The 57,671-nt window shown below is 47.8% G+C and carries 47 protein-coding genes (2 of these 47 running past the window's edge); 33 read left to right on the top strand and 14 right to left on the bottom strand.

Annotated features, from left to right (window positions below; genetic code table 11):
* On the bottom strand, positions 1-1,411 hold the 5' portion of the coding sequence (locus tag ACQCN2_RS16120; RefSeq protein ID WP_426929962.1) for an ABC transporter ATP-binding protein. The gene continues 296 nt to the left of window position 1, outside the view; only the first 1,411 of its 1,707 coding nucleotides appear in the window; its start codon is at positions 1,409-1,411; the stop codon falls past the left edge of the window.
* A gap of 167 nt (positions 1,412-1,578) precedes the next feature.
* Entirely contained in the window at positions 1,579-2,139 is a 561-nt protein-coding gene (locus ACQCN2_RS16115; protein WP_426929961.1) for an ECF-type riboflavin transporter substrate-binding protein, read from the bottom strand.
* Positions 2,140-2,542: 403 nt separating this feature from the next.
* Here ACQCN2_RS16115 and ACQCN2_RS16110 point away from each other — a divergent pair, with 403 nt between their 5' ends.
* The 3 genes from ACQCN2_RS16110 to ACQCN2_RS16100 all read left to right on the top strand — a co-directional run bounded on the left by ACQCN2_RS16110 (position 2,543) and on the right by ACQCN2_RS16100 (position 5,744).
* Positions 2,543-3,220 (top strand): hypothetical protein, encoded by a 678-nt coding sequence (locus ACQCN2_RS16110; RefSeq protein ID WP_426929960.1) that lies wholly within the window; start codon positions 2,543-2,545, stop codon positions 3,218-3,220.
* A gap of 373 nt (positions 3,221-3,593) precedes the next feature.
* A complete protein-coding gene (locus tag ACQCN2_RS16105; RefSeq protein ID WP_426929959.1) occupies positions 3,594-4,898 on the top strand; it encodes an MFS transporter in 1,305 nt (434 codons plus the stop codon).
* A 282-nt stretch (positions 4,899-5,180) separates the two neighbouring features.
* Positions 5,181-5,744 (top strand): putative glycolipid-binding domain-containing protein, encoded by a 564-nt coding sequence (locus ACQCN2_RS16100; RefSeq protein ID WP_426929958.1) that lies wholly within the window; start codon positions 5,181-5,183, stop codon positions 5,742-5,744.
* Between the two features lie 72 nt (positions 5,745-5,816).
* Here ACQCN2_RS16100 and ACQCN2_RS16095 read toward each other — a convergent pair whose 3' ends face one another.
* Genes ACQCN2_RS16095 through ACQCN2_RS16085 form a run of 3 tightly spaced genes read right to left on the bottom strand, consistent with a single transcriptional unit; the run spans position 5,817 to position 7,627 of the window.
* Positions 5,817-7,025: an NAD(P)/FAD-dependent oxidoreductase gene (locus ACQCN2_RS16095; protein WP_426929957.1), complete on the bottom strand. Its 1,209-nt coding sequence runs from the start codon at positions 7,023-7,025 to the stop codon at positions 5,817-5,819.
* On the bottom strand, positions 7,022-7,357 hold the full coding sequence (locus tag ACQCN2_RS16090) for a (2Fe-2S)-binding protein (protein WP_426929956.1): 336 nt from the start codon (positions 7,355-7,357) through the stop codon (positions 7,022-7,024). Before ACQCN2_RS16090 ends, ACQCN2_RS16095 begins: the two co-directional genes overlap by 4 nt.
* Positions 7,358-7,627 (bottom strand): (2Fe-2S)-binding protein, encoded by a 270-nt coding sequence (locus tag ACQCN2_RS16085; RefSeq protein WP_426929955.1) that lies wholly within the window; start codon positions 7,625-7,627, stop codon positions 7,358-7,360. It abuts the gene before it with no gap.
* 165 nt (positions 7,628-7,792) lie between these two features.
* On the opposite strand from ACQCN2_RS16085, the gene ACQCN2_RS16080 reads away from it, so the two are divergent.
* The 7 genes from ACQCN2_RS16080 to ACQCN2_RS16050 all read left to right on the top strand — a co-directional run bounded on the left by ACQCN2_RS16080 (position 7,793) and on the right by ACQCN2_RS16050 (position 15,539).
* Entirely contained in the window at positions 7,793-8,860 is a 1,068-nt protein-coding gene (locus ACQCN2_RS16080) for a M24 family metallopeptidase (protein ID WP_426929954.1), read from the top strand.
* A gap of 467 nt (positions 8,861-9,327) precedes the next feature.
* Positions 9,328-10,986 carry a peptide ABC transporter substrate-binding protein gene (locus ACQCN2_RS16075; protein ID WP_426929953.1) on the top strand — a complete coding sequence of 553 codons (1,659 nt, stop codon included), beginning with the start codon at positions 9,328-9,330 and terminating at the stop codon, positions 10,984-10,986.
* 23 nt (positions 10,987-11,009) lie between these two features.
* Entirely contained in the window at positions 11,010-12,164 is a 1,155-nt protein-coding gene (locus ACQCN2_RS16070; RefSeq protein WP_426929952.1) for a branched-chain amino acid ABC transporter substrate-binding protein, read from the top strand.
* A gap of 20 nt (positions 12,165-12,184) precedes the next feature.
* Entirely contained in the window at positions 12,185-13,090 is a 906-nt protein-coding gene (locus tag ACQCN2_RS16065) for a branched-chain amino acid ABC transporter permease (protein WP_426929951.1), read from the top strand.
* Positions 13,091-13,097: 7 nt separating this feature from the next.
* A complete protein-coding gene (locus ACQCN2_RS16060) occupies positions 13,098-14,090 on the top strand; it encodes a branched-chain amino acid ABC transporter permease (RefSeq protein WP_426929950.1) in 993 nt (330 codons plus the stop codon).
* Positions 14,056-14,826 (top strand): ABC transporter ATP-binding protein, encoded by a 771-nt coding sequence (locus tag ACQCN2_RS16055; RefSeq protein ID WP_426929949.1) that lies wholly within the window; start codon positions 14,056-14,058, stop codon positions 14,824-14,826. The genes ACQCN2_RS16060 and ACQCN2_RS16055 overlap by 35 nt, the downstream gene beginning before the upstream one ends.
* A 17-nt stretch (positions 14,827-14,843) precedes the next feature.
* Positions 14,844-15,539 (top strand): ABC transporter ATP-binding protein, encoded by a 696-nt coding sequence (locus ACQCN2_RS16050; RefSeq protein ID WP_426929975.1) that lies wholly within the window; start codon positions 14,844-14,846, stop codon positions 15,537-15,539.
* Between the two features lie 427 nt (positions 15,540-15,966).
* Here the strand turns inward: ACQCN2_RS16050 and ACQCN2_RS16045 are convergent, their stop codons facing one another.
* A complete protein-coding gene (locus ACQCN2_RS16045) occupies positions 15,967-17,508 on the bottom strand; it encodes a sigma-54 interaction domain-containing protein (RefSeq protein WP_426929974.1) in 1,542 nt (513 codons plus the stop codon).
* A 220-nt stretch (positions 17,509-17,728) separates the two neighbouring features.
* On the opposite strand from ACQCN2_RS16045, the gene ACQCN2_RS16040 reads away from it, so the two are divergent.
* From ACQCN2_RS16040 to ACQCN2_RS16010, 7 genes are read left to right on the top strand one after another with little or no spacing between them, the layout of a single operon-like run.
* Entirely contained in the window at positions 17,729-18,919 is a 1,191-nt protein-coding gene (locus ACQCN2_RS16040; protein ID WP_426929948.1) for an NAD(P)/FAD-dependent oxidoreductase, read from the top strand.
* Complete coding sequence (locus ACQCN2_RS16035; RefSeq protein WP_426929947.1) at positions 18,916-19,944, top strand: proline racemase family protein; 1,029 nt, start codon at positions 18,916-18,918, stop codon at positions 19,942-19,944. Before ACQCN2_RS16040 ends, ACQCN2_RS16035 begins: the two co-directional genes overlap by 4 nt.
* A gap of 32 nt (positions 19,945-19,976) precedes the next feature.
* Positions 19,977-20,852 (top strand): dihydrodipicolinate synthase family protein, encoded by an 876-nt coding sequence (locus ACQCN2_RS16030; RefSeq protein ID WP_426929946.1) that lies wholly within the window; start codon positions 19,977-19,979, stop codon positions 20,850-20,852.
* Positions 20,853-20,874: 22 nt separating this feature from the next.
* Positions 20,875-22,311 carry an aldehyde dehydrogenase family protein gene (locus tag ACQCN2_RS16025; RefSeq protein ID WP_426929945.1) on the top strand — a complete coding sequence of 479 codons (1,437 nt, stop codon included), beginning with the start codon at positions 20,875-20,877 and terminating at the stop codon, positions 22,309-22,311.
* Positions 22,312-22,338: 27 nt separating this feature from the next.
* Positions 22,339-23,343 (top strand): proline racemase family protein, encoded by a 1,005-nt coding sequence (locus tag ACQCN2_RS16020; RefSeq protein ID WP_426929944.1) that lies wholly within the window; start codon positions 22,339-22,341, stop codon positions 23,341-23,343.
* 24 nt (positions 23,344-23,367) lie between these two features.
* Entirely contained in the window at positions 23,368-24,354 is a 987-nt protein-coding gene (locus tag ACQCN2_RS16015; protein WP_426929943.1) for an ornithine cyclodeaminase family protein, read from the top strand.
* A gap of 30 nt (positions 24,355-24,384) precedes the next feature.
* A complete protein-coding gene (locus ACQCN2_RS16010) occupies positions 24,385-25,476 on the top strand; it encodes a M24 family metallopeptidase (protein WP_426929942.1) in 1,092 nt (363 codons plus the stop codon).
* An 11-nt stretch (positions 25,477-25,487) separates the two neighbouring features.
* Here the strand turns inward: ACQCN2_RS16010 and ACQCN2_RS16005 are convergent, their stop codons facing one another.
* Positions 25,488-25,739 carry a hypothetical protein gene (locus ACQCN2_RS16005; RefSeq protein ID WP_426929941.1) on the bottom strand — a complete coding sequence of 84 codons (252 nt, stop codon included), beginning with the start codon at positions 25,737-25,739 and terminating at the stop codon, positions 25,488-25,490.
* A gap of 334 nt (positions 25,740-26,073) precedes the next feature.
* Between ACQCN2_RS16005 and ACQCN2_RS16000 the strand changes: the two genes are divergently transcribed.
* Complete coding sequence (locus ACQCN2_RS16000) at positions 26,074-29,166, top strand: hybrid sensor histidine kinase/response regulator (protein WP_426929940.1); 3,093 nt, start codon at positions 26,074-26,076, stop codon at positions 29,164-29,166.
* 79 nt (positions 29,167-29,245) lie between these two features.
* The gene (locus tag ACQCN2_RS15995; protein ID WP_426929939.1) at positions 29,246-31,543 is read left to right on the top strand and encodes a cadherin-like beta sandwich domain-containing protein; all 2,298 of its coding nucleotides are present in this window, start codon (positions 29,246-29,248) and stop codon (positions 31,541-31,543) included.
* Between the two features lie 20 nt (positions 31,544-31,563).
* On the opposite strand, the gene ACQCN2_RS15990 is transcribed toward ACQCN2_RS15995, so the two are convergent.
* Positions 31,564-32,778, bottom strand: coding sequence for an MFS transporter (locus tag ACQCN2_RS15990; RefSeq protein WP_426929938.1), 1,215 nt, complete (start codon positions 32,776-32,778; stop codon positions 31,564-31,566).
* A gap of 228 nt (positions 32,779-33,006) precedes the next feature.
* On the opposite strand from ACQCN2_RS15990, the gene ACQCN2_RS15985 reads away from it, so the two are divergent.
* Both ACQCN2_RS15985 and ACQCN2_RS15980 read left to right on the top strand, forming a co-directional pair.
* Positions 33,007-33,933 carry a winged helix-turn-helix domain-containing protein gene (locus ACQCN2_RS15985; protein WP_426929937.1) on the top strand — a complete coding sequence of 309 codons (927 nt, stop codon included), beginning with the start codon at positions 33,007-33,009 and terminating at the stop codon, positions 33,931-33,933.
* Between the two features lie 81 nt (positions 33,934-34,014).
* Positions 34,015-34,173 carry a hypothetical protein gene (locus ACQCN2_RS15980; protein WP_426929936.1) on the top strand — a complete coding sequence of 53 codons (159 nt, stop codon included), beginning with the start codon at positions 34,015-34,017 and terminating at the stop codon, positions 34,171-34,173.
* A gap of 54 nt (positions 34,174-34,227) precedes the next feature.
* Here ACQCN2_RS15980 and ACQCN2_RS15975 read toward each other — a convergent pair whose 3' ends face one another.
* A complete protein-coding gene (locus ACQCN2_RS15975; protein ID WP_426929935.1) occupies positions 34,228-34,419 on the bottom strand; it encodes a hypothetical protein in 192 nt (63 codons plus the stop codon).
* A complete protein-coding gene (locus tag ACQCN2_RS15970; protein ID WP_426929934.1) occupies positions 34,412-34,999 on the bottom strand; it encodes a DJ-1/PfpI family protein in 588 nt (195 codons plus the stop codon). Before ACQCN2_RS15970 ends, ACQCN2_RS15975 begins: the two co-directional genes overlap by 8 nt.
* 79 nt (positions 35,000-35,078) lie before the next feature.
* Between ACQCN2_RS15970 and ACQCN2_RS15965 the strand changes: the two genes are divergently transcribed.
* The gene (locus ACQCN2_RS15965) at positions 35,079-35,990 is read left to right on the top strand and encodes a LysR family transcriptional regulator (protein ID WP_426929973.1); all 912 of its coding nucleotides are present in this window, start codon (positions 35,079-35,081) and stop codon (positions 35,988-35,990) included.
* A 299-nt stretch (positions 35,991-36,289) separates the two neighbouring features.
* Here the strand turns inward: ACQCN2_RS15965 and ACQCN2_RS15960 are convergent, their stop codons facing one another.
* Both ACQCN2_RS15960 and ACQCN2_RS15955 read right to left on the bottom strand, forming a co-directional pair.
* Positions 36,290-37,768, bottom strand: a complete 1,479-nt coding sequence (locus tag ACQCN2_RS15960) for an aldehyde dehydrogenase family protein (protein ID WP_426929933.1) — start codon at positions 37,766-37,768, stop codon at positions 36,290-36,292.
* 11 nt (positions 37,769-37,779) lie between these two features.
* A complete protein-coding gene (locus ACQCN2_RS15955) occupies positions 37,780-39,144 on the bottom strand; it encodes a putrescine aminotransferase (RefSeq protein ID WP_426929932.1) in 1,365 nt (454 codons plus the stop codon).
* Positions 39,145-39,419: 275 nt separating this feature from the next.
* On the opposite strand from ACQCN2_RS15955, the gene ACQCN2_RS15950 reads away from it, so the two are divergent.
* Positions 39,420-40,703 (top strand): phenylacetate--CoA ligase family protein, encoded by a 1,284-nt coding sequence (locus ACQCN2_RS15950; RefSeq protein ID WP_426929931.1) that lies wholly within the window; start codon positions 39,420-39,422, stop codon positions 40,701-40,703.
* 84 nt (positions 40,704-40,787) lie between these two features.
* Here ACQCN2_RS15950 and ACQCN2_RS15945 read toward each other — a convergent pair whose 3' ends face one another.
* Both ACQCN2_RS15945 and ACQCN2_RS15940 read right to left on the bottom strand, forming a co-directional pair.
* Positions 40,788-42,419 (bottom strand): amidohydrolase, encoded by a 1,632-nt coding sequence (locus ACQCN2_RS15945; protein ID WP_426929930.1) that lies wholly within the window; start codon positions 42,417-42,419, stop codon positions 40,788-40,790.
* A gap of 6 nt (positions 42,420-42,425) precedes the next feature.
* The gene (locus ACQCN2_RS15940) at positions 42,426-43,793 is read right to left on the bottom strand and encodes an APC family permease (RefSeq protein WP_426929929.1); all 1,368 of its coding nucleotides are present in this window, start codon (positions 43,791-43,793) and stop codon (positions 42,426-42,428) included.
* Between the two features lie 508 nt (positions 43,794-44,301).
* Between ACQCN2_RS15940 and ACQCN2_RS15935 the strand changes: the two genes are divergently transcribed.
* The 10 genes from ACQCN2_RS15935 to ACQCN2_RS15890 form a co-directional block, all read left to right on the top strand.
* Positions 44,302-46,047, top strand: a complete 1,746-nt coding sequence (locus ACQCN2_RS15935; RefSeq protein WP_426929928.1) for a sigma-54 interaction domain-containing protein — start codon at positions 44,302-44,304, stop codon at positions 46,045-46,047.
* 139 nt (positions 46,048-46,186) lie between these two features.
* The gene (locus tag ACQCN2_RS15930) at positions 46,187-47,677 is read left to right on the top strand and encodes an aldehyde dehydrogenase family protein (RefSeq protein ID WP_426929927.1); all 1,491 of its coding nucleotides are present in this window, start codon (positions 46,187-46,189) and stop codon (positions 47,675-47,677) included.
* 31 nt (positions 47,678-47,708) lie between these two features.
* Positions 47,709-49,295: a flavin monoamine oxidase family protein gene (locus ACQCN2_RS15925; RefSeq protein ID WP_426929926.1), complete on the top strand. Its 1,587-nt coding sequence runs from the start codon at positions 47,709-47,711 to the stop codon at positions 49,293-49,295.
* A gap of 195 nt (positions 49,296-49,490) precedes the next feature.
* Positions 49,491-50,723 carry an FAD-dependent monooxygenase gene (locus tag ACQCN2_RS15920; RefSeq protein ID WP_426929925.1) on the top strand — a complete coding sequence of 411 codons (1,233 nt, stop codon included), beginning with the start codon at positions 49,491-49,493 and terminating at the stop codon, positions 50,721-50,723.
* Positions 50,724-50,741: 18 nt separating this feature from the next.
* Entirely contained in the window at positions 50,742-51,329 is a 588-nt protein-coding gene (locus tag ACQCN2_RS15915) for a hypothetical protein (protein ID WP_426929924.1), read from the top strand.
* Positions 51,330-51,404: 75 nt separating this feature from the next.
* Positions 51,405-53,609, top strand: a complete 2,205-nt coding sequence (locus tag ACQCN2_RS15910; protein ID WP_426929923.1) for a helix-turn-helix domain-containing protein — start codon at positions 51,405-51,407, stop codon at positions 53,607-53,609.
* 133 nt (positions 53,610-53,742) lie between these two features.
* Positions 53,743-54,600: a 3-hydroxyacyl-CoA dehydrogenase family protein gene (locus ACQCN2_RS15905; protein ID WP_426929922.1), complete on the top strand. Its 858-nt coding sequence runs from the start codon at positions 53,743-53,745 to the stop codon at positions 54,598-54,600.
* A 26-nt stretch (positions 54,601-54,626) separates the two neighbouring features.
* A complete protein-coding gene (locus ACQCN2_RS15900; RefSeq protein ID WP_426929921.1) occupies positions 54,627-55,406 on the top strand; it encodes an enoyl-CoA hydratase/isomerase family protein in 780 nt (259 codons plus the stop codon).
* A 6-nt stretch (positions 55,407-55,412) separates the two neighbouring features.
* Complete coding sequence (locus tag ACQCN2_RS15895) at positions 55,413-56,591, top strand: acetyl-CoA C-acetyltransferase (RefSeq protein WP_426929920.1); 1,179 nt, start codon at positions 55,413-55,415, stop codon at positions 56,589-56,591.
* Positions 56,592-56,627: 36 nt separating this feature from the next.
* Positions 56,628-57,671: the 5' portion of a class I adenylate-forming enzyme family protein gene (locus ACQCN2_RS15890; RefSeq protein WP_426929919.1), read on the top strand. It continues 516 nt past the right edge of the window; 1,044 of the gene's 1,560 nt are visible here — the first part of the coding sequence; it begins with the start codon at positions 56,628-56,630; the stop codon falls past the right edge of the window.

The raw sequence follows: 57,671 nt of genomic DNA, 5'->3' as shown, positions 1-57,671 counted from the left end.
AATGCTTGAAGTCTTGCCCTGCAGTTGGTTCATCCAGAATGATGACTTCTGGACCCAGCACCAGGATAGAGGCGATGGTGACCCGCTTCTTCTGACCAAAGCTCAGCGCCGATATGGGCCAGTTGCGCATCTCATAAAGTCCACACACTCGCAAAACGTCATAGACGCGCGCCATGCATTCCTCTTCCGGCACCCCGCGCACTCGCAGTCCCAAAGCCACCTCATCGACTATCATGGTTTTCGAGATCATCTGATTGGGATTTTGCATAACAAAACCGATAGAATCCGCCCGTTCTTTAATCGTGTCGTCGATCATATCCCTTCCGTTATAGAAAATCCGTCCGGAAGTCGGTTGATGAAAGCCGCAAATTAGCTTGGACAGCGTGGATTTTCCGGCTCCGTTTTTCCCGACGATGCTTACCATTTCTCCTTGATGAATGCGAAAGGAGATATCTTGGAGGATCGTCCTGCCGCTGTCATAGCCGAAAGTAACCTGTTCTAGTTCCAGGAGGGCGTTCGTTTGGGCCGCACTCTCAGGTTGTTTCAAACCATGCACCCAATTAATCAATTTATCCCTACATGGCTCGAGCCGGATGGTGTCGATATGCTGGGGATTCATTTCTTCTGTAATCTCGCATCCTGCATATTTTAATGCGGTTATGTACAGAGGTTCACGGATGCCGGTCTCCTGCAAGAGCGTGGAGCACAGCAGCTGGTTGGGTGTCAAATCAGCCGCCACACGCCCTTCTGTCATAACAATGATCCGGTCTACCTCACGATGCAGTACGTCCTCCAGGCGATGCTCTACGATGATCACCGTTTTTCCTGTTTCTTCCTTGATGCGGTGAATCAGCTCAATCGTCTCTTTTCCGGTACGAGGATCCAGGTTAGCAAGGGGTTCGTCAAACAGCAGGATGTCCACATCGTCCACCATGACGCCTCCCAGGGTTGTTCTTTGCTTCTGCCCCCCGGAGAGCGCATGCGGAGAGGCTGTCAGATGGCTGTGTATGCCGGCATCTTGAGCCGCAGCCGCCACCTTAGCGAACATATCAGACTGTGGAACACCTTTATTTTCCAGCTTGAACGCGATATCCTCCGCGACGGTGAGTCCGACAAATTGCCCATCTGGATCCTGCAGTACCGTACCTACCATCTCCGACAGTTGAAAGATGCTCAGGTTCTTCTGTTCCTGGTCCATGATTTTCAAAGACCCTTTGCTCTCTCCCGGATAAAAAAAGGGAACTAAACCGTTGATGCAGTGGGCCAGCGTGCTCTTTCCTGAACCGGACGGGCCTACGATGAGAACCTTCTCTCCTTCGTAAATGGTTAGATTAATACCATGTAGCGTCGGCTCCGCTTGCGCACGATATTGAAAGCTATAATCTTTAAATTCGATAATCGGTTTCTTCATGTTGATCGTCCTCTTACCTTCTCGTAATCATAAAAAACTAGGCTGGCGCCAAGCCTTCGGCGTAGGCGACTGCCTAGTTGCGACGCGTAGGGTGTGATAGTGTCGGCGATTGAATAAAATCCTCTCGACGAACGGAAAAACCGGTGAAACCTCACCGGCTTTTCATCTTAACCTTCTTTGCTCAAGGTTCCCGTTTTGGTTCTCGTTTTGGCGTAACCGATTCCGAGCAAGGTGCCCAAAATACCTACGGTCACCATATTGGAAATCCCTGCTACAATTCCTTGGACGAATACTTTATCCGTTGGCTCTGCATAGATGACGATGTCGAGCATTGGTGCAACCACAAACCATGCTGCGGCATTTGCGATTATCTGAAAGAGGTTGAAGCGAATGATTTCACTCTTCCCAAACTCTCCTTCCCGAATGCGGATGTTTTTGGCCGCGAAGCCGATGATCAAACCGACGACTGCCGAGGCAATCACCCAGCTAAACCACGGTGAACCGTAAAAGATGGCGTCCTTCAGCGTGTGCCCGATTAGGCCGATCAAGAGACCTGCGACAGGTCCAAAAATAATCGCCATAAGTGCAAGCAAAGCGTATGCTGTCTCAATGTTGGTGTTCGGAATGCCGGTTGGAATTGACCCAAAGCGTCCGAGAATTACGAATAATGCAGAACCGACGCCGATTGCCACGATTGTCTTGATGGACAACCCATTGCTGTTTCCCATATCCTGTTCCTCCTTAGAAATATTTAAGATGAGATAAATATTGCGAATACAGGAACATTATAGCGAATGTGTGGATGGATTGGAATATGGTGGTTTGGCTCTTCGCTTGCTGCTCTTTATCAATATATCGTGCTTCCCCATATACTTGCTGAATTTTACCATAATTTGTTGCTTCGCTATTCAGTTCTTGTAGATTAAAAAAATAACAAGGAAACAAGTGAGAAAACACCCTGAAAACTGGATTTGACAAAGGGCTGCGCTCAAGCCGATCCTTTTTTCTTATTGCGGAACATTAACAAGGTTTTGCTTACTGTATTATTTTCCATTGTTTCCACTTAGTAACTTTTGTGTGATTATCGCGTCTAACCACTCAAAAGAGCAAATTTTATTTGAGGTGGTAAAATTGCCAGTACCAACAAAGCAAAAACGACTCATATGGATCACTACCGGAGTGATTGTTGTTACCGCCATTCTTTTATACGGACTTGTTCTAATTAACGATACCGCGGGGGGATTATCGGATTGGAGAATGTCTCATGCTATGGGACTTAACGAAACGATTCGCATCCCTCTTGGTAAAACTCCAGAGGATGCAATTCAACAGTTTCGACATTTTCCATCCATCGATGTCATTCACCGAGAACCTGTAAAAGAAGGGATCCTTTTGTTTATTAAGCGAGATTATCAACAAGAGAGTACCAATCTTCAGGTTGAGTACGCGCGGAAAACATGGCTCGGTTGGAAATGGGGATGGGGTGGAGGATACGGAATGGGGCTAAACAAATCTCCTCTTCAAGCGAAGTCCGCATTAACTTATATGAATTTCCCTCAAGTAGAGCATATCTCAACCCCTTTCCCAATGGTGTTTGGGGAGGTTTTAGATCCATCGATTAAAAGTGTTACCGTCAACTTTAAGGGTGATAAATATAAAGCTAAACTAACCGGGAAGGAACTGGGCATACAATCTGGTTCGTATTTCTACCTTCAGCGGATTCCTTTTCTATTGAAATTGAGGGTTTTAATGATAAAGGTGACCGAATTGCTTATCAAACATCAAATGATCCAACTGATAGTGGCTTGATAGATCTTATGAATTGATTTTTTGTGCTTGGAAACGGTTTTCGTTATACCGTATTTAGAAAGTATTGTGTTCGAATTTCTTATTTAAAGATAATATTCCTAATAAATTGTACTCCCAGGGAGTTTACACAAAGGTAATTGATGTCAGGTTATATTGCATTAAAGAAATTTATTTTAATCCAGTAAATTAATAGGAAAGTTTTTAAGAATGGTACCCCAACTGAAACTCCATAAATTGGTTGACATTCCCATGCGGAAAATTTAGAATATCAACTATTTAATAAAAGTATTAAATGGTTTCGTGGAAAAGTCTGATAAAATGACGACTTTGGACCTCCACAATTTACAAATAAACAGAAAGGTGGTTCAAAGCAATGTCGCATGAACCCCGAGGTGTAAAACAATTACGGGATTACGTTGATTCCCCAGATTTGCAAAGCAAGGTATATAAACGAACGTTGCTTATTGTCATCCTATCGCAAATGTTTGGGGGTGCGGGACTTGCCGCGGGAGTCACTGTCGGAGCGCTCCTTGCCAAGGATATGCTGGGAACGGATAGTTTGGCAGGTGTTCCCGCAGCGCTGCTCACCCTTGGCTCAGCTGTGGCCGCACTAATTGTTGGTCGTATTTCGCAACGATATGGCCGACGTTCGGGGCTTGCGATCGGGTTCTTGACAGGAGGCATTGGGGCAATCGGGGTAGTTTTTGCGGCAGTTAGTCATAGTATCACCCTTTTGTTCGCTTCACTCCTTATCTATGGGGCAGGCACGTCTACCAACCTGCAAGCGCGTTATGCGGGAACGGATTTAGCGAAGCCGACTCAGCGGGCAACAGCGGTGAGTATTGCCATGGTTTCAACTACATTCGGTGCTGTTGCCGGTCCAAACTTGGTATCTGTAATGGGGCAATTCGCTACGTCAATCGGTGTCCCTGCCTTGGCGGGGCCATTCATACTAGCTGCTGCTGCTTTCATCCTTGCCGGATTGGTATTTTGGATTTTCCTCCGCCCCGATCCATATGTCATCGCCAAAGCGATCGCCGAAGCAGAGGTCGATCAGGGCACCCATTCTGACATGCCTAGGAGTACCCCGACAATGAATAATCGGGGAATCATTGTCGGGGCTGCCGTCATGGTCTTAACGCAAATCGTAATGGTTGCCATCATGACCATGACGCCCGTTCATATGAGGCATCACGGACATAGTTTGAGCGAGGTAGGATTGGTTATCGGTATTCATATTGGGGCGATGTTCCTACCGTCTCTCGTGACGGGTATTCTTGTTGATAAGGTCGGGCGTATGCCAATGTCGGTTGCTTCGGGAGGGATTCTACTTGCTGCATGCATTGTCGCAGCGATTGCCCCCGCTGATTCCACGGGAGTACTCATCATTGCGCTCGCCTTGCTGGGACTTGGTTGGAACTTTGGGTTAATTAGTGGCACAGCGATTCTTATTGATTCGACTGATCCAGCGTCTCGGGCAAAAACTCAAGGAACCATTGATGTATTGATCGCTTTAGCTGGGGCATCAGGGGGGGCGCTGTCTGGTGTGGTGGTGGCCAATTCTAGCTACGGAATGCTCTCTCTCGGCGGGGGGATTCTCTCGCTTTTGCTGATTCCAGTCGTGATATGGTCACGTAACCCTCGCAAAGTGATGACATCGGAAAATAAGTCGATGTAGTTGAAAACTTAAGATAAACGGAAACGAATACTGGAACATACAAAAGGACCGAAAAATCGGTCCCTTTTCTTTAGTCAAAAACCATGTTCATTATCTTAAAAGTATGATTCAAGTAATCGATCGTAAACCTCTTGTGTGTCTACGTCAATTGTCCACAAGGAATCAGTGAAGGATATAAATATCCCCGTTTCTTTTTGCCTCGCAATGATTTCCATAAGGATATGGTCTACACACAAAACATGGTAAACTATCTTTCGTGGACAAATGATAGGAGGATTTTAGATGTTACCTATGGAGATTGTATGGAGACCAAGCACCGGGACCGGTTATGAACATCTCAAAATAAGAGAAAAAAATAATCAAATTCTCGTAGATAGTATTGTCATTGGAAGATTAGATGAGGATCAACTCTTTCGATTAAAATATGATCTCGTTCTCGACCAAAATTGGGTCACTCGAGAAGTAACCATGTGTATGTTGGGAGAAGATCGATTTTTGAGGCTGACATCTGACGGCAATGGGATTTGGAGAGATGAAAAGGGAGAAGTCGTTTCAGAACTCTCAGGCTGCGTTGATATTGATCTATCATGCACCCCTTTTACGAATACACTTCCTATTAGACGATTATCGTTTGATCTATCACAACAGCGAGAGATCAAAGTCGTTTACATTTCAGCTCGTGATTTGGTTTATAAACAAGTTAAGCAGAAGTATACCTTACTTGATAGTGGGGAGAATTCATCTGTCTATCAATATCAGAGCGGAAATTTTCAGGAGAACATTACGGTGGACTCAAACGGCATTGTATTGGATTATCCTAATTTATTCTTTCGTGAGACTATTTGAAACGACGTGACTGGCCTGACCGTTCACAGCGATCAGGCGTCTCAGTACACGTCCTATTCCTACTACGACAAGTTATCCGATTTTATGAGAAATGAGGGCAGTATTCTTTAAGGTATTTCTTCCTTCCACGATGTTCGGGTGGAATTGGATGGTTGCTTTTTGACGTACCAAGCTCACTCCGTTAATCGCCTGAAGCAAGGCCTCCTCGCTTGCCAGCTTGCCAGCATCCGCAGCGATAGCTAAGCCAGCAACGGTTCCCTGGGCAGACGCTACCTTGGCGCTTTCGATTCCGGTGATGTTGCCTGCCACGTAAAGTCCTTTCAACGGAGTCTGCATCCGCTCATTGTGAAGGGGAACATGTCCACCGAGTGAAGGGATGTAAGCGAAGGGACAGCCTGCTACCGCTGCTAGCTCCGCGAGTGGACTAAGCCCTCCGGAGATACAGACGAAGTCGGCGGGTATGACTTGTTCGGTTCCGGCAATGATTTCCCCGGAAGGAGTGACGTCAGCGATCCGAACGCCTTCCACACAGGTTGTCCCGATAATTTCTACTGCCGCCTTGCGCAGCTGTATTGGGATGTCCCACGTCTTCACCCCATTTTTGGGATAGAACCTGATACCTAAACCTTGCAGCCACTCATTGACGACGAACTTGCTGCCGATTCGAAGAAAGGGTGAAGGGGCAAGATGAGCAAAGCGAAGCATGGACTGCATGACAGCTTTCGGTTTTGCAGCCTCCTCGGTGACGATGGACATGGAGGGAAGCACCATGCGGTCGATTTTGACGCCCGCGAGCATCAATTCACGGGAGATCGCCATGGACAAAATGTTGATGCCAACAATCACACCGCGTTCACCGACACGTACGCGCTGCACATTGGTCATCACCTGAGCTGCTCCAATGGACATGACGCCAGGGAGTGTCCAGCCAGGGATAGGAACGGAGGTTTCGGATGCGCCAGTCGCCAACAACAACGTGGTTGTTTCCATATCTCCTTCGCTGGTGGACACGATCCATCCTCGGTCTCCTTGCTGCACGGAGAAGACGCTTACTCCACAACGGATATCCACACCTGAGCTTTTGGCCTTGTCACACAATTTGGCGGCTTCTTCCCAACCATTCCACCACTCACCGCTTGGCTCTTGATGCAGCTGTCCCAACAATCTGCCACCCGGTCGATAAAATTCATCTATCACTCGCACAGACAAGCCTTTTTCTGCACATGCAACCGCTGCCGAAAGTCCGGCCGGTCCCGCACCGACAATAAGCACATCCATCATTTTATTTTGCCTCCTGACTTGAGCGGCGTTGGCAGGATACTGTTCCCCTGGACCTCCATACCTTCTTCCACAAGCGTGAGACAGGAGCGAATCCCAGGGACACCGTTCACGCTGACTCGGCATTCGAGACAATGGCCGATATTACAATAAATCCCCCGGGGAGTCCCTTTTTCTTCGTGAACGCGCAATGTCCGAATCCCATTTGCCAGTAAGGATGCGGCAATAGTTTCCCCTTCCAAAGCAGTATAATTGATTCCATTGAACCGAAAAGAGAGTGAATCTGCCGCCTCTCTTGAACCGAGTATGGGGTGGTTCAGAATTCTGTGATTCATTTACTCCCGCCCCCCGATAAGTTGAAAGGTTACAGGGCGCACTGGTGGCTGGTACTTCAACGGAGCTGTGTTGTCAGGTTGAATTCCGGTTGTACCCTCTATAATGTTGTTCAATAGGCTGCGGCAGGTGCGACCACCGCAATACCCCATTCCGGCACGTGTACGCAGCTTCAACTCTCGTGCGGTGCATGGATAGGTTTCAAGGGTTTCGACTATCTCACCCAATGTTACTTCTTCGCATCGGCATATCACCATGTTGTTCGGTTTCATGCTAGAAGCGCCTCCTCTCGTTTGCTTTTGGTCAATTCCTGCATGATCCATGCCAGCCCTTCGACAAATCATAGCCCTTATGCATTCGGATGAACAGGTTTACTGGATGGCATGGGAGTTGCTTAAGTTTTTAACGCACAACCAAGTTCTGAGAGGAGAAGAAAAATGGAGAAACTTCAAAAGTTGAGAGAGCAGATGAAGAGGGAAGGAATTGATGGCCTTCTCGTATCGTATGGGCAAAATCGACGTTATTTGACTAATTTTACGGGTACATACGGTTATGTTTTAATTTCCGCGGACAAAGCCATGCTATTGACTGATTTTCGTTATTCGGAGCAAGCGCTTAAGCAGGCGCCACACTACGAGGTAGTCAAACTGCCTACGAAGGATGCGCTATTTACGCAGGTGGCTAGCCTGGCCGAGCAAATAGGTATAAAGAGGCTTGGCTTTGAAGAAGATCACTTGACCTGCGGCCTGTTTCGGAAGGTTGAATCCGAGTGGAAGCGAGAAATGATACCTGTTTCGGGGCTAGTGGAAAAACTTCGGATGATCAAAACCCCGGACGAGCTGGATAAGCTACGCACGGCTGCGCAGATCGCTGACGCTGCTTTCACGCATATCATCGGATGGATGAGACCGGGTGTGAAAGAGTGGGAAGTGTCGAACGAACTGGAGGCATTCATGCGCAACCAAGGGGCAAGTTCCTCCGCTTTTGACACGATCGTGGCCTCAGGCGTTCGATCTGCCCTACCGCACGGAGTGGCGAGTGAGAAGCAATTAGAACAAGGGGATATGATCACGCTTGATTTCGGTGCTGTTTATCAAGGTTATCGCTCCGATATCACACGAACAGTGGCACTTGGAGATCCTCACCCAAAACTAAGAGAGATCTACGGAATTGTATTGGAGGCCTTGAAAAAGGGGATTGACGGAATCAAACCGGGAATCACCGGACGGGAAGCGGATGCGCTGTCTCGGGACTACATTGACGCGCATGGATACGGCGAAAACTTCGGTACAGGGCTGGGCCACGGTGTGGGTCTCGACATACACGAAGAGCCATTTTTGTCCAAAAGCTGTGTCAAAGTGATTGAACAGGGAATGGTGATCACCGTAGAGCCCGGAATCTACGTGCCCGGCTTGGGAGGAGTCCGCATCGAGGATGACATCCTGGTTACAGCCAACGGCAATGAACTCTTGACTCATTCCCCACGTGAATTGATTGTTTTATAAGGAACGTGAAATCCCAGTGCCTAATTGGTGCTGGGATTTTTCTATCTTATTGGAATGTTTAATTTCTTTACAACGGTAAAGTGATTAAACTTTCCTTCTTTTCGCGTAAGCCCGCTAAAGAAAAGACTTCGTCCGCTCGACGCTCATTTTAAGGGATACCAAGCGTAGAGAACGAAGGAAGGAAAAGAGTCGGCATTCTTTACATCAGACTGAGAAACGAAGTGATTTTCTTGTCGACTCCCTTCCGCAGTGAACGGAGCGGACAGCAAATACTACACGCGAGCTTAAACAGAGCACAGAGGGACGAAGTCTTTTCTCCCTCTGTCCAGATTTTTATACAGCTTCCCCCAGACACTGTACAGAAGCCTTTACACTTGTTACGTGTTTCGTGAGTACAGGGATTGGCATAGGTTTTGCAGTTTCAATTAATTCGAAATATTCAAAATTAAATAAAGGGGGAATCGTTGTTGAGAAAAAGTTTGTTTATTTTGACGAGTTCACTGGTTATGTTGGGGGCTGTTTTGTCCGGCTGTTCTGGTGGTGGTCAAACAGGAGGGGCTTCCGGCCAATCATCAGCTGGACAGTCAACGCAATCGACAACCACCGCGGCAAAATCACCGGGTGAGGCCAAGGTACTGCGCTGGAATCTGCATTCAGAACCACCAACTGCCGATCCGACGATTGCCGAAGACACGACTTCATTGGCCATCAACAAAGCTACATTTGACGGATTGACACGCATTCAGGAAGACGGTAAACCACATGAGGCGATCGCCGAGAAGATCGAAGTTTCTCCTGATATGAAAACGTATACATTCAAGCTGCGGGATTCCAAATGGAGCAACGGCGAACCCCTTACGGCGAAAGATTTTGAGTTTGCATGGAAGCGGGCGCTGGATCCGAAGACAGCTTCCAATTACGCCTATCAACTCTATTATATCAAGAATGGCGAAGCGGCTAACAAGGGCAAAGCCAAACTGGATGACGTAGGTGTCAAGGCACTGGATGACAAGACACTGCAAGTTACGTTGGAAAATCCAACCCCTTTCTTTCTGGAGCTGACTGCATTTGATACCTACTTTCCAGTCAACGAGAAGCTGGTCAAGGCGAATCCCAATTGGGCGACGGATGCCAAGACTCACCTGGGCAACGGACCTTTCAAAATGGAAAGCTGGGAACACAAGAGCAAACTAGTAATGGTGAAAAACGACAACTACTGGGATAAAGATGCGGTGAAGCTCGACAAAATTGAATTTTCTATGGTAGAGGATGAAAATACGGAGCTTTCCATGTTTGAAAATGGAGAAATCGATTGGGCAGGTCATCCGCTCAGTTCACTGCCGACAGATTCAATGCCTGCCATGAAAAACTCGGGGAAAATGGTCGTTCACCCCGTAGCCGCAACCTACTGGTACAAATTTAACACAGAAAAACCTCCGTTCAACAACGTTAAAATCCGCAAAGCATTTGCCTATGCGATCAATCGACAATCGTTAATTGACAACGTATTGCAGGCTAACCAGCAACCGGCTATGGCGATAGTTCCTCCATCGATGTCGCTGAATCCAAATGGATGGTTCAAGGACAACGATCAAGAGACCAGTAAAAAACTGTTGGCGGAAGGAATGAAGGAACTGGGTATCACCAAGCTGCCGCCGATTACACTTTCCTACAACACGTCAGAGGGACACAAGAAACTTGCCGAAGCGATTCAAGATCAGTGGCGTAAAAACCTTGGGGCTGATGTGAAGTTAGAGAATCAGGAGTGGAAAGTGTATCTGGAGACGTTGCATCAGGGCAACTACCAGGTAGGGCGTTCGGGCTGGTCGGCAGACTTTAACGATCCGATCAACTTCCTGGAAATTTTCAAAGAAAAGATGGGTGGAAACAACGATACCCGCTGGGAGAATCCGAAATACAAGGAATTGCTGAATCAATCGGCGCTCGAATCCGATCCACAAAAACGAAAAGAAATCTTGAAGCAGGCCGAACAGATTCTGATGGACGAAATGCCGATTATGCCGATCTATTATTACACGCACACATGGGTGAAGAACGACAAGGTTCATAACGTGGTGACAGATGCTCTTGGTGGAATTGACTGGAAGTGGGCTTCAATCGAGTAGACCAGTAGAAGGAGGAGTCGCATATGAAAAAGTGGAGAAGTGCGGTTGTATCGATGATCATGATTGTTGCGTTAGCTCTCGCTGGCTGTTCTAATCAGCAGACTTCTGGCTCATCAAGCTCGTCAGGGGCAGGGGATAACGAAATAGTAGTAGGGGTAATTCTCCCGATGACGGGCAACAACGCGACGGACGGCAAGGATATGTCCAATGCGGTGGACATGGCGGTGAAAAAGATCAATGCGGCTGGCGGCGTTCTCGGGAAAAAACTGAAGATAGAAATTGCGGACGATGGTTGTGATCCGCAGATGTCGACGGCGGCAGCCAACAAACTGGTTTCCCAAAACGTCACGGCGGTTGTTGGGGGATACTGTTCCGGAGCGACTCTGCCAGCATCCGGCGTATTTAAAAACGCTGGAATACCGATGATCGTCACGGCAGCGAATTCCGCCAAATTGCCGGCGCAAGGGTACGATACGCTATTTTTGATCAATGGGCTGGTTCCTGATCAGGCGCAAAAAGCAGCCGATTACATGGGAAATAAAAATGCAAAAAAAATAGCGCTGGTTCATGACAACTCCGCGTACGCCAAGGATCTTGCCGACTCGGCCAAGGCAGCGATTGAGAAGGCGGGTGGCACCGTCATCGCCTTTGAGGCAATCAATCCGGAAGAAAAGGATTTTAGCGCACTAGCTACCAAACTAAAGGGGCTGCAGCCGGACGCCACCTATTTTACCGGTTACTATGCTGCGGGAGGTCTCATGCTGAAGCAATTTAAGCAAAAGAGTGTTCCTGGGCTTTTCATGGTGGGTGACGGTTCCTTCAGTGAGGATGTGATCAAGATAGCAGGAGCTGACAATGCGGAGGGTCTTTTGATCACAGCCACTCCTACGGCAGAGTTAATCGATGGGGCGCAAGCGTTCGTCAGCGAGTACAAGCAAGCGTATAACCTTGCTCCGGGACCTTTTTCGGCTCTCACGTACAACGGGATTAATCTATTAGCTGATTCGCTCAAGCGCGCCAATTCAACAGATAAGGAAGCGCTGAAAAAAGCAATCAAGGAAACCAAGGAATTTCAGGCGTTGGGGCAAACGATCTCCTTTAACAACCAAAATACGTTGGACACCTCCAACTTTGCCGTTATACAGGTGGCAGGTGGTAAGTTCACGCTGGCCAAGTAGGCGGGAAGGAGAATGCGGCCATGGAAATGCTTGTGCAAACACTATCAGACGGGTTGGTGATCGGAGCTTTTTACAGTTTGATCGCGCTGGGTTACACCATGGTGTTCGGGATCATCAAGCTGCTTAACTTTGCTCACGGAGATCTGTACATGCTCGGAGCGTTTGTTGGATATAGTCTCTTAAGCTGGTTGACCGACAATGGGACATCCGGTGCGGGCTTGATGGGAATTGCCTTTGTCTTTCTCGCGACGATGGCGATTGTCGGGGTAGTGGCAATGGGGATTGAGCGGGTGGCGTATCGCCCGCTTCTTCTTGCTCCCCGTCTGTCGATTTTGATTACGGCCATTGGGGTGTCACTGTTGCTTGAGAATGGGTCAATGATTGGATGGGGAGCACAGTATCGGGTATATCCGATACAACTGTCTAACCAGGGATGGGATGTATTCGGGGCACATATCACCTATGTACAAGGGACATTGGTGCTCGTATCTGCCCTGTTGATGCTAACCTTGCACCTGTTTATTGGACGCACCTTTTACGGCAAGGCAATGCGAGCGATTGCGCTGGATCAGACGGCATGCAGCCTGATGGGTGTCAATGTGAATCGGGTGATTGCGCTTACGTTTTTTATCGGAGCATCTCTCGCAGCCGGAGCAGGGATGATGGCGGGAGCCTATTACGGGACGGTCAACTTCATGATGGGTTTCATCATTGGGTTAAAGGCGTTTACCGCCGCTGTTTTGGGCGGAATCGGGAGTATCCCGGGCGCTATGCTTGGGGGCCTTGTGCTTGGGCTGATTGAGACGACGGGGACGTACTTTTTTGGCGGTTCGTGGAAGGATGTCGTCGTGTTTTCTTTGTTAATCCTGATTCTCGTGTTGAAACCGACAGGCATCATGGGCACAAAAGTGACAGAGAGGATGTAGGTGAAAGATGAAACGATCTGTAAACGTATGGGTGCTCATCCTGTTTGCGCTTGCGGCCTGCCTGCTTCCCTTTGGCATCAACAATTACTGGCTGGACGTAGCGACGATGGCCCTGCTTTATGTCGTACTGGCCCAGGGGTTAAATATTGTCGTCGGTTTTGCGGGACTGCTCGATCTTGGTTACGCCGCTTTTTTCGCGGTTGGTGCCTACACCACGGGAATCTTGATGACGGTGTACCATTGGTCTTTTTGGCTTACGCTTCCGGTCGGGATCGTGATTAGCGCCATCATCGGGGTCATCATTGGCGCTCCGACGTTGCGGCTGCGCAGTGACTATTTGGCAATCGTTACACTTGGTTTTGGTGAAATCATTCGAATTTTAGCGATCAATCTGACGATCACAGGGTCAGCGTCTGGCATCTATGGAATTCCTCGTCCTTCGATAGGCGGTTATATGTTGTCTGGACAGCAGGACTTTTACTACATGTTCCTTGTCGTAGCGATATTATCTGTCATCTGTGTTTCTCGGTTGCGCCGTTCTCGGATTGGCCGCGCCTGGACGTACATTCGGGAAGACGAGGATGCGGCGGAAGCGATGGGGATTAATCGAATCCACATGAAACTTTTGGCGTACTCTATCGGTGCTGTGATCGGTTGTCTCGCCGGTTCCATCTTCGCTGTCAAAATGAGCGCCATCGCTCCGTTAAGCTTCAGTTTCATGCAGTCCATCATGATTTTGCTTGCGGTCGTGTTGGGAGGTTTGGGGAGCGTTTCTGGTGTTGTGCTGGGGGCCGTGTTGGTCATCGCTCTTCCGGAATTGCTCCGCTCCGTAGAGGATTGGCGCTTTGTGCTGTTCGGAGTTGCGCTGATTGTGATGATGGTGTATCGCCCTCAAGGCTTGTGGCCGGCCCAATCCGGCAAGGAAGCACAGAAAGAGGCCGAGATGGAGGGGAGGGAAAGCACCGATGCACAGTTTGACAATGAAAAATGTAACGCTTAGGTTTGGCGGTTTGGTTGCGATCAACAATCTGTCCTTTGACGTGGAGGCGGGCTCCATAACGAGCATCATCGGGCCAAACGGGGCGGGAAAGACATCCGTTTTTAACTTGCTGACGGGCTTTTATCAGCCGAACAAAGGAAAGATTGAATTAAACGGGGTCTGCCTGAACAACAAAAAACCGAGTGAAATCACCCGACTGGGACTTGCCCGAACGTTTCAGAATCTGCGTTTGTTTCCTAACCTGACCGTGCTGGATAACGTGAAGGCCGGGATGCATTGTCGAACGAAACAAAAGGTTCTGGGGGCTTTGCTGCATACCCGAGCGCAGCGGGAAGAAGAGCACCTGATCGAAGCAACCGCAATGGATTGCCTCTCCTTCGTGGGAATCGAGCAGTACGCGCATCGCATCGCTAAGCATTTGCCATATGGAACGCAGCGTTATCTCGAAATTGCCAGAGCGTTGGCGACCAAGCCCCAAGTGCTTCTCTTGGATGAACCGGCGGCTGGGCTGAATTACGAAGAGAAGGAGAATCTGATCCAGCTGATCCGCCGAATTCAAGCAACGTACCGAGTGACAGTGTTGATTATTGAACACGATATGGCGCTGATTAAAAAAGTGGCCGAAAACCTGATTGTGCTTGATTACGGAGAAAAGATCGCGGAAGGAGCACCAGATCAAGTGTTGAACGATCCACGGGTTGTGGAGGCTTATCTGGGGAAGGAGGAGGCCGTGTGAGTGCGCTGTTGAGCTTGATGGACGTTCAAGCCTTCTATGGTAAGAATCAGGCATTGAAAGGAATCAGTCTGGAAGTACACGAGGGTGAGATCGTTGCCCTTCTGGGAAGCAATGGAGCCGGAAAAAGCACGACGCTGAAGACGATCTCCGGTCTGGTGAAGCCGAAAAACGGAGAAATCCTCTTTCAAGGGCGAAACATCGTCCAAATGCAACCACATAAAATCGTTGAAGCGGGTATGATTCATGTGCCGGAAGGGAGGCGCATATTCACCGGGCTGACGGTAGTGGAAAATCTGGAACTGGGCGCCTTTACGGTACGAGGGAACAAAGGCTTGGTAAAAGAGGGAATTGAACGTTCTTTTGAGTTTTTTCCTCGATTAAAAGAGAGAAGCAAACAGTTGGCTGGAACCTTGAGCGGTGGGGAACAGCAGATGCTAGCCATTTGCCGCGGATTGATGGCGCGGCCCAAATTACTCATGCTGGATGAACCTTCAATGGGTTTGGCGCCGATTATCGTTCAGGAGATTATGGCCATCATCAGAGAGATCAACCGACAAGGGACGACAATTCTATTGATTGAGCAAAACACCAAGGCGGCTTTGGGTCTGGCTCACCGCGGTTATGTGATGGAGATCGGCAGGATCACGGTACAAAATACAGCGGAAGTGCTGCGAAAAGATGACTCGATCGTAAAAGCGTACCTGGGAAGTTGAAAGCAGAATGAATACGATCACGTCTTACATTGCCTTATCGTCCAAAAATGGAGGGGATGGTTATGGAAGTGATCCGCATTTTGTCAGAGGTAATGCCGCCGAAGCGTGAACGGCGCTATCGGCGGTCTGGATGGGGAAGTTGTTTTTTAAGTTTATTAAAAAAGTTTAATTGCTTTACGTGGTAAAGCAATTAAACTTTTTCCATGCGCGCAATCCAACTAGAGAAAAGACTTCGGCCGCTCGTGTCTCATTTTAAGCGAAACCCAGCGTAGAGAACGTAGGAAGGAAAAAGAGTCGGCATTCTTTACGTCAGTGAGAAGCGAAGTGATTTTCTTGTCGACTCCCTTCCGAAGTGAACGAAGCGGACAGTTGTTGCTACACGCGAGCTTAAACAGAGCTTAGAGGGACGAAGTCTTTTCTCCCCCCGCTATTTCTTAATCTTATTATACAACGTCGCCCGAGAGATCCCGAGACGTTTGGCGGCAGCCAGCTTGTTGCCTTTCTCCAGCTCAATCGCTCGGATGATGACTCGCCGCTCGTGTTCCTCAAGCTCCTCCTGCAAGGAGAGCAGTTCTTCACTTGTGGGTAATGGCGGATGCTTCGGATTGTTCTGAAACGAGCTGGGCAGATCCTCTTCCTTGATGACTCCATCTGTGGAAAACACGACAACTCGTTCAATCGTGTTGCGCAGCTCGCGAATGTTCCCCGGCCAGTCGTGTTCCAACAGGCTTTGCATCAGATTGGGCGAGAGCGCTTGAATCGGTCGGTTGTAACGCAAGGAGAACTCATATAAGAAGTAATGGGCCAGTTCAATCGCGTCCTCAATGCGCTCCCGCAAAGGTGGTATGTGAAGCGTCACTACATTGAGACGGTAGTACAGATCCTCGCGAAATTTTCCTTCTTTAATCAAGTCTTCCAGGTTCTTGTTTGTCGCTGCTACAACGCGAAAATCGGCATCAATCTGTCTTGTGCCGCCGACCGGATAGTACTTCTTCTCTTGCAAAACCCGCAATAGCTTCACTTGCATATCGAGCGGCATTTCACCTACCTCATCGAGGAACAACGTGCCTCCACGAGCCAGCTCGATCATACCCTTTTTCCCTTTTTGATCAGCTCCTGAAAAAGCTCCTTTTTCATAACCAAACAGTTCGCTTTCGAACAAGGAGGGAGCAATGGCTCCGCAGTTGATGGCGACAAACGGTGTTCCCGGCTCTTCTCTGACGTCATGAACCGCTTTGGCAAACAGTTCCTTGCCTACCCCGCTTTCGCCAAGAATCAGGACGGTTACCTCTGTGCCTTTCAGCTTTTGGATGAGACCCTTGATCCTTTTAATCGCATGACTGGTTCCTTTGATCGACTGAAACGGATCGGTGGATGGGCTTAGCTTCGCCATTTCCTGTTGCAGATGGTGAACTTTTTTGGTGGCGTTCAAGAGTTCCTGATTCAAACGAACCTGGCTGGTGATATCTGTTTCAGCGGCAACGGCTCCAATGATTTGGTCATGCAATTGGATTGGATTGGTGTTGATCAATACGAAAATATCTTCACGCGGCTGGTGCTGTCGGCGATAGACGGACTCCCCTGTCTTCAGCGTCTTGATGGTTTGCAGCATATCCATCGGGAAAAAATCGGTGATTGGCTTGCCGATGATCTCGTTCGCCTTAATGGAAAAAATCTGCTCCGCTCCTTCCGTCCAGACTACGACGTTACCACTCTCGTCAATAACCGAAATGGAGGCATCCATGGTTTTGATCATCGTCTCAAAGTACGCTTCAAGATATTCATAGGCGCGAAAAACGGCCGGAAGCGCTTCGTGTTGGCTTACATAACCCACTGTTTCCCCGTGCTCGTTCGTCACGAGGACTAAGCGGCTTTGCCAGAGCAGCGGAATCGCCTGAGCGAGTGAACTAGCAAGTGAAACGGTCGGGTAGATCTCCGTTGTATCCAGTTTCTCCACATCTCGCTGCATTACTTCTTGGAGCGTCGGCAGCTTATGCTTCAAGCGAATCCCTCCACGTGATAATAATGTCCAAATATTTATACATTTCCTAAGTATTATACACTTCCTGCTAGTAGTGTCAATTTTTTTAGACAGAATGAAGGGGAAAGCCCTGTTTTAAGGATTGGCACATAGCTTGCAATGTAGGAAGGTGGAGCATGGAAAAAACGCATTTAAGGGAGAGTCAACCATGAGTAGTCAATCGCATGCTGAAGTGATCGTCATTGGTGGCGGAATTATCGGGGGAGCTATTGCCTACTACACGGCAAAAGCGGGGATGCAGGTAACCGTATTGGAGCGGGGAGAACTGGCCGGTGGCACGTCCTCTCGCTGTGACGGCAACATTCTCGCAATCGATAAAGACCCCGGATTTGACAGTCAGATGTCGCTAAAAAGCCAGGAACTGGTTGACCAGCTAAGCCGGGAGCTTGATCATTCGTTCGAATACCGAGCACCGGGCAGCATTCTTGTATGCGAAACAGAGGAGGAAATGTCCGCTGCCGAGGAGTGGGTGCAAAAACAGAAAAGAGCGGGGCTTGCCTTTCGCATGTTGGATCGTTCCGACATTCGGCAGGAGTCGCCCTTTTTCGCAGACGACCTGCTTGGCGGGTTAGAATGCGCAACCGACTCAACCGTCAATCCGTACTTGCTTACTTACGCCTTGTTTGATGGGGCCAAGAAGCACGGAGCAAGGATTGTTCAGCGGACAGAGGTGAAGGCTGTAAGCAAAAATCCCGCAGATGGCAATTTTCGACTGGATACGACCAATGGAGACTGGACCGCGAAACAAGTGGTGAATGCTGCGGGCGTTTGGGCGCCGCACATTGGGCAGATGCTGGGTCTCGATATTCCAATTGCTCCGCGGAAAGGGCACTTAATCGTTGCTTCCCGACAGGTTCCGGTTGGATTGCGCAAGGTCATGGAGTTTGGTTACTTGCTCTCCAAATTCGGCGGCACGCGAAAAGTGGATGAAGAGACCGAGAAGTATGGAGTCGCTCTCGTGTTTGAACCAACGGAGAGTCAGAACTTTTTGATTGGCAGCTCAAGGCAATTCGTCGGATTCGACACCCGAGTGGACATGGAGGTTATACGCTGTATGGCTCGCAGAATGCTCCGCTTTTATCCCAAACTGGCCGACTTCAATCTGATTCGTACGTATGCTGGATTGCGGCCGTGGACGCAGGATCATTTGCCAATCGTGTCAGCTGTTAAGGAAGTCCCGGGATTCTTCATTGCGGCCGGCCACGAAGGAGATGGAATCAGTTTGGCGGCTGTCACCGGGAAGCTGATGTCCGAAATGTTGAGTGGTCAAAGCGAGACGATCATCCCGACAGAGCCGCTTCGTTATGAGCGCTTTCAGTTAGAGGGGGTAAAAGGATGAGAACGCGCAAGATTTTTCAAACCATCGATACGCATACGGGAGGAAACCCCACCCGAACGGTCATTTCTGGATTGCCTAAGCTAACCGGAAAGACCATGGCGGAAAACATGCTTCAGATGAAACAGGAGCATGACTGGATAAGGCGGTTGCTGATGTTCGAGCCACGAGGACATGAAGTGATGTCTGGAGCCCTACTGCTGGAGCCGTGTCATCCCGGGGCTGATGTCGGTGTGATCTACATAGAGACAGGTGGCTATCTGCCGATGTGCGGTCATGACACGATCGGGTTCTGTACCGCATTGGTGGAGACGGAGATGATTCCAGTCGTGGAACCCGTAACCACGTTGAAGCTGGATACGCCAGCCGGACTGGTTGAGGCGCGGATCGACGTGGAGAACGGCAAGGCCAAGCAGGTCAGTTTCCGCAATATTCCGGCATTCGTATACGAACAAGAGGTTTCCGTTGAGGTTGAAGCGCTAGGAACGGTTACCTGTGATATAGCCTATGGCGGAAACTTCTATGCGATTACCGATGCGCGGAAGCTCGGATTGGAACTGATCCCGCAAAATGCCTCCAAGGTAGTGGAAACAGCAGTACGTATCCGTCAGGCCATCAATCACCACATCAAGGTGGTCCATCCCGAATACCCGTTCATTCAAGGTGTGACCCATGTGGAGTTCTATACGGATCCGACTCATCCGAAGGCTCACGTGAAAAATACGGTAGTCGTGCCTCCGGGAGGAATTGACCGCTCTCCATGCGGTACAGGAACCTCCGCCAAGCTGGCCGTCCTGATGGCCAAAGGAGAAATAGACTTGGGCGAGGAGTTCATTCACGAGAGCATTGTCGGGTCTTTGTTTCATGGACAGGTGCTCGAGCAGACAATGGTAGGCGACTTGCCAGCCGTCGTGACGCAGATCAGCGGCTCCGCTTGGCTAATGGGCATGCACAGCTTTTTCTACAATCCGGAAGATGAATTGGCGGAAGGGTTTTTGCTTATTCCTCCCGCTGAAGACCACGAGTAAAAAATCAAACCATTTGAGAGGAGAATACAACTATGGCACGTTTTGAAGGAGTTTATATCGCATTGGTTACACCGTTTACCAACGAATTCGAGGTAGATTACAAGCGTCTTCATGAGCTTTGCGACTGGTTGATTGATCAAGGAGCACAGGGATTGATTCCATGCGGATCACTTGGAGAATATGCCTCCCTGACAGCGGAAGAAAGGGCCAAAGTGGTAGAGACGGTAGTCGAGGCCACAGCAGGACGAGTTCCTGTCGTCGTCGGTTCCGGTGCGCCTAGCACGCAGCAGGCAGTAGGCTGGGTACGCCATGCCAAGGAGGCTGGTGCTCAAGGGATCATGGCTTTGCCGCCGATCAACTATAATCCGCGGGAAAACGAGATCATCGCTCATTATGAAGCGCTTGCCTCTGTAGGGCTCCCGATTATCGCCTACAATAACCCGCATGATTACAAAACAGACCTGACGCCCGATCTGTTGGTGAAGCTGTCCAAGATCGAGAATATCGTAGCGGTCAAGGAGTTCTCGGGTGATGTTCGCCGTATGCACGAAATTCTTGCAAAAACCAATCTCGAAGTCATGGTGGGCGTAGACAACCTGGCGATGGAAGGTCCGATGGTCGGAGCGACAGGCTGGATTTCCGGTGTACCAAACGCCTTGCCTAAGGAAGGGGTAGAAATTTTCCGCCTTGCTCGTGAAGGTAAGCTGGAAGAAGCGCTCGCCATCTATCGTCGCATGCTTCCGCTCTATCGCTTCGACGCCAGCCCTCAACTCGTTCAAGCGATCAAATACATGATGGAGCTGGCCGGTTTCCCTGTAGGTCCAACTCGTCCGCCAAGACTCCCACTTGCTGAAGCCGATTACGCGAAGATTCGCGAGGCTTATGAGTTCGCTGTCGGAAAAGAATAACACGAATCAGGGAGGCAAGAACATGGAGAGCAAAAACTGGATTGGCGGAGAATGGATCACTCCGCAAAATGAACAGGTTGTCGTCAAGAATCCATCGGCTATTCGAGAAGAGGTAGGGGTGCTGCATTGTTCAGACACCAGCCATGTCTTGCAGGCAGGCCAAGCAGCTCGAATTGCATTGCAATCTTGGAAAAAACTCACAGGTGCGGCGCGTGGAGAATATTTGTTTCGAATGGCCGCGGCTTTGGAGACTCATCTAAACGATTTGGCCGTCTTAGCCAGTACAGAAATGGGCAAACCGATCACCGAAATGCGCGGTGAAGTGATGAGGGGAGTCAATCTCCTTCGCTACTATGCGGCTGAAGGGGTTCGGGCGAACGGGAGTGTCATTCCGTCCAATGATACAGACGTTCTGCAATATACCAAGCGGGTTCCCTTGGGTGTAGTGGGAATCATCACGCCGTGGAACTTTCCGGTGGCCATCCCAATCTGGAAAATAGCTCCTGCCTTGATCTGCGGCAATACAGTCATTTGGAAACCAGCCGAATATGCGTCATTGACCGCAACTCGTATGGCCGAAATCTTCGCTGAAGCGGGACTGCCGGCTGGCGTGATCAACCTGGTAATCGGCAAGGGAAGAACCATTGGTAACGCATTGTTGGAACAAACAGGCGTCAATGCGATTAGTTTTACAGGCTCAACAGCGACTGGTACCAATATCGCTTCGTTATGCGCCAAACAAAATATCAAGTACCAGACAGAGATGGGAGGCAAGAACGCCGCAATCGTTCTGAACGACGCTGATCTGGATAAAATTATCCCAATGGTGATCAGCGGCGCCTTTCGTTCCGCTGGTCAAAAATGCACAGCGACCAGTCGGATCATTGTCGAACGCGGAATCCTTCCAGCTTTTGAGGAGAAATTGCAGTTGGCGATGAAGTCCATTATCTTGGCTCCAGCCCTCGATCCAGCCGCCTATCTCGGTCCAGTAGCCTCAGCGGATCAATTCCGTGCGGTGAATGGATATGAGAATTTGGCAAGAGAACAGGGAATTGTTGTTGCCGAGACACCAGGATGCCCAGAGCAAGAGGGGTACTATATCCGTCCGCTGGTTGTAAAAGGGTTGGCGGCAGATCACGCGCTGGTTCAAGAAGAGATTTTTGGCCCGGTGGCCGCTATTCTGGAGGCGGATGATTTTGAACATTCGATCGACCTGTGCAATCAGACTGTTTTCGGATTGAGTGCCTCGATGTTTACTCGTGACCTGTCAAAAGCCCATCGTTTCTTGGAGGAAGCAGAGGCGGGGATGGTTCGGGTTAATCAGGAAACAGCAGGGGTCGAGTACCAGGCTCCTTTTGGCGGCATGAAATTCTCCAGCTCTCATACACGTGAACAGGGGCAAACCGCTCTTGATTTTTATAGCGAGATCAAAACCTGCGCAATCAAATACACCCTGTAAAAAGGACATATTGGAGGGATATATCGCATGAAGGTTAACAAATTGATTACCACGATCGATGCCCATACAGGTGGGGAGCCGCTGCGGATCATTACTGGCGGTCTCCCTCCGCTCCAAGGGGAAACCATATTGGATCGGCGGGAATACTTTCGCAAAGAATTGGATCATATCCGACAAGTGTTGATGTTTGAGCCTCGCGGGCATCACGGCATGTATGGCTGTGTGATGACCCCTCCGGTTAGTCCCGACGCCGATTTCGGTGTGTTGTTTATGCATAACGAAGGCTTCAGCACCATGTGTGGTCACGGGATTATCGCGATCGTCAAGGTGGCCATCGAAACGGGATATTTGCAGGTAAAAGGGGAAAGGCCGCGAATTGTCATCGACAGCCCGGCTGGAAAAATCATCGCGTATGCCCAGATGGATGGAGATGAAGTCGCATCCGTCGCTTTTGAAAATGTTCCTTCGTTTGTCATGCACAGCAATCTTTCTCTTGAGGTTAACGGACGAGAGGTAGTCGTTGATATTGCGTTTGGCGGTGCTTTCTATGCGATCGTTCAAGCCGAGGATCTGGGTCTTCAAGTAGAGATTTCGCAGCTGCCTGCCTTGCAGGAGTGGGGGCGAGCGATTAAAGAACGGATCGAGGAGCAGATGGATGTTCATCATCCATTGGAGCCGAAGTTGAAGGGAATCTACGGGGTCATTTTCTCCGATAAACCGAGAGAAGCGGGGTCGGATCTGCGGAATGTGACGATTTTTGCCGACCAACAGATCGATCGATCTCCATGCGGAACAGGCACGGCTGCCCGCATTGCCGCCTTGCATCACCACGGTTTGCTGGAAGAAGGTGCCCAATTCGTTCATGAAGGGATTGTAGGGAGTCAATTTGTTGCCAAAGTAATCGGAACAACTCAAGCAGGTCCGTATGATGCGGTTATTCCCCTGATCGAAGGCACGGCATATATAACCGGAATGCATCATTTTGTCGTTGATCCGACAGACCCGTTGGCAAGTGGCTTCCTGCTCAGTTAACGAGACAAGGTAGGGGGAATGAACATGCTGCTATTGACAGCAGAGGATCAACGTCATCTGATGAACATGGATGAAGCGATTGATGCGGTTGCCGCAGCGTTGCGGGAATATTCTCTACAACGCACGGTCACACCGCTGAGAACCCATATCCCGGTGGATGAGGCGGATGGTCTTTCGCTATTTATGCCTGCGTACGTGGCAGGAAAAGAAAGCTTAGGGATGAAACTGGTCTCCGTCTTTCCAAGGAACAGCGAATTGGGCAAAAAAACAATCTATGGCGTCATGATACTTGTCGATACAGAGACAGGTGAACCGTTGGCATTGATGGACGCGTCCTATCTCACCGTCGTGCGAACAGGAGCGGCTTCGGGCCTTGCCACACGCCATCTGGCGAGAGCAGACGCCAGCAGATTGACGATTATCGGGACAGGTGCGCAGGCGAGCGGACTTGTGGATGCGATCCTGGCGGTCAGACCCATTCGGGAGATTCGTCTCTATAATAGAAGTCAGGCAAAAGCGGAGGCTTTCGCGGAAGAGATCGCCCAAGGAGCCGCATCTGGCTTGCGTATTCACGTGTTGACTGACCCCGACGAAGCGGTATCGGGAGCAGATATTCTGGTGACTGCGACGAGTGCTACGAATCCTGTCTTTTCCGGGGAGAACATTTCTCGCGGGATGCATATCAATTCAATCGGCGCTTATCGTCCTCACATGCGGGAGTTGCCTACGGAGGCAATCACTCTGGCAGATAAAGTCATTGTGGAGTCCAGGGAAGGCGCGCTGGAAGAGACCGGTGATTTTGTGATACCGATCGAGCAAGGGATTTTTACCCAAGATCGGATACAGGCTGAGCTAGGTGAGATCGTTGCGGGTAGGAGTCCGGGGCGTGAACGGATGGGGGAGATTACCTTGTTCAAGTCCGTGGGCCTCGCCACGATGGATGTAGTCGTTGCCAAACTCCTTTACGACAAGGCCGTGCAGCAAGGAGCAGGACAACACGTTCGATTCTAAAAAATTGAAGGCAATAAGAGAGGGAAAGAGATGCTAGATAGACGAAAACGCTTGAATACCTACATGGAGTCAAAAGGGCTGGATGCCGTCCTGATCACTCATCCCAAGAATGTCTATTATCTGACTGGTTTTTATACAGACCCGCACGAACGTTTTATGGCGCTTGTGTTGGTAAAAGGCGAGGAACCTTTCTTATTTATACCGCAACTGGACAGAGATAAAGCGGTTGAGTCCTCGCAAGTGACCCAGATTCATACATATGGGGACGAAGAGGATAGCTATGAGGTATTGAAAGGTCTTATGCCAACCACTATCCAGCAAATAGGTCTCGAGCTGGGGCATGTCACAGCCAGAAGTTATAGAGCCATTGTGGCTGCATTGGATGCCAAGAGCGTTGTGGACGTGGAAGAACCAATTCGCCACATGCGACAAGTGAAAAATGAGGACGAGTTGACCTCGATTCGACGCGCAATTTGGGTGATGGAGGAAGCGTTGAGGCTTACTTTGCCCAAGGTAAAAAAAGGAATTACGGAAAGAGACATCGTGGCAGAGTTGGAGTACCAAACGAAAAAGCTCGGAGCAGATGGCCCTTCGTTCTCTACCATCGTACTGTCTGGTAAAAAAGCGGGAATGCCACACGGGCAATCAGGAGATCATGTTATCCAAAATGGTGAAGTTCTTTTGATTGACGCAGGAGTTTTTGTAAATGGCTATGCGTCCGACTTAACCAGAACCTTCGCCGTCGGTCAACTGAACGATGTGCTCACCGATATGTATAACACGGTGCTGGAAGCGAATCTACGCGGCATTGAAGCGGTACGCCCTCATGCTTTGATCTCCCAAGTAGATCGAGCAGCAAGAAGCGTTATTGAGATGAAAGGATATGGCGATTACTTCATTAACAGGGTAGGCCACGGGATCGGGCTAGAAATCCATGAGTATCCATCTGTACATGGTCGAGCGCCAGGCGAGCTTGTGGAAGGGATGGTTTTTACAATTGAGCCCGGAATCTATAATACCCAGATCGGCGGGGTACGGATTGAAGATGATGTCCTCGTAACCCAAGAAGGTGTTGAAGTGCTGACCACTTTCCCAAAAGAATTGATTACGCTTGAACTGTAAGTGATGGTGGTTTAGAAATCCTTTGGCAATTTAGAGTGATCATAGTCTGTGCTATACCCGTGTCGGTCAACATAAATGGAATTATCATAGCCGTACACTCTGTAAAGAATGGAGAAAACCGCCATTAATACAAAGCCTAAGGCAGACCCAAGGATTGCTTTGCCGATATAAAAACAGATGATAATCGCAAGGATCAAGAGAGCAATGAATAGTGCTGCGATCATTTTTGCATTGATTTTTTTAGCGGTTATTTTTTGGGACATGAACAAACCTCCTTTTTGTTGGACAATTTGTTTGAATCGTAAAACTAGTATAACAGAATAAACAGAGAATTCTTGTTATACCATGTTGGTTAAGGAGTCAGCATCTACTGGTACATTGGCAGCTTCCCCGACATGCGAATAATGAAAAATGAAACCACACTTTCTAAATGGAGAGTGTGGTTTTTACATGAGGAACTGCTTCCATATAAGGACCTGACTTTCTTACAAAATTCTCACATGATGTAACGCATAGTGAGAGACTGTTGAGTTTTTTGTGAGAATGAAATGATAGCATAGACATCTAAAATTTGAACTATTGACTGAAGGGGATCAAGTGTTGAAAAAAGTAAATTACCTCAATTTCATCGGGATTGGCTTGATTTTTTCATTATCCATCGCAATTTTCATCGGGATTTACGAGCAAACAATTCCGAATCGGGACACACCAATTGCGAAACGAGGGGTAATGGATTTGTCTGATTGGGATTTTCACAATCGGGGAGTGGTCAATCTGGATGGGGAATGGGAGTTTTATGAAGGAGAATTACTTAAACCTGCTGATTTTCGTCAAGGAACCCGTGAAGAGGTTTCCTATTTATCAGTCCCAGGCACATGGAAAGGGAAAACGACGAATGGTGGCATGAACAGAAAAGGCTTCGGAACTTATCGGTTGAAAGTGATTGTTGATGATAAGGACGAAGTTTTTGGATTAAAAATAAGGAGTGTCCGCATGTCCCATCAGTTGTTCATCAATGGAAAGCTAGAGGGCAACAGCGGGCGTCCGGCAGCAACCATTGAAGAGCATAGTCCAGGCAATACGCCTTACACTGTATTTTTTCACTCGAATGCACGCGAAATCGAAATTGTGATGCAGGTGTCTAACTATGTGTTTGTTACAGGAGGCATCGTCAACTCGCTCCCGTTCGGATTACAAAGCGATATGTCAAAGTTGAACGGTATACAGATCGGTGCTGATATTGGGATTATTTTGCTATTAGGAATTATCGGTTCCTTTCATCTCAGCTTCTACTTCTTGGGAAGAAGAGAGAAAACCTATTTATTGAGTGGATTGTTCTTGTTAACGTTAATGTTTGTCCAAATGCTTTTCGGAGAGAAGATTTTTCAGGTGATGGTGCCTAGTCTCCCTTTTAACTTCGCCTACAAGCTGTTGGACATCTGTGAGTTTCTCTGTGGAGTATTAGGTGTAATGTTCTTCTGCTCGATCGATTCCCGTCTGATGAATTATTGGAAGATGATTCTATCGCTAGCTCCGATTATTCTTTACATAGTAGCGATTGTTGCGCTTCCATACCGTGTGTACAACGAAGTGAAATATTTGTTCTTTCTTTATTTAATCATTGTAGTTTTCTACATCGTTGGAAGAATGATCTATTTGTACAGGAAAAGCGAGCGAGGTTCGTCGGATCGAAAGGAATTGATGCTGTTCATTAGCGGATGCTTTTCGTTGCTGATCTTTCTCGTGGACTGGGTTTTGTATACAGAGAATGTAGTCCCAACGGATATGCTGGGCAAATTTGGAGTAGTCTGTTTCATCGTCTTTATGAACATCCTACTGGCATTGCGATTCTCGAATGCGTACGAGAAGACGAAGATTCTCTCGCATCAATTGATGCTCTCGAATCAGCTCAAGGATGAATTTTTGACGAATACATCCCATGAGCTCAAGACGCCGTTGCACGGGATTATGAATATCACCTCCTATTTGTTGGAGGACGAGGAAAATACGCTGTCAGCCAAACACAAACAAAATCTTTGGCTGGTTAAGGATACTTCCGTCAAACTTTCGATGCTGATTAATGATTTGATCGATGTGACTCGCTTAAAGCATGGAGAACTGCGACTGCACCCGACTGTTGTGGATGTAAGGATGGTGACTCAAATTGTATTCGACGTGCTGCAATTCGAGCTATTGGGTAAAGATGTGAAGCTGGATAATCAGGTCGGTCCCGATGTCTATGTGCTAGCGGACGAGAATCGAGTACGCCAGATCATGTACAATCTTATACACAATGCCATCAAGCATACTGACGAAGGCTCGGTCAAGGTAATGGCGAGCGTGATGGGTAAGACCGTATTCATTTCCGTAGAAGATACAGGAACGGGAATTTCTGAGGATAAGTTTGAGGCGATATTCGAGTATTTTGAACAGCTCGATCAACCGCTGCCGAAGGACGGGTACACAGGAATGGGCGTCGGATTGTACATTAGTCGAAAGCTGGTCGAACAGATGGAAGGAAAAATCGGCGTGAATTGGTCACAGCTCGGGATGGGGACGCGAATGACGTTTACTTTGCCAAGCACGCATCGGATTTTGGCCCATCGAGAAACCGCGATTACAACAGTAGAGCACCAAAGGGTTGGAAGCGACAACGAACCACTGGACATCATCAATCAAACCGGTAATACGATCATGATTGTTGATGATGAGGCTTCTAATATTCATATCCTGCTGAACATTCTCAAGCGACATCGGTATAATGTGATCACCGCGTTCTCAGCAAAAGAAGCGATGGCCAAGCTGAAGGAGCACCCGAATATAGATCTGATCATTCTGGACGTCATGATGCCAGAAATCTCGGGCATTGAATTATGCCAAATTCTACGAAACCATCATTCCATTCTCGATCTGCCCATTTTGTTCGCGACGGTTAAAGATACACCGCATGACATTGCACTGGGATTCAGAGCCGGGGCAAACGATTATGTGACCAAGCCGTTTGATGCGGAGACATTGATCGCCAGAATCCAGACGTTGATCGCCATGAAAACCTCGATTCAGGAAGCGATTCGCAATGAACATGCGTTCCATCAAGCTCAGATCAAGCCTCATTTCCTATATAACGCGTTGAGCAGTGTGATTTCCTTCTGTTATACGGATGGACCCAAAGCGGCCTATTTGTTATCCATGCTCAGCCATTATTTACGTTTTATTTTGGATATGGATCGTACCACGCTGTTCGTTCCCATGCACAGGGAGCTTGAGCTGATTCAGGCATATGTCGAGATCGAAAAGGCTCGCTTTGGAGAGCGATTTGACTTTGTATGTCACGTGGATGAAAGTGCTCAGCATAAAGTTATTCCTTCGTTATGCATCCAGCCGTTTGTGGAGAATGCGATCCGACACGGACTGTTCGAGAAAGAAGAATACGGCATGGTATCGCTAAAGATTTACGAAGGAGATCATTACATAAAAGTGATTGTTGAAGACGATGGTGTCGGCATTCCGGATGATCTTTTGTATCAATTGTCCAAAGGAGAGCAGAAAACTGGGAGTATCGGCATTACCAACATTCGCAAACGCCTTGATTCAATCCCAGGGGCTACCTTACAAATCACCTCCGAGATGGGACAAGGAACCAAAGTAACGATGTATTTGCCTGTGCAACAGGAAGGGCTGCTTTTGTGAGAATCCTGTGAGAATCGTTTGGTAGAATTCAAAAGCAACCATATCATGGCAAAATTCGAAGGTTAAAGGGGAAAATACGTTGGAGCAGCTAAGAGATTCAAAACGATTAATGAAATACGGTAGCATTCTTTTACTGACGCTATTTCTGATGCAGGCCATCCCCACCAAGGCATGGGCCATGCAGATTTTCGTGAAAACGTTGACGGGGAAGACGATTACGCTTGACGTCGAGGCCAGCGATAGCATCGAGAATGTAAAGCAACAAATCTTGGATAAGGAAGGTATTCCGACCAATCGGCAGAGACTAAGCTTAGCGGGGAGAAATCTGGAGGACGGAAGGACCTTGTCGGACTACAACATTCAGAAGGAAACAACATTGGTTTTGTCTTATTGTCCGTTTCTTGGAGATCTAACGATGAGTCAGGGTACATTGAATCCCGCATTTGCTCCTGAGACAACGAGTTACACATTAAGTGTCGGCAATGAAGTGAGCGGCCTGACGGTGACACCGACGCTTGAGAACAGCAGCGAGACGGTGACTGTGAATGGCACTGCGACCGATAGTGGTCAAGCAAGCAATCAGATTAGTCTGAACGTGGGAGAAAATACGATCACTGTGATCGTGACAACACAGGCCGGTATGACCCAGATGTACACCGTGACGGTCACCCGGGAAGCAGCCTCATTGTCTACCAATGTGGACTTGAGCAATCTAACGATCAGTCAAGGTACGCTGTCGCCAACTTTCAAAAATGATAGAACCAACTACACGGCGAGCGTGGAAAATTCCGTCACCAGTGTGAACGTCTCCCCAACTGTGGCCGATTCGAACGCAACTGTCAAAGTTAACGGATCAAGTGTGGCTTCCGGCAGTGGTTCGGACCCAATTTCCTTACAGGTTGGACCTAACAAGATCGAAGTGTTAGTGACTGCACAGGATGGTACAACGCAGGGATCGTATATCATCACCGTCACTCGCGCGGATACCAAACCGCCGCAACCGCCGTTGCCACCACAACCGCCGTTACCACCGCAACCGCCGTTACCACCGCAACCGCCACAGATCATCGTTGTAACATCGGTCCAAAATCCGATCCCTGTTACCGAGATTCCAAATGGTACGGCAAAAACAGCGACTGCGCTGGGTCTACCAACCCATGTGGGAGTCATACTGAGTAGCGGCAGCACCTTCCAGGCAGAGATTAGCTGGGATGTTGCGAATACCAGCTATGACCCCGACACCAAGGAAGAACAGACGTTTACGGTAAAAGGAATGCTGGTCAATATGCCAAGCGATATCAGTAATAGTCAGAATCTTACCGCCAGTATCCGCGTCACTGTGAAAGCATCCGACACAAAAGAGGTAACCAGAGACATCACTGAGGTCAAACATCCTTCAGCCATCAAGGATGTGGTGAACGGGACAAAGAAAACAGCAGCCGAGCTGGGTCTTCCAGAAGAAGTGAACGTCACATTAGATGATAACAGTACGATTCTTGTGGCAGTCAACTGGGATGTGGCAGGAGCGGACTATAATCCGACCAATCCCCAAAAGCAAACCTTTACCGTCACTGGAAGACTGGTACAACTGCCTAAAGGAGTTACAAACAGTCGGAACCTAACGACCAGTATCAAGGTCACGGCAGATGCGGCATCTTCAAATGATCATGGAGGCGGCGGAAATCATCGGGATCTCAATAGTAAGGATAGTATTAGCAAGAGCGATTTGTATTCAAATCTTTCGTTGGAAAGCAAGCGGGAACAAGTTCAGCACGCACCGTACATGACAGGTTATCCAAACAACACGTTCCAACCCAACCGACTGTTAACGAGAGCGGAAATGGCCGCCGTGCTCGCTCACTTCCTACAAGCGGAAGGAAAGCAATCAGCAACGGCAATGAATTTTGCCGATGTGGGATCGACGCATTGGGCGATGAACGCGATCCAAAAAGTGAGCGGAGCAGGTCTGATGACAGGAGACGCAAACGGATTGTTCCATCCGGACACTAGAATGACTCGCGCCGAGATGACGACGATTATCGCCAAGTGGAAGCAGCTTTCTACAACAGGCAAGCAATCTGCCTTTGCCGATACGAAGGGTCACTGGGCGGAAGCGAGTATTGCAGCTGTGGCGGAACAGGGATACATGAAAGGATATGAGGATGGTTCATTCCGACCGAACCAGGGCCTTACGCGAGCCGAAGCCGTAACCCTGTTCAACCGATTGACAGCAAGAGGGCCGCTGACAGGTATAACGACAGCGAGTTGGACGGATGTACCCGTGAGCCATTGGGCGTTTGCTGAAATCGAGGAAGCCACCTTATCGCATACGGCTATGAAGCAGGTAAACGGAACGGAAGTCATTACAGTCAAGTAATCAAAATGAAACCACACTTTCTACGCGGAGAGTGTGGTTTTTACGTAGGACTTGCTTTGTTTTAAACACATCAAAAAGAAAAACATACTGACAACAGCAATGGACGCCAAACTCAGGTACATGACGAATCCTCCGTAATGATCGAGCAGGTAGCCTCCAATGATCGGGCTCAGGAAGAGGCCCAAAAAGGTGAGGTTTTGCGCCCCAAAATAAGCGCCTTTATGTTCGGGAGACGCAATTTCATCGAGAATCGTGCTTTGCAAGGGTGTGACAATCGCCTCAGCCAAGCTAAAGATTACCATAGCCGCATACAGCATCAAAGAAGTAGAGGAGATGCCGAATCCGACTAATCCCAAGGCTACCAGAACAATCCCTCGTTTAATGAGAAAGCTTGATTTTTTCGAAGCGGTATAGGAAGACAACGGGAGCTGGAATATGACGATGAATAACGCATTGATAGCGAGCATGATACTAAACACGGATGTTCCGTTCGCAAACTCCTTCGCTACATATTGGGACAAAAGGATTGTAAATTGCCCCCATCCCGTCATAAGAAGAATCCCTCCCATTAGATACTTCCGAAGGGCCGAGTCTCCAATAATCATGCTCAACACTTGCCTGAAGCTCATCTCATCATTCGATTTCTGTTTATCTACAGGTTGAGTTGGGCGCAGCGCAGCCAATAACAAGAATCCGTAGAAGCAAAAAATGACCCCAGCGATGAGAAAAGGCATGGTTGTGGCGGCTAAGTCCAGGACACTAGCAATGAGTGGACCTAAAGCCCACCCTACATTCAGGGTGAAGTTGGAGAACGAGAAAGCAGTGTTTCGCTCCTGTTTTTGGGTAAGTTCCGCAATAACCGTCCGTGAAACCGTTTGGAAGACGGAGTTGCTAAAGCCCGCAGAAAACACGAGAATTGCAAAGAATGCGGCTTGATTTACTAGGGTATATCCGCAAAATATCACTCCCGAAAAGAGCAGAGAGAGTACCAATAAAGGTTTGTGCCCGAAGCGATCTGACATTACTCCTCCGATAAACCCACCGATGATCCCAGCAACCGCTCCCGAGCCGATAATGACCCCGATTACAGCAGACGGGAGGCCCAGATGTTGTGCGAGGTAGATCGCAAGGAAAGGGGAACTCATGGAGATACCGATAAATAAAAGAATATTTCCTAGTAACAACAGCTTGATGGTTGAATGAAAATGTACAAATGTTCGTAAAACGTCACGCATGCGGGTAGCTCTCCTTTTCTTCTGTCATCCTGTCGATTCAGGCAACTGTTGTGAATGCAAAAGTGTTTTATAAAATTCACTCGTTAAATTTGTTTAATAATCATCAAACGATACAATCAGATTATAATCATGAAATGCGATTGATTGTCAACTACTTTTAAACTATCTATACTAACAGAAGGAGTCTATGACGGAGATGAACAGAAGTAAGCCTTAGGAGGAAAAGTCGTGACCTATACGATCCAGATCAGCGCTTCGCCTGTACATGAATTTGTCTTTAGTTTTTGCTTTTTTATGAAGCCGATTTCGGAAAAGATGAAGAAAGAACTGTCAATCGGTTCAAATTGGTATGCAGATAGAGAGAAGCAATTTCCTCATATTGTCGAGGATGAAGGCTATGGCTCTGTCCAGTATGAATACGCGACAATACTCGCATGGCTGTATTCAGACGATCAGGGGATTGAAGGGTTTCTCCGGTGGTTTGCTTCGTTGACGGCTGGAGATATTTATTTATTAACAGAGCCTTATATGAGCGACAGATTCTCTCTTCCGAAGGATTTGTCCAAACTGCATGAGAGAGCCGCTCGTTATTTGTCAGAGTGGTACAAAGAGTATTTTCATAGCTTGTTGGGATATTACGAATCTGCCATTTACGAGGATGTTCAGAAGCGGATCGAGGAGTATGAGCAGGCCAAAGACAGCGAGAGCTTCTTGGAAGCAATCACTGGCGGCTTGGTTATGGACTCAGCTCTTGGAATTAAGGAGATCAAGCTGTTCCCCACGATCCATTTAAGTCCGTTTTTTACCAGTCAAGTTTATGGCAGCCTCGCTATCGCCTGCTATCCAATCAATGTATGGAAATCACCGGAGGAGCAAGAGACGGACTTGCTCGTCAATATGGGAAAAGCGTTAGCTGATGAACGGCGAATCAGCATTTTGCAATTTTTATCAAACGGGAAAAAGTCTTTTGGGGATATCGCTGCTATGTTGGGAACGACTAAAGGAACGATTCATCACCATCTGCTTTTTTTGAATGCGGCGAAGATGCTCAGGCTTTATGAGACAGGAGATCGCAATAGCTATGGCTACTACGAGACGAGGCCGTTACTGGCTGATAAAATGCAGGAGTTATTGCAGAAAAAAACTCGGAACTAGGATGGTTTGAGGATTATATAAAGCCCACTTTTGACGAAGAATAATGAGCGATTCCAACCTGAAGTGAAAAGGGATGAAAAGATGAACAAAGTAAAACAGGAAGTTCAGACAGTGCATATTCCCGCAACAGGAGAAACTGTGAAAGCGAAGACGTATTCCGGCAAAGAGCTTTTCTGGAAGGGCAACGAAATCGAAAAGGACGAGGAGTACGCAAAGTTGTGGGAGGATGACAGAATTTAAAAAACAAGGCCTCCTTCTCTCGCGGATTAGGAGGCCTTCGTGTATCCTATTTTCTTAACATTCAAGCGAGTCGAGAATTCCCTTGGTATCAATCACAGTGGCGAATTCATCGTGCAAGCTGACTAATGCCTGGTGATGAATTTCTTCCGCTGAGTGGAGCTTTCCATCAAAACTATTTCTCTCAAAAGTCGCGGTCGCATCCGCATCCGATACTCCTCCTGATGGAAATGGAATGTGATTAGGCAAGGAAGCCCATTAGTCTTTTCACGTTGTTGGTATTTTCAGTGGAAGTGAGAGATTCAAGCAGCGTAAAGGCTACATCGAATGCGGTGGCAGGGTTGTAGGAAGTAATGATGTTCTTGTCGATGACGATCGGCTGATCCGCAATCACATTGGCTCCCATCTCTTTTAGCTGTTGTTGGCGCTTGGGGTTCAGATTATAGGTCGTTGCATTTCTTCCCCGAAGGACGCCGCTTTTTCCAATCATCAACGCTCCGACACAGACGGATGCAATGAACTTCCCTTGTCGATCGAATTCGCGGATAAATTCAAGCACGTCTTCGCGAAAAGCATCCTCGTAAAAGCCGGCTGTTTCAAATCCGCCCGGCATTGCCAAAGCGTCAAACTCATCAACCGTTACTTCGGAAATGAGTCGTTCGGGCTTCACCGTAAAGTTCCAGGTGCACTTAAGTTCGTCTCGAGTTCCCACTGTAACGAGTTCAGTTGAGCCGTCTCCCTCAAATTTGTTCCAGCCGATTACATCTGTAAAAACGCTGGCCTCTACAGCTTCAAAGCCATTCGGTAAAAGCAAACAAACTTTTTTCATGTCAATCATCTCCTTACATGGATCATATGTTACAATGAGTTATTAGTAAAATTGAAAGTACTGATCTGTATATTTAGAAATTCTGATAACAAAAATCGATTCCTGGAGGGGAGAACCTATCGACATCCGTCAATTTCAATCGTTTAAGGCCGTTGTCGAGTTGAATAGCTTTACCAAGGCGGCACAAACACTCCAATACTCACAGGCATCCATCACGTCACATATTCAGCAGCTGGAAGACGAGATCGGGGTTCCGTTGTTTGATCGACTGGGGAAGCATATTCAACTAACGGCTGTTGGAAAGGAGCTCTACGGTTATGTAGTAGAGTTGCTGACAGCGTATTCCAAAATCAAGCATGTCTCGTCCGATGATCAAGTGATTAAAGGCGAAATCCGCATTGGAGCATCCGAAACCATGACCGTATACAGGCTTGGCCCCGTGCTATCCAAGTATAGAAAAGAGTATCCCGAGGTTTCCTTTTCGCTGATCAATGATAACTGTATCCCGCTGCGTGAAAGACTCCATTCGGGAGAGCTAGACATTGCTATTACCTTGGAACCTAAGGTAAGTGACCCGCAGCTCGTCAGCGAAATATTAACAGAAGAACCGATCGTTTTCGTTGGGGAGAGTCATCATTCTCTTCCGTCCATTGAGGGAGCGAATGGGGCGTGCATCATCTTTAGCGAGAAGAATTGTTCGTTACGGCGGTTTTTTGAAGCATATTTGATTGAAAAAGGAATCGATACTGGCAATCATTTGGAGTTCACCAGCATGGAAGCGATGAAGCAGTGCGTGGTAAGCGGGTTGGGGATCAGCTTGATGCCATACACAAGCGTGGAAAATTTGCTAAAAGACCATAAAATGAAGGTCATCGAGTCTTCCAGCGAAAATCTAAAATTCTATGGGCAACTCTCGTATCACAAAAATAAATGGTTGTCGAAGGCTCACTGGAAGTTTATTGAGATGGTGAAGAGTGTGTTCTCCAGTTGAGAAAAGACTTCGTCCCTCTTCGCTCTGTGGAAGCTCGCAATGAAGCGGGAAAGTCCGCTCTCTCAATCCGAAAGGGAGTCGCCAAACGCTTCGCGCCCCTACGGGTTCCCTAAGCTTCGCTCCCAAGGAGGCTGTGTTTCGACCCCCCGATGAGAGGGGGCAAGTGGACGAAATCTTTTCTCAGTGGGCTTACGCGAAAGGAAGGAAAGTTTAATTACTTTACCTCTGTAAAGCAATTAAACTTTCCGATATTATAAAATCCCTGACAAAATTAGCATGTCAGGGATTTTCTTCTGAGATTAATTCCGGAACCAGCCGCTTGGCTTAACCTGTAAATTGATGTTGATTTGCTTTACCTCCGTATAGGCCTCATAGCCGTAGGTGCCCAGCTCGCGGCCAATGCCGCTTTGCTTGTAGCCGCCCCAAGGCGCTTCGTTAAAGGTCGGATGGTAGGTGTTGATCCAGGTGATTCCCGCGCGAAGCTTGCGGATCACCCGCTGCGCTTTGGCTCCGTCGTTGGTGAAGACTGCGCCGGCTAAACCGTATTTAGTGCCATTGGCCAGTTTGATCGCTTCTGCTTCCGACTGGAACTTCTGCACGACAAGAACTGGACCAAAAATCTCCTCTTGAACGATTCGCATGTCGGGACTCTGGGCTTCAAAAATCGTCGGCTCCACGTAAAAGCCTTTGTCCAGACCGTTTGCCGTCATTCTTTTGCCTCCGCAGAGTAATTTGGCCCCTTCATCCACGCCAAGCTGAATGTAGGAAAGGACCCGGTTCATATGCGATTCGGAAATGAGCGGCCCCATCTCTGTAGACGGGTCGAGTCCGTCACCTACCACGATTTTTTGCGCCCGATCGATTAATCGTTCCATGAACTGATCGTAGATGCTTTCTTCGAGGATCAAACGTGAGCCCGCCGAGCAAACTTCACCCTGATTGGCGAAGATGGCATACATCGCATAGTCCACAGCCGTCTCAAAATCAGAATCGGCAAAGACAATGTTTGGCGATTTGCCGCCAAGCTCGAGGGACAGCTTTTTCACAGTGTCAGCGGCGTTTTTCATAATCGTGATGCCTGTTTCTGTTCCACCTGTAAAAGCTACCTTATCCACCAGCTCGTTGCGGGAAATCTCTTCCCCGACAACACTTCCTGGTCCGGTCACCAGATTGGCAACTCCTGCTGGGATGCCCGCTTCCTCCAAACATTCAAACAATAGGATGGTAGAAAGCGGAGTCAAGTCAGCGGGTTTCAGCACGACTGTATTGCCTGCCGCCAGAGCGGGTGCCAGTTTTTGCGCGTTCATCACCAAAGGATAGTTCCAGCAGGTAATCGCACCGACAACGCCAATCGGTTCACGAACCACCATCGCTTGAATATCGTCCGGCACGTCATATGTCTGTCCTTGGGGTTTCGTGCACAAGCCCGCATAGTAGCGGAATTGGTTGACCGCATCAGACACGTCATAGGTGGATTCACGCAACGGTTTGCCGTTATTGCGAGTGTCGGTCTCGGCGAATTCGTTTGCGCGTTGTTCAATCAAATCAGCGACGCGATTGAGCAGATTTGCTCGTTCACGCGCGTGCGTTTCGGCCCAGCCTGATTCGTCAAAAGCTCGTCTTGCGGCCTCAATGGCTCGCTTGGTATCTTCCTTGGTTCCCTTGGTGACACGGGCTAAAATCTCCTGGTTAGCCGGATTGATCACAGGGAAGGATTCGCCCGAAGATGACTCCACCCATTCACCGTTAATGTACATTTTTTTCACTTGGTCGGTCATTTTGGTTCCTCCTAGTTCGTTACTTTGAGGTCCTTGGCAAGCTGAGCGATTCCCTCTTCGATGCAGGCGAGCACATAATCAATCTGTTCATAAGAGATGACGGCAGGCGGTTCGATGCGGATAACCGTCGCGTTGTTAATGGTTCCGCCAACAAGTATTTTCTTGCCGAATAACTGCTTGGCGAGCGTATATCCCAGGTTGTTGTCCGCAAATTCCATTCCGATCAACAGACCCATTCCTCTCACGTCGACAAGGATATCAGGATAGCGAGACTGGATCTCTCGCAGGTTATTTAAGATGTAATCTCCTTTGGCTTTGGCCATTTCAGGAATATTGTCTTCGAGAATCGTACGGATGCCAGCGATTGCTCCGGCGCAGCAGAGCGGATTTCCGCCGAACGTGGAGGAACCGAGCAGGAATGGGTTTTCTTCCATCTTGGCCCACCATTTTTTCTTGGCTACCATAGCCGCAATCGGCATGACCCCGCCGCCGAACGCCTTGCCAAGTGTCATGATGTCAGGCACGACGTTCCAATGATCGACGCCAAACATTGTTCCTGTACGACCCATGCCTGTCTGCACTTCGTCAACAATCAGGAGACATTCGTATTTGTCGCAGATTTGACGAAGGCGCGGGAGATAATCATCCGGCGGTATGTTGACGCCGCCTTCTCCTTGAATCGGTTCGACGATGACCCCGGCAACGGTTTCACCAGTAGCAATCAGCATGCGAATGGCTTGTTCCACCGCATCGGCATCACCGTACGGCACATGTTGGAATCCTGGAACCAGAGGATTATACGGCTCACGGAACTTGGCTTTACCTGATGCGGAGAGAGAGCCCAACGTTTTGCCGTGGAATCCATTTTCCGTAGAAATAAAGTACTTCTTGCCGGTGGAGAGACGCGCCAGCTTGAGGGCCATTTCATTTGCTTCTGTACCGCAATTCACCAAATAAGAATGCTGTAAATCACCCGGAGTAATATAGGCAACCAGCTTGGAGAGATAGCCGCGCAACGGATCAACCATCTCCTGGCTGTGCAATGCGTAACGTTTCAGCTGTGATTCCACCGCTTTCACGACTTTGGGATGGCGATGACCCAACAGATAGACACCGTAACCGCCCAGGCAATCGACATACTCGTCGCCCATCGTATCACGGAAAATCGCTCCTTCATCCTCCCATTCCACTACAGAAAAATCGGTAGAAACAGATTTGCGATGCGAGAGAATGGCTTTCGTCACGTAGTTGGTGAAGTTTTCAACGGAATCCGAAACGATTTGCTTCTTTTGATCGACCGTCAGCGTATCACTTTCGATATAGTTCAGAATTTCTTTCGCCAAACTGATCGATTCTTCTCTCGATTTGCGTTCCATGCTATACACCCTTTTCGTTTGAATTTTTCGAAAATATACTATGCAAAAAAGATGCCATTCTAGCGATGCGTACAAACACTGTCTATTACCACCAAACATCCTTTTTTGTAATGCGATATTGCATCAAACATGATGCGTGATGTCATCAGTAATAACATGATATTTATGGAAATCTACTTTCATGCTACCTGTATTCATCGTGTGATATTTGGCACAGTCCTTGCTTTTGGTACTCCTACCAACATACATGATAGGAAGTTAGGGGGAGAGATGGCATGACCAAGAAAACCGTTTATAGAATCTATGAAAATGAAGTCGACCTGCAAGATTACCAATTGCAGAAATTAAATCAGTTGCTTGTTTTTGTAACCCAGTGCAATGAATTCTACAAGGAAAAACTAAAGAATGCTTCCCTGCCGATTCGATCGTTGGAAGATCTGAGGAAAATTCCGTTCACTCTCAAAAAAGAGCTGGCGGACGATCAAATTGCACATGCCCCTTTTGGACGCAATCACTCTTATCCGGAAGCCAACTATATTCGGTATCATCAAACATCAGGCACATCAGGCAGACCACTCAAAGTGCTGGATACCAAAGATAGTTGGGAATGTTGGCGGGATTGCTGGGTGGACGTATTGAAATCCGCTGGAGTAACAAGAGATGACAGACTGTTCCTCGCTTTTTCATTTGGGCCGTTCATCGGCTTCTGGTCAGCGTATGAGGCTGCGAAAAAATTGGGGACTTTGGTGATCCCGGGTGGCGGCCAATCATCTGCGGAAAGGCTTTACAGCATCATCGAAAATAAAGCGAATGTACTGCTGTGCACGCCGAGCTATGCGCTTCATCTGGTGGAGACAGCCCGGCAGCATGGCTTCGATTTGAAGAACTCCCATGTTCATACCATCATTACCGCGGGGGAACCGGGTGGATCGATTCCATCCGTTCGCAACCAGATCGAAACTTTGTGGAACGCCAAGCTGTTTGATCACGCGGGAATGACGGAAATGGGAGCCTACGGGTATTCCTGTTCAGAGCAAAACGGAATCCATGTGAACGAATCTCATTTTCTAGCAGAAGTAGTTAACCCAGACACCTTGGAACCTGTCAAAGATGGGGAAGAGGGTGAATTGGTTCTCACGAATCTGGGACGTTACGGTTTTCCGCTGATTCGTTATCGGACGGGCGATCTGGTCGAGAATAACAGCAAGTCCTGCGCTTGCGGCAACCCCTATCGGTTCTTCGCGGGAGGTGTCAAAGGGCGAGTCGATCAGATGGTCATTGTAAGAGGAGTGAATATCTTCCCTCAATCCATCGAATCGATCGTCCGTGAGTTCCCGCAGATCAACGAGTTTCGGATCGTTTACTACACCCTGGAAGAAATGAACCAAGTCAAGGTACAAATAGAGGCGACAGAAGATATCTTGGATGAATTGAAAGTATGTTTGCGAGAAAGAATCGGCCTGCGTATCGAGGTTGAACAGGTGGCAAGTGGAGTGCTGCCACGTTTTGAAATGAAATCGAAACGTGTATTGGACCAAAGAGAGAGTAAAATTATGTAGGGACATGAAGATCCCTCTCGTGTGTAACAGATTTGGAGTAAGCTCTGACTGTTCTGCACGGGAGGGATCATTTTTGGTCCAGGCTTACTTGATCAATTCATCCTCGAAAACCACATTTCCATCCATGATGGTTAATTGTACTTTTGCCTCTTTAATTTCTTCAGCCGGAATAGCAAACAGATTGCGGTCTAATACAATCAGGTCGGCCAGCTTGCCAACTTCAAGCGAACCTAATTCATGCTCTCGGAAATTTCCGTAGGCGGAATTAAGTGTATACGCTTTCAAAGTTTCCGCAAGAGAAATGCGTTCGCTTGGATTCCAGACGGCATCTGAATGTCCGCTGTTATCGATTCTTGTCACTGCTCGGAAAACCTCCAGCATAGGCTCCAATGGAACGACAGGGAAGTCGCTTCCTAGCGCTAAAGTTGCACCCGTACTGATCAATGATTGAAGCGGGAACGTATGCTTTTCACGTTCTGTCCCGATGATGGCAACGTACAGGCTTCGATCCGCTGCAGCCAAATGTTCCGGTTGCATGGAAGCAATCACGTCAAGCTCATGAAAACGATGGATGTCGTTAGGATGGATCACTTCGATATGCTCAATGGCGTGACGGGAATCTCTTTTTCCGTTTGCTTGCCGAGCTTCTTCGAATGCGTCCAGACCTAAGCGAATCGCTCCGTCTCCGATAGCGTGCAGACGTATGCGGAAGCCTTCCCGATCGGCTTCAGTGATCCATTTTTTGAATGTTTCCTCCGAGAAAGTCGTGTCTCCTCGCGTTTCCGGTTTGTTTGAATAAGGCTCCAACATGTACGCAGTATGACCGGTTACCACCCCATCCACAAACTGCTTTAGGCCAGCCACCTGCAGTTTACTTGATTGATATTCAGCTCGTAATTGTTTGATGCGTCCCAATTCACCGTCCAAAGCTGGGTATACATGGACGCGAACCGTTAATTCGCCTTGTTCGTCGCATTCCTTATAGATTGGATAGTCCTTGTAAAGCTTGTCGGTGTCGGACGCGTATAAATCATTCACGGAAGTAACTCCAAGCGAGGCGGCATAGGAAAGAAAGCCTTGGAACAATCGTTTACTCTTTTCTCGTGACACTTGAAAGGCAATATTGGTTACAGCATTGGCGGCTTGTTCATAGAGAATTCCGGTTGGCTCCCCGTCCTCGTCTTTTGCGATTTCGCCAAAAGGGGGATTTTCGGTATAACGATCAATGCACATGATCTCGAGCGCTTTGCTGTTTACCCAGCAGAAGTGGCCTTCGTAATGTAAAAGCATGACAGGCCGATCGGGCACGACGCGATCCAGGGAAGAGCGGTGAGGGAGCGGCTTGTTGTCCCAGTGTCCCGCGTCCCAAGCGTAGCCGATGATCCATTCATCTTCCGGACGTGACTCAGCGTGTTCGCGCACCAACTCTGCCGCTTCCTCTTCGGAGTGCAAATCGAAGAGATACACGCTGTCTTTCAGCAAACTTCCAGTCATGATATGTAGATGGAAATCGTGAAAGCCAGGCATGATCAATTGATCCTGGAAGTGATAGATTTTCGTGTCTTCACCAATAAAAGGCTCCATCTCGGACTCATTGCCAATCGCCGCGATTTTGTTGTCTACGATGGCGATGGATGCGGGTTCAGGCTGATCTTTCAAGCTGGTGAAGACGGTGTTGCTTGAGAGGATAATGGTTGCTTTTGGTTGAGCACTCATAGACTTTTAACCTCCTATGCTAATTTCATTTTCCTGTTCAATCTCACTAAAATCCAGCTCAGGAGGACGTTTGGTAAACATCTTGGTGATATACAAGAGATAGATAAATCCACAGGATACCCAGATGCTTCCAAGTATTAAGGAATTTCTCTCCAAAGTGGTCCATAGCCAACTGGTAAATCCCGCGCCAATCAAGGGGAGAATGAGATAGAAAAAGGTGTCCTTTGGTGAGCGACGTTTATTACGGACAAAATACCAGGCGATGACGGAGAGATTGACACAAGTAAAAGCGACAAGCGCTCCAAAATTGATAAACGAGGTTGCCGTCACAAGGTCAACGAATAGGGCAGAGAGGGAAAGAATCCCCACCAAAATGATATTGAAGACAGGAGTTTTGAATTTCGGGTGAATGTAGGCGAAAGCTTTTTTGGGAAGAACAGAATCTCGTCCCATCGCATACAAGATCCGCGTCACACTTGCCTTGGCCAAGATATTGACAGCCACAACGATCGGGACCGTTGCCGCGACAAATATGGAGGCCATCACATTTCCGCCGACAAATTCCAAGAGTTCAAGAGAGGCGGAATCCAATTGTTGAAATAGATGATAGTTAGGAAAAATCATATGTCCGATATAGGCAATGAAGATAAACTGGGCACCTCCCAGCAGCGTGACAATCAAAATCGCTTTGGGAATGGTCTTTCTAGGCTGAATGGTTTCTTCGGAAATCGTCGTGACCGCATCAAATCCCAAGAAGGATAGACATAGAATCGAGGCCGCTGAAACGATGGAGGATAAAGGCACATCAGGATTGTAAAACGGCTTGATGGAGGCAAGCGTTCCGGTTCCCATTCCGTTCAGAATGCCCTTCACCGACAAAAAGACAAAAACGATGAGGAACAGATATTGGAAGACAATAAATAACGCGTTGATACTGGTCCCTACTTTGACTCCGAAAATGCTGATCACGGTTGTAATGAGAATTAGAAGAATGATCAAAACAGGAGTGGGAATGGACGGAAAGTAAGAAGAAAGATAGAGTCCACCGATCAGATAATTGAGCATCGGCATAAATAAATAGTCCATTAAGATTGCCCAGCCGACTAGAAATCCAAGATAAGGATTTATCGCTTTCTGGGTATAGGTGTAGGCGGAACCAGCGATCGGAAACGCTTGAGACATTCTGCCGTAGCTATAAGCGGTAAACATCATCGCCAAAAGGGCAAAGACATACGCTGCCGGCAACATCCCCTGAGACAAATCGGTAGCCACTCCGTAAGTAGTGAACACCGTAAAAGGAACCATGTAGGAAAGTCCAAAGACAACAACATGGAAAAGAGTAAGTGACCGCTTGAGAGATGTTGGTTGATTCATGACCCGCCCCCCTTAATGTTTATTGCAAAAAATCCCCAATGTGGATAAAACATGTCCTCCCTTCATTTGATGGCATAATTTATTGAAAATTGCAAAAAATATGCCAAGTAATTCTATTCTCGGGCTTACAGATACACTCAAATCAGATCGCAGGAGAAATTGTTTCTGATGGAAGGTTGCATCAGGACCCGATGCGTTATGTCATAAAGAGCGAAGAAGCGATTGAAAAATGTATGCTGATTTGATTTGAAATTGGCATGCTCTTTGCAGTGTCTCGAAGTCAATGGTAGTGAAAACTTTCAGGACGAGACAAGGATCCTCGCTCTACTTTTTTTGCTGGAAGAACCTTGCATCATTATTACAGCGTTCCCTTCATAGAATAATCCGCCTTACGTTCAAAGCATACTTGAAACGAATGAGCGATTGACTATAGAGGAAATGTTTTGAATAATGAGAAAAAGGTAATTTCAGGCAACAAAAAGTGATTAAGCGAGGAGTTGAGGGGGAAGTGAGCTTTTTGAGAGTAGAAGATTATTTTCTGGTCGATGTTGAATGTATCCCGTATCCTGCTCCTTTTGACGATATTTTACTAGCAGCCATCCAATCCAATTCCAATTGGTTTGTCTTGCAAGTAGAAGACAAGATTAAGGGATGCATTCGACGCCAATCTATATTTGAAAAGATCAAGAACGAGGGCTATTCTCCCTCCATGCAGTATGAAGATATGATCGTCAAGACGATTCTGGTAAGCGGCAATGATGAAATAGATCTCTCCGAAATGATGAACAAGGTCGCTGTTTACCAAATGGAAGACGGAAAGATTAAGGGAGTTATCGATTGGAATTTTGACACCAAAATCAAAGAGTTCGTTTCGAAAGACAAATGGTTGCTGCAAGAATTGCAAGCGGTATTCCATAACTTTTACCACAGTATTTTTGTAACCGACGGCAACGGCAACGTACTCAAGGTTTCAGGAAAAGATGATCAGGAATTTGTAGGAAGGAATGTATATGATCTTGAGAGAGAAAGAGCGTTTTATCCTTCTGTCACCGTAAAAGTGCTGAAATCGGGAAAAAGGGAAAAAAGCCTGCAGTATACGCCAACTGGAGAAGTTTTTATGATTGAATCCATTCCGATTCAAAATGAGGATGGCGAGATTGTGCGGGTGGTCTCCATTACCAAAGATACTTCAGAAGTTAGTAAGCTTGCTTCACAGTTTGAAGAGTTGAAAAACCTGTTGGACAACTATCAGAAGGAAGTCAGCCGAACACAACGGAAACAATTTGAAGAAAAACCGCTGATTTTCAAGAGTAAAAAGATGCAGGACATCTATGAACAGATCAAATCGGTTGCTTCCGTAGACACCTCTGTGCTCATCCTGGGAGAGACCGGTGTGGGCAAGCAGATGATCGCCAAGGAAATTCACCTGTTGAGCAATCGTCATGATAAACCCTTTATCACGGTGAACTGCGGGGCCATTCCTGATAATTTGCTGGAGTCCGAGTTGTTTGGTTATGAGGAGGGCGCATTCTCGGGAGCCAGAAAAGGTGGAAAGCTTGGGATATTCGAGCTGGCGGATAAAGGGACGGTATTCTTGGATGAAATCGGCGAGCTTCCGCTTCAGCTTCAGGTGAAACTGCTTCATGTATTGCAAGAAAAGGTGATTATGAGAGTCGGCGGAGGCAAGCCCAAAAAAGTCGACGTCAGGATTATTACCGCGACGAATCGGAATCTGGAGAAAATGGTATCCGCCGGATCGTTCCGAGAAGATCTTTACTATCGGATCAACATCATTCCTATTCACATCCCGCCACTCAGAGAGCGAAGAGAAGACATCCATGTCTTGGCCTTCCATTTTCTTTCCCTTTTCAATAATAGGTATGTAAAGCGCGCGGAAATTCAGGAACATCAACTGGAGCAATTGCTGAAGTACTCGTGGACGGGGAATGTCAGGGAGCTGGAAAACGCAATTGAGAGGTTTGTTGTAACAGGAAAGCTTGATTTGTTTGGGACTTCGGAGCAGACCGTTCCTTTCAGTCCTATCGAACAAGAGATTGGAGACATGGAAAAAGAACTGCCTCCCTTATTGCCTTACCTGGAGGAAGTTGAAAAACAGATCCTTCAAAAAGCGATGGCAAGATGCAAAACGACGAGAGAGATGGCCAACTGTTTGAGGGTAAATCAATCAACGATCGTGAGAAAGATTCAAAAATATCACATGGGGAATTCCATGCAATTTGGCATCAATAAGTGATGCGTGATGTCATCAGGATTAACGCTTCGCAATTTAAGCATCAGGCTTCAAGTTCACTGTTTTCCAAGTGGAATGGTTGGCACACTCTTTGCTTTTACAGATAATTACGAAAATTAAAAGGACAGGAGCGAGAAAAATAGTGACATCTCAAACAAAGGAATCGTGGAAGTTGTATATCGCAGGACAATGGGCAGATGCCGAGGATGGGGCTGTAAGAGAGATTGTTAATCCTGCTACCGGAGAAGTGATCGCTGTTGTTCCGGAAGGTGGATTAGGTGATGTGCGCAAAGCGATCAAGGAAGCGAGAAGGGCATTTGATGAGACGGATTGGCCAGACATTCCACCTGTGGAACGCGCTCGGCTGCTTCATGCGTTAGCTGACAGAATCGAGCAACGAGCGGAAGAACTTGCGATACTGGAATCCCAGAATACAGGGAAAGCGCTTCGAGAAAGCCGCCACGATGTGCAGGAGGCGTATGAGTGCTTTCGTTACTACGCCGGTTTGATTACCAAGCCTTTAGGGCAGACCTATCAGGTTGCCGATCCGATGATGTCCATGGTGGTTCGCGAACCGATTGGGGTCTGCGGTTTGATCGTACCGTGGAATTATCCGTTGGTAATGGCGGCATGGAAGCTTGCACCATGTCTCGCAGCGGGCAATACGGTTGTATTAAAGCCTTCAGAGATCACTCCTTTGACAGCGCTTACACTGTTTCGATTAATGGAGGAAGTAGGGTTTCCGCCCGGTGTCGTCAACCTGGTGCCAGGTACTGGTGCGGTAGTCGGTCATGAATTGGCGGCTAGTCCTCTAGTCGATAAAGTAGCCTTTACCGGAGGCACTGCGACAGGCAGAAGCATCATGCAGGCCGCTTCTGGCAACATCAAGAAAATTTCGTTGGAGCTCGGCGGCAAATCACCGAATATTGTTTTTGCCGATGCTGATTTTGATACGGCGATTGAATATGCGATGTTTGCGATCTTTGTGAACCAAGGACAAGTATGTTCTGCCGGATCGCGGTTGCTTGTCGAAGATTCTATCCATGATCGTTTTGTCGAAGAGCTTGTGCGGCGCAGCAAGAAGATCCGGATTGGCAGTGGATTGGATGAACGTAATGAGATGGGACCGTTAATTTCACAAGGTCATATGCAGAAAGTCCTGGAGTACATCGAGATCGGCAAGGCTGAAGGCGCGACCCTCGTTTTAGGCGGCCATCGCCTGACAGATGGAGAATACGAAAAGGGAAACTATGTCGCACCCACGATTTTTACCAATGTGACTTCTGACATGCGAATTGTTAAGGAAGAGATTTTTGGTCCCGTATTGGTCATTCAACGGTTCAGGGATGAAGCGGAGGCAATCCGTCTCGCGAATGATACCATCTACGGCTTGGCGGGCGGCGTATTTACGCAAGATGGGGCCAAGGGAATGCGTGTGGTCAAAAAACTGCGCGCGGGAATCACCTGGATCAACACCTATCATCCAACCTATATTGAAGCTCCTTGGGGCGGATATAAACAGAGCGGAGTTGGGCGTGAACTAGGAACGTTTGGATTAGATGCCTTTACAGAAGTGAAACAGATCAATATGAATCTCGAAGTTGCTCCGTTAGGTTACTACAACAACGATTAATAAAATAAAAAAGGCATGGAGGTAGGATCATATGTCAAATTCCCCGTTCATTCGCCAATTGAAATCGGCTGCTTCGGTTGCAAGGGAAGCGGCAACACGAAATGTCCCTGTTGAACAAGTAATGGAAGAACGCCTTCAAAATAGTATTTCACGAAGAGATTTTTTGCAAAAAGCGATGCTGACCGCTTCTGTTTTGGCGGTCCCGCCGACAATCTGGAACCTGGGAACTCGTATCGTTCATGCGGAAGCGTCTCCTAGGGTTGCGGTAGTTGGTGCTGGACTTGCTGGACTGACAGCCGCCTATCGTCTCAAACAAGCTGGAATCATTGCGCAGGTCTATGAGGCTTCAACTCGTGTTGGCGGTCGTTGCTGGACTAAACGGGATGGCTTTGCCGACGGACAAATGATTGAACGCGGAGGAGAGCTGATCAATTCAGATCATACAGCTCTTCTGCAAATCATTAACGAGTTGAATTTGCAAGTGGATGACTTATGGGCTTATGAGAAGGGAGATTTCCGAGTCATTATCGATGGGTCGCTGTATTCCTTCGAAGAAACTGCCAAAACATTCTCGCAGATTTGGAAGAAGCTTCAGGCTGATGCCAGAGACGCGGGCCCGGATACGTTCTATAACCAATATACGAAGCGTGGCCAGCAATTGGATCACATGTCTGTAGTCGATTGGATAAATGCAACCGTCCCCTCCGGAATGAAATCAAAATTCGGAAAAATGGTGGATCTCGCCTATACTGCCAGTGTCGGGATGGAGAGTAGTGAAATTAGCGCCTTGACGCTGGTATACGGAATGAGTCAGTCGAGCAAGGATGAATTCGAACCATTCGGTCCTTCTGATGAGCGATATCATGTACATGGCGGAAACGATCTTGTCCCACAAGGTTTGGCAAAAGTTTTGAAAAACCAAATCCAAACGTCCTACCCGTTAGAAGCTATTAAACAAAATAGTGACGGCTCCTATACGCTTGGCTTCTCAAATGGCAAAAATACGAAAGCGGATTATGTCATTCTTGCCCTCCCAGTCGCTACTCTTCGGAATGTCGATATCAGTAGAGCGGGATTCAGAGACTTGAAGAATACGGCGATCGCCGAGATGGGAGTAGCGACTTGCTCCAAGCTTGCGCTGCAATTTACAGATCGCCATTGGGAATCACTGGGCAGTAGCGGAGCGTTTGTTTCTGACGAAGGATATCAGGATACATGGGATGCGACCAGAGGCCAATCGGGGCAATCAGGGATTCTTGTGGACTTCACTGGTGGAAAGATTGGGGATAGTTTCGGAAGTGGATCAGCGACGTCATACGCTAAGGACTTCTTAAAGCTTATAGAGCCAGAGTTGCCGGGCTTATCGAGTAAATGGAACGGCAAAGCGGTACTCGATTATTGGCCGGGGTATCCGTGGGCTAAAGGTTCGTACTCTTGCTACACGGTGGGTCAGTACACGAAGTTCAGAGGAATCATGGGAGAACCAGAGGGGAATTGTTTCTTTGCCGGAGAGCATACATCGCTGAAGTATCAACAGTTTATGAATGGTGGAGTCGAGACCGGGGAACGTGCGGCTCAGGAGGTATTGAGCCGATTGAAAGTAACCGCAGCCATATAAGGTACGATGAAGCTACGAAATCGTAACAAGTCGAAGTGCTGGTGGAGGAGGTTCGTTGATTTTTCCTGCATGGTGTAGGAAGAATCAGGACTAATTCGTTACCGATGACGGTACTGTAATTTTCGAAAGATTGCTATTATTTAGTTAATAATATTTTCAATGAATGAATCTTGGAAAGTAGCAGGAGGAATTGAAATGAGTACTCACGATAGCAATCAGTTTCACCGTCAAGCTTTGGTTATTGGCGCTGGACCGATCGGTTTGACGGCAGCCCTGGCACTTCGAAAACTTGGAATACAAGCAACCATATTGGAGGCAGAGGCTGAGGGGCGTACTCGGCCGGGTAGCAGAGCGATCTATTTGCATAAAGCAACCTTAAAGCATCTTGAAGACATCTATCCTGGACTCGGGTTTACTTTTGCGGAAAATGGAGTTGTCTGGCCAGTCAAACGCACGTTGTATCGGGATAACGAAGTCTATGTAAAAAAGTACCCGACTCCAAGTGCGAATGAACTCCCGCCATTTTCTAGTCTCCCGCAGGTTGAAGCTGAACGCTTTTTATATGAGGCTTGCCTTGATGCGGGAGTGGAATTTGTGTGGAGCACTCCTGTCCAGGATGTCACAACAGATGACCAGGGAGTGACTGTAAGAACAGAATCGGGCTCAGTATGGACAGCGGAGTATTTGATCGCCGCGGATGGAGCTCGTTCAACTGTCCGAAAGTCGCTTGGAATCGAGATGGAAGGTCCACGCACCAACGACTTCTTCCTTGTCGTGGATGTCAAAGAAGATGCGGACAATCCGTTACCGCTTGAACGTGTTTTTCACTATCAACATCCCGCGATTGGTGGCAGGAATGTACTATACGTGCCATTTGCAGGCGGTTGGAGGGTAGATTTGCAGCTGCTTGAAGGAGACGATCCACAAGAGTTCGGTGGCGTTGAGGGAGTTCGCAAATGGCTGCCAAAAGTAATGGATCCCAAATATGCTGATCGCATTACCTGGGTGTCTACGTACCAATTTTATCAGGTCGTTGCACAAAGCTTTACGGACGCCCATGGTCGAGTGCTGCTCGCCGGAGAAGCCGCACATCTTTTCGCGCCATTTGGTGCTCGCGGGATGAACTCGGGTGTGCCTGATGCACTGATAGCGGCGAAAGGCATTCATGCGGCAATCCACTCATCTGATCGCAATACCGCCAAGCAAGCGATACTGGACGCGGCCGAGGAACGCAAAATTGCGGCACAATATAACCGGGATTGCGCAGGTATCGCACTTGAACACATTCAGGGAAGTTCTCCGATGATCAATATGAAACGAGAAGTTGCCGCTTCATTAGCGCCAATCATGCCGCGCTTGGGAAGGTGGCTCGACGAAGGACCGTATGGACCCAAATCCGGACCGCCGCAGCTATCCACGAAATATTAGTCATGAGGAGTTGATGAAATGGTAACGGCTACACATAGTTCAGACGCACAAGTCTATGGTCCCAATGGTGAAAAAGTAGTCAGCCTGATCACTCGTCTGACTCAAATGGAGTGGTTCCAGGCTGTAGGAAAGCAAAGTGGTCAAAGCGAAGCGGAGCAAGCGATTCGAGAATGTACCGACCTGTTAGGCATTGATGGGTATCAAGTGTTATGGATGACGAAAAAAGAACTCCCTGCATTTATCGAAGGGATGAGATTGGAGCAAAGTCCGATCTGGTCACATATCTCAAACATTCCTCGAAAAATAAGAGAGAAAGCGGAAGAGACGGGAAGACTTGACGTCTTGTCCTATACGATTGACCATGTGCCCGAGCTTCTCTTTCACAGCTCATTTCAAGGAATATTCCGTGAGTTTGAAGAGTTCGGAGCCTCGATGGTGAAGACGGCTGTCGGTTTTGTCTTGTATCTTTTCGGATTGGCGTGCGCTTGGGAAACGCTCGCTGATCTTGAAGGATTTGAAAGCAACCCGTTTATGCCACTCGTTGAAGTTTTTGAAAGCGGACATTGGCCTTTAGGAATGGCGAATGAAACATTTTACGTCCTGTAATTAAACAAAAGAGTTGATGATATGATTTCATCAACTCTTTTCCCGTATTTAGATGATGGTTAAGGTGGGGGCTACATGAACTACATTGAACGAAACCAGTGGATTGATAAGACGGATCTGCACCTGCGTACGATTTCGAGACAATTAGTTAAATTCGACACGTTAGATGAGACGCTTCATTGTCTTATCGAGTCTTTTTGGGATCGGTTTGAATGTGACTATGTTTCGATCATTTTAAAAACCAAAGATGTTCTAGATTTGAAAGTCAGCAAAGGATTTGGTCAGAGCTTCGAGGAGAAATTCCCCATGGACCAAACCGCTTGCTCGGATCGGTTTTTTAAACTGTCCAATTGTTGTAAAGACGAATTTGCAGAAGAAGATACATGCGATTTCCTCAATGATCTGCAGAGCGAAGGGTTTGCCACCTGGTTCACCGTCCCAATAAAAGAAAGCGCTTCCAATAGCCTTGGGATATGTGCGATCGGTTTTCGCCATGAGGTTCCTTTAATCCGGAACGCGGATAAACTATTCGAGGAATTTGGCAAGGACATTGCCGTTGCGATTGGGATGGCATTGAGCAAAGAAAATGAGAAAAAGAAAATTAATGGAATGGAATGGCTTAAAGAGAACGTGTTTCTGGGTTCCTCGATTGAACAATTGATTGGCAATATAACTGAAAGAGCCGGCAAAGGCACTCATGCTGGGTCCGCTTCTATTTATTTGTACGACGAAGTCCAAAACTGCTTCATCTATCAGGCGCCTTCGTTTGGCGATAGGCTGTCGGTTGCAAGAATCAACATCGGAGAAAATGATCACTTATGCCACTATTTCCCCCATCTGGAGAGAGAGGGCGGGTCAGAAATCACGATTCCCCTGATCGTTAATCTCAAAACCATTGGCGTGCTTCATGTGAAAAAGGGCAACGAGCGGACATTTACCAAAGAAGATGTGGATCTTTTGCAGTTTCTATCTTCCCACGTTTCTGTCCTGATCGAGAATGCAAGGCTGTATAAAGCGGAAATGGAGGATAAGGTTCGCCTGGAAAAGCTAATGGTTCATCATCAGGAATTGGTGAAGCAGACGTTAGTGGGGGAAGGCTTCCTGGAAATCACCAAGTCACTTTCGCACATGCTTGGTCGTGCGGTTGTCCTGTTTGACCGTTTTTTGCGCCCTATTTCGTGTTCTTTGGGGAGTATGGAATTGCTGGCCCCCATGTTCGAGCAATTGGACCGCGAGAAATGGAAGATCGCCAACCCCAATAGTCAGGAACAGTGGATAAAAGATGAGCAAAAGAATGAATTTGGCATTTGGCAGGTGGTTGGCGGCGGCGATCTGCTGGGATATCTGGGACTAAGAATCAATCGAAAAGAAATCGACATGGTCGTGCGGATGACGTTGAACCATGCGCTGAATGTGTATGCCATTCAATTTATCAAGCAGAAGCTCATTTTGGATATGAGAGAACAGGTGAAGGATGGATTTATTCATCAACTGTTTGTTGAGAAGATCGAGGACAAGGAAAAATTAATCGAATATGCCAACCTGTTTAACCTGAATATTTTTCAACCCAACAAGATCGGTGTTTTTTCCATTGTAAGCAGTGAGAAGATTTCGGTAGAAGAAGACTTGTTGACGCTTGAAGCCAAAAAGACATGGCTGTGGGAGAAAATTCGAGAGGATCTCCTGCAATTCGATCAGGGAATCATCGTGACCAAAAAAGAGGGCCTTTATGTTCTGATTGTTTCTGAGAAAAAAGAACAGGAAGCCCCCAACTACTGGGGAATCATCTATAACCGAATGAAGAGAATTCTTTCTACGGATATGCAGGGGATTGATATTTTCTTAGGGATCAGCGCAGCTACCCAAAGCGTCGAGGACTATTACATCTGTTACCGTCAAGCTTTGCAGGCGCTGAAAATAGTGAGTGGCCGTTTCTCCAACAAAAAATTCTTAAGCTTTGAGAACCTTGGATCTTACTCTGTTTTATCCGAGCTCCAAGAGACGTTTACGGCCAAAATGTTTTTCAAAAATCACCTGGAGCCTCTCTTAAACTATGGGAACGGCAAGGGAAAAGAATTGTTTGACACTTTGAGGGTGTACTTGATGATGAATGGGAATCTCAAAGACACGGCAGAACATCTGTATATTCACCGCAGCTCTTTGAAGTACCGACTGGAGAAAATCAGCAGTTTGTTGAGTGTCAATATTGAAGACGCTGAGGAACGGTTCAATCTGATGCTGGCCTATAAGCTGTATGATCTGTTCGTTTTACAGGATTAGTGCACGGTGTATGAAAGACCTGATCTTTTTCCATCTTGGTAAACGTATTCTCCTATCAAAAGTACACTTATAATTTAGAATATAAAGAATATTAAAATGATGTTTATAGAATCTTCTTGAAAGGATGAAAGTTATGAGCATACAATTCATTGGTGTTACGGGAGCTGGAACGATGGGCGGCGGGATCGCGCATCTTGCCGCATTAAAAGGTTTTGAGGTTATCCTGTGGGATTTAAATGAAACGCTTCTGGAAAAGGCCATCGGTCGAATGAGTGCCATGATGAACAAAAGCATAGAAAAAGGCAAGCTGACGGAAGAGGAAAAAACAGAGACGTTGCAAAGAATCAAGACGACAACCGATCTGAATCAGATGGAACAAGCCGATCTCGTCATCGAAGCGATCATTGAAGATCTTGAAGCGAAAAAAGATATCTTCGGTCGATTGGATGAAATCCTGAAAGAGGACGCGATCCTTGCGACCAACACCTCATCGATGTCCATCACAACGATTGCGGAGGCGACCAAACGACCAGATCGAGTGGCCGGAATGCACTTTTTTAACCCGGCTCAAATTATGAGACTTGTTGAAGTGGTGAGAGGATTCAAAACAAGTGACGACACTGTGGCTACTCTCATGAATATCGCGAAGGATCTCGGAAAAGAACCCATTGAGGTGAAGAAGGACTCCCCAGGATTCATTGTCAATCGCGTGATGATCCCTCATTTTATTGAAGCGATTCGATTGGTGGAGGAAGGCGTGGCTTCTCCTGAGGACGTGGATAAAGCCGTCACGCTTGGCTTGAATTATCCGATGGGACCGTTCACTTTGCAGGATTTTGCGGGCGTCGATATTGGCCTTCATGTCATGGATTACTTTTATGAAGAATTCAAGGATGACCGTTTTGCGGCTCCATTAAGCTTGAGACGTTTGATCAGAGCTGGGCGTCTCGGGAAGAAAACAGGCGCTGGCTGGTACGATTATCATTCATAAAAACAAAAAAACGGGAGTGGATGAACATGCAATTGGAAACGTTGGAATTTTTCGCGGAAAACAGAGTGGCAACCATTACGTTGAATCGGCCGCCATTTAATCCGTTCAATCGACAGTTGTACCGCGAATTATACGAGCTCTTGGATCGAATCGATGAAGACGATCAAATTCAAGCGGTTATTATTACCGGAAAAGGTGAAAAGGCGTTTGGAGCGGGAGCGGACATCACCGAAATGATGAAGTTGGACCCGGTGGAAGTCGCCAGAATGGGAGAGGATTCTCGTAAAGCGACAGGTCGAATCGAGCGCTTATCCAAACCCGTGATCGCCGCTATCAACGGATTGGCTTTAGGCGGCGGAAGCGAATTGGCTTTGGCTTGCGATTTACGGCTCTGCGCGGAACATGCCAAATTTGGTTTGCCGGAAATCAATCTCGGAATTATCCCAGGCGGAGGCGGAACACAGCGCTTACAGCGATTGATTGGGCAAGCGCGGGCGAAAGAACTGATGTTTTTCGGAGAGATTATTCCCGCAACAAAAGCCTATGAGTATGGCTTGGTCAATAAGGTCGTACCAGCTGCGGAGCTAATGGGTTGCGCTTTGGAATGGGCGCAAAAATTGGCGGATAAACCTTCCGTCGCGATGAAGATGCTTAAAATGAGCGTGAATGGCGGAGCGGATTCGGATTTGAACACGGCCCTTGAACTTGAAAGCGCTTGCTTTGGTGTTGCATTCGCCAGTGAGGATCGCAAAGAAGGAATGGCGGCTTTCGCGGAAAAAAGAAAACCGAATTTTGTGGGGAAGTGAGTGCGGATGAGTAACGAGATTGTTTTAGTCGAAGGCGCGCGGACACCGTTTACTGAGGTTTGTGGAGTGTTTAAAGAAATAAACGCTGCGGATTTGGGGGCGATAGCGGCTAAAGAAGCGCTTCGAAAAGCGAAGGTCGATCCGAATGAAGTGGATCATGTGGTGTTCGGGAACGTTCAGCAATCTAGCCGAGACGCTCACTACCTCGCTCGCCATGTCGGTTTGAAAGCACAGCTTCCCATCCAGGTTCCGGCTTTGACGATCAATCGCTTGTGCGGTAGCGGCCTGGAATCCATCCTCACAGCGGGCAGATTCATCCGTACAGGAGACGCTAACGTCGTCTTGGCAGGGGGAGCCGAAAACATGAGTCAGGTCCCGCATGTCATCCGTGGAATGAGATGGGGAACTCCGTTAGGCTCACCTGTTGTAGAAGATTGGTTGTGGGACGGACTTTATGATACCTACGGGGATTGTACCATGGCGATCACCGCCGAGAATTTGGCCAGGAAGTATGAGCTTTCCCGTGAAGAAATCGATCAGCATGCTTTACTCAGCCATCAGCGGGCCTTATCCGCAATGGAAAAGGGCTACTTGAAAGAAGAGATCGTTCCGGTCACCGTCGAGGGCAAAAAAGGAAGCATAAGCGTCGATCAGGATGAACACCCGCGAAACACCAGCATGGAGAAGTTGAGCAAGCTGAAGGCACGTTTTATCGAAAATGGAGTCGTCACTCCGGGGAATGCCAGTGGAATGGTGGACGGAGCCGCTGCCGTGATTGTAACCTCAGGCGATTACGCGGCCCAAAAAGGACTAAAGCCCATCGCCCGTCTAGTCTCTTGGAGCGTGGTCGGAGTGGAGCCGAAATACATGGGGATCGGTCCGGTGCCAGCGATCCGGGAAGCCTTGCAAAAAGCTGATCTCAGAATGGAAGATTTGGATCTGATTGAAATCAATGAAGCCTTTTCCGCCCAATATCTGGCCTGCCAGAAGGAATTAGGCTTTGATCCGGAAATCGGCAATGTGAATGGTGGAGCTGTGGCTTTAGGTCATCCTCTGGCGGCATCGGGAACAAGAATTACGTTATCTCTGATTTATGAATTGGGACGGAGAGGTAAAAAATACGGGGCATCCTCTGTCTGCATCGGAGGAGGGCAAGGGATTGCGGCAATCTGGGAAAGGCTGTAGACAAAAGAGAGGTCAAGCAGGGAGATGAAAAGTGGCATGGATGACTTGAACTTGACGATATCAGCTTTACTTGAGCGCGCAGCGCAACAGAGGCCAGATAAGGAAGCTATCTATGACTTGAAAAGAAGACTGACCTACCGAGAGCTGCAAGCAGAAGCGGAGGCGCTTGCCTGTGCGTTGGTACAGAGGGGAGTTCGTAAAGGAGACCGTATTGGGGTTTGTTTACCTAATTGGCACGAGACCGTCACTATCTATTTTGCCGCAGCAAGAGTGGGGGCCATCGTGGTTCCATTTAATACAAGGTATCGCGCTCACGAGGTGGCGTACATCGTTCAAAACTCTGGAGCCAAAATTGTGTTTGTCGGGATTGAGTTTGACGAGAATATCGGGATTGATCTGATTGATCCTCTGGTGGATCAAGTGGTGTCCGTTAGATTTGACAAGGAGAATTTGGAGAACTATCAAAGTCTTCGTCTTCAGGGCCATGGGCAAACTCCTCCTGTTGTGGAGATCGATCCTGCTGAAGATGTGTTCTCGATTCTGTATACCTCTGGAACAACCGGATTTCCCAAGGGGGCGATGCTCACCCATCAAAATCTCCTCTATACCGGAAAGCGGACAGCGGAAAATCTGGAGTGCAGCGCGGATGATGTGTTCTTGGTTGTTGTGCCGCTGTTTCACGTGTTTGGACTCGTTTCCTGCTTAATGACAGCGATGATCTGTCAAGGGAAGTTGGTTTTACAAGAGAGATACAGGGCTCAACAGGCGCTGGATTTAATCGAGCAGGAGAAGATCACGGTTCATCACGCCGTTCCGACCATGTTTATTCTCGAGTTGAATCATCCACATTTTGCAACGTATGATTTATCCTCATTAAGGACCGGGATTATCGCAGCGGCACCTTGTCCAGCTGAAACCGTAAAAGAGCTTAGAGAACGAATGGGGATTAACATCTGCGTGTCTTATGGAGCGACCGAAACCTCCGCCGCCCTAACGTGTACTTTATTGAATGACGAAGAAATTAATGTTTTGGAGACTGTGGGAAAAGCGGTCCCTGGAGCGGAAATTAAAATTGTGAAT

It is taken from the genome of Brevibacillus ginsengisoli, assembly GCF_050113715.1.
GTDB lineage: Bacteria > Bacillota > Bacilli > Brevibacillales > Brevibacillaceae > Brevibacillus_H > Brevibacillus_H ginsengisoli.
This window is presented reverse-complemented; position numbering and strand designations above follow the sequence as displayed.

What these genes read in the sequence shown, in the direction of transcription:
- ACQCN2_RS16115 (WP_426929961.1), bottom strand. Translation starts at nt 2,139, where the DNA reads ATGGGAAACAGCAATGGGTTGTCCATCAAGACAATCGTGGCAATCGGC.
- ACQCN2_RS16105 (WP_426929959.1), top strand. Translation starts at nt 3,594, where the DNA reads ATGTCGCATGAACCCCGAGGTGTAAAACAATTACGGGATTACGTTGAT.
- ACQCN2_RS16100 (WP_426929958.1), top strand. Translation starts at nt 5,181, where the DNA reads ATGTTACCTATGGAGATTGTATGGAGACCAAGCACCGGGACCGGTTAT.
- ACQCN2_RS16095 (WP_426929957.1), bottom strand. Translation starts at nt 7,025, where the DNA reads ATGATGGATGTGCTTATTGTCGGTGCGGGACCGGCCGGACTTTCGGCA.
- ACQCN2_RS16090 (WP_426929956.1), bottom strand. Translation starts at nt 7,357, where the DNA reads ATGAATCACAGAATTCTGAACCACCCCATACTCGGTTCAAGAGAGGCG.
- ACQCN2_RS16085 (WP_426929955.1), bottom strand. Translation starts at nt 7,627, where the DNA reads ATGAAACCGAACAACATGGTGATATGCCGATGCGAAGAAGTAACATTG.
- ACQCN2_RS16080 (WP_426929954.1), top strand. Translation starts at nt 7,793, where the DNA reads ATGGAGAAACTTCAAAAGTTGAGAGAGCAGATGAAGAGGGAAGGAATT.
- ACQCN2_RS16070 (WP_426929952.1), top strand. Translation starts at nt 11,010, where the DNA reads ATGAAAAAGTGGAGAAGTGCGGTTGTATCGATGATCATGATTGTTGCG.
- ACQCN2_RS16065 (WP_426929951.1), top strand. Translation starts at nt 12,185, where the DNA reads ATGGAAATGCTTGTGCAAACACTATCAGACGGGTTGGTGATCGGAGCT.
- ACQCN2_RS16060 (WP_426929950.1), top strand. Translation starts at nt 13,098, where the DNA reads ATGAAACGATCTGTAAACGTATGGGTGCTCATCCTGTTTGCGCTTGCG.
- ACQCN2_RS16055 (WP_426929949.1), top strand. Translation starts at nt 14,056, where the DNA reads ATGCACAGTTTGACAATGAAAAATGTAACGCTTAGGTTTGGCGGTTTG.
- ACQCN2_RS16050 (WP_426929975.1), top strand. Translation starts at nt 14,844, where the DNA reads ATGGACGTTCAAGCCTTCTATGGTAAGAATCAGGCATTGAAAGGAATC.
- ACQCN2_RS16045 (WP_426929974.1), bottom strand. Translation starts at nt 17,508, where the DNA reads ATGCAGCGAGATGTGGAGAAACTGGATACAACGGAGATCTACCCGACC.
- ACQCN2_RS16040 (WP_426929948.1), top strand. Translation starts at nt 17,729, where the DNA reads ATGAGTAGTCAATCGCATGCTGAAGTGATCGTCATTGGTGGCGGAATT.
- ACQCN2_RS16035 (WP_426929947.1), top strand. Translation starts at nt 18,916, where the DNA reads ATGAGAACGCGCAAGATTTTTCAAACCATCGATACGCATACGGGAGGA.
- ACQCN2_RS16030 (WP_426929946.1), top strand. Translation starts at nt 19,977, where the DNA reads ATGGCACGTTTTGAAGGAGTTTATATCGCATTGGTTACACCGTTTACC.
- ACQCN2_RS16025 (WP_426929945.1), top strand. Translation starts at nt 20,875, where the DNA reads ATGGAGAGCAAAAACTGGATTGGCGGAGAATGGATCACTCCGCAAAAT.
- ACQCN2_RS16020 (WP_426929944.1), top strand. Translation starts at nt 22,339, where the DNA reads ATGAAGGTTAACAAATTGATTACCACGATCGATGCCCATACAGGTGGG.
- ACQCN2_RS16015 (WP_426929943.1), top strand. Translation starts at nt 23,368, where the DNA reads ATGCTGCTATTGACAGCAGAGGATCAACGTCATCTGATGAACATGGAT.
- ACQCN2_RS16010 (WP_426929942.1), top strand. Translation starts at nt 24,385, where the DNA reads ATGCTAGATAGACGAAAACGCTTGAATACCTACATGGAGTCAAAAGGG.
- ACQCN2_RS16005 (WP_426929941.1), bottom strand. Translation starts at nt 25,739, where the DNA reads ATGTCCCAAAAAATAACCGCTAAAAAAATCAATGCAAAAATGATCGCA.
- ACQCN2_RS15990 (WP_426929938.1), bottom strand. Translation starts at nt 32,778, where the DNA reads ATGCGTGACGTTTTACGAACATTTGTACATTTTCATTCAACCATCAAG.
- ACQCN2_RS15980 (WP_426929936.1), top strand. Translation starts at nt 34,015, where the DNA reads ATGAACAAAGTAAAACAGGAAGTTCAGACAGTGCATATTCCCGCAACA.
- ACQCN2_RS15970 (WP_426929934.1), bottom strand. Translation starts at nt 34,999, where the DNA reads ATGAAAAAAGTTTGTTTGCTTTTACCGAATGGCTTTGAAGCTGTAGAG.
- ACQCN2_RS15960 (WP_426929933.1), bottom strand. Translation starts at nt 37,768, where the DNA reads ATGACCGACCAAGTGAAAAAAATGTACATTAACGGTGAATGGGTGGAG.
- ACQCN2_RS15955 (WP_426929932.1), bottom strand. Translation starts at nt 39,144, where the DNA reads ATGGAACGCAAATCGAGAGAAGAATCGATCAGTTTGGCGAAAGAAATT.
- ACQCN2_RS15950 (WP_426929931.1), top strand. Translation starts at nt 39,420, where the DNA reads ATGACCAAGAAAACCGTTTATAGAATCTATGAAAATGAAGTCGACCTG.
- ACQCN2_RS15945 (WP_426929930.1), bottom strand. Translation starts at nt 42,419, where the DNA reads ATGAGTGCTCAACCAAAAGCAACCATTATCCTCTCAAGCAACACCGTC.
- ACQCN2_RS15940 (WP_426929929.1), bottom strand. Translation starts at nt 43,793, where the DNA reads ATGAATCAACCAACATCTCTCAAGCGGTCACTTACTCTTTTCCATGTT.
- ACQCN2_RS15925 (WP_426929926.1), top strand. Translation starts at nt 47,709, where the DNA reads ATGTCAAATTCCCCGTTCATTCGCCAATTGAAATCGGCTGCTTCGGTT.
- ACQCN2_RS15920 (WP_426929925.1), top strand. Translation starts at nt 49,491, where the DNA reads ATGAGTACTCACGATAGCAATCAGTTTCACCGTCAAGCTTTGGTTATT.
- ACQCN2_RS15915 (WP_426929924.1), top strand. Translation starts at nt 50,742, where the DNA reads ATGGTAACGGCTACACATAGTTCAGACGCACAAGTCTATGGTCCCAAT.
- ACQCN2_RS15910 (WP_426929923.1), top strand. Translation starts at nt 51,405, where the DNA reads ATGAACTACATTGAACGAAACCAGTGGATTGATAAGACGGATCTGCAC.
- ACQCN2_RS15905 (WP_426929922.1), top strand. Translation starts at nt 53,743, where the DNA reads ATGAGCATACAATTCATTGGTGTTACGGGAGCTGGAACGATGGGCGGC.
- ACQCN2_RS15900 (WP_426929921.1), top strand. Translation starts at nt 54,627, where the DNA reads ATGCAATTGGAAACGTTGGAATTTTTCGCGGAAAACAGAGTGGCAACC.
- ACQCN2_RS15895 (WP_426929920.1), top strand. Translation starts at nt 55,413, where the DNA reads ATGAGTAACGAGATTGTTTTAGTCGAAGGCGCGCGGACACCGTTTACT.